Origin of the sequence: Butyrivibrio hungatei NK4A153 (genome assembly GCF_000424465.1) — a bacterium.
GTDB classification, from domain to species: domain Bacteria; phylum Bacillota; class Clostridia; order Lachnospirales; family Lachnospiraceae; genus Butyrivibrio; species Butyrivibrio hungatei_A.
In genome coordinates this window covers 173,015-220,138 of the sequence record NZ_AUJY01000011.1, presented here as the reverse complement: position 1 = coordinate 220,138, position 47,124 = coordinate 173,015, and the positions used below count along the sequence as shown (strand labels likewise).

Genomic DNA, 47,124 nt, shown 5'->3' with positions numbered 1-47,124 from the left:
TGACTTCTCACAGTTCGTTGTTACTAGGCTAATGAAACCCCTGTGAGACCTCCACGCTTAAGGCGCGCGCTCTTTCTCTCCATATATCCGCCACATTTACTCTGCTACTACAAAAGTGATAGTTATTAGACTTTGTTGCTTTAAGCCAACTTATCTCTCGTAGCCTAGCCTTATATGTGATTCCTGTCCGTCGGACCAGAGATTTGCTTACAGCTTCCTTCAGATTCCACCTCACGATGGACACCCTTGCTGTTCGGCTATACACTTCCCACTATCTGGGCGTGTTTGGGACTTGCACCCGTTAGAGCGCGCCCATGGCGCGCAAACTTAAAAGAGCCTGACCGTTACCGATCAGGCTCAAACAACAATTATTATTTATACTTTGCATTTAGCTTCTCAATCGCATCCTCATGTCTCTGAATAGCGTACGTAGCTGACTTAATCTTTAATTCAGTATCCATACGCTTTTTATGAGTCTCATTGCATTTCACATAGTACTCATAGACTTCTTCATCATCGACTTCAAGATATTTATCTGCGATGCAACCGGGAAGGACAAACTTCTTTACTACATCCTTGAACTTAACTTCAATATACTTTCCATCCTGAGAAATAACCTTGCCTTCACCGAATTTTCTATGTGTAACCTTCATCTTAAGAGCAGACTTCTCTCCGAGGTCCGCTGCTTCTTTTTCAAGATCTGACAGCATAGAATTGAGCTCAACTTTTTCGCTCTCGAGCTCTTCTATCTGCCTTGCGTTCTCTTCAAGCATCTCTTTGGTCTTCTTGGTAGGTTTCTTTTTAAGTTCATTCTTTGTTTCAACTTCATTATTTTCAAGCTCAAGACCCATAAAGCATTCTCCTTTTCGTTCAACGCTTTTCGATGCACATTTTTATTACAAAATAAACGAGTTAACATATATATTTTAACTTATTTAGAGACATATTACAACCAAATGGAGACGCTTATATTTTCTGCGTAAGTCCCTTCGAAGCGAGCTTACGCTTCTCCTCGTCAAGGATCTGGCCCCACTGGTATGGTGTATTCTGGTAAACATAATAGTTGAGCCAGTTGGTGTAAAGGATATTTGCGTGGCTCCTCCACTGAAGTGTGGGCTTATTATCGGGATTGTCATCGGGATAATAATTTATGGGCATCTTGATATCGAGTCCCTTTGCCAGGTCGCGCTTGTACTCGGAATCAAGTGTAAGTCTGTCATATTCGGCATGTCCCATTACAAAGATCTGGCTGCCGGATCTGTTCATGCAAAGGAATACTCCTGCAATCTCAGATTCCGCAAGAACAATAAGGTCTTCGCAGGCATGAATCGCATCGGAAGGTGTCTCGGTATGTCTGGAATGAGGAAGTTTGAATATATCATCAAATCCTCTTACAAGCGGAACCTTTCTGTTCATGACTTTGTGCTCATATATTCCGAATCTCTTTTCCGAAAGGGGCTTTTTATTGATTCCGAAATGATAGTAGATTCCGGCCTGAGCGCCCCAGCAAATGTGAAATGTCGATGTTACATTTGTCTTTGTCCACTCGAAAACTTTACAGAGTTCCTGCCAATAATCAACTTCTTCGAAAGGCATCTGCTCAACAGGGGCTCCCGTGATGATCATTCCGTCAAACGTCCTGTCTTTTAGCTCATCAAAGGTATGATAGAACCTGTTAAGATGGTTCGGTGATGTATTCGTAGAATGGTGAGAACTCATCTGCATAAACGAAACATCAATCTGAAGCGGTGTATTTGACATTGATCTAAGAAGCTGAAGCTCGGTATCTTCCTTAAGAGGCATCAGGTTAAGAATACAGATCTGAAGCGATCTGATGTCCTGATGACAAGCTCTGTTCTCGTCAACAACAAATATATTTTCCTTTTCAAGAATCTCTCTGGCAGGTAAATCGTTCTGTATTTTAATTGGCATTTTTAATCATCTCCATAAATTCAGCTTCGTCTATAACTTTAATACCAAGATCTTTTGCTTTGGTAAGTTTACTGCCCGCTGCTTCGCCCGCAAGGACAAAACTTGTCTTCTTAGAAACGCTTCCCGACGCTTTTCCGCCGTTTTTGACAATGAGCTCTTCAGCTTCTTTTCTTCCGAGTGTAGGAAGTGTTCCCGTTACAACAATGGTCTTACCGGCAAAAATATCTGATGCGTCCTCATCTTTTGTGGCTGTCATATTTACGCCAAGTGTCTGCATCTTGGATAAAACCTCAAGGTTCTTCTCATCATGAAAAAACTCATAAAGATCGCCTGCTGTAGTCTCTCCGATATCAGGGATATGAAGAAATCCATCCTTTGTGACCTTTGAAAGATCCATGACATTGTCAAAGTGCTTCATGATCTCACGGGCTGTTGACTTTCCGACATTCCTTATCGCAAGTCCCGTAAGAAACCTTACAGCATCATTTGACTTCGACTTCTCAATCTCGCCGAGAAGCTTATCCGTATTTTTCTCTTTTCCAATGATTCCCTTTTCGATCAGCTCGTCTCTGTGCTCGTTAAGGCTGTAAATATCCGCATAGCTCTTAAGATAACCTTCTGAAACAAGTGCATCTACAAGAGTATCGCCAAGTCCCATAATATTCATGGCATCTCTTGAAGTGAAATACGCGATTGTTCTTGTAACCTGCGCAGGACAGATAGGATTGATGCATCTTATATCCGCAGTATCTTCCTCTCTTACAAGCACGCCACCGCACACGGGGCATGTTTCCGGCGCTTTATATACTTCGGAAGGCACTTTTACACAGCCGTTGAGCTTAGGGATAATCTCGCCGCTCTTAAACAGCTTGTACTCGCCGCCGATTCCGACCTGCATCTCGTTAATATAATCCTGATTGTGAAGTGTTGCTCTTGAAACACTGGTTCCGCAAAGTCTTGCTGCCTTTCCTGTCTCTTTATCGTGGAAGCTTCCTGTAAATGTGAGCTTACCTGTTCTTCCGACATCGACAAAAATCTCGTCCATGACAACGACTCTTTCTTCCGGCGGATACTTATATGCGATATGTCCGCTCGAATACTTGGAACTTGTAGAAAACTCCTCTCTCCAAGAAGTCGTATCAATCTTTATAACAGCTCCGTCAAGGTCAAAATCAAGATTTTCTCTCATGTTACCGATGTCATCGATTGCCGCGCTCACTTCGCTCGAAGAGACACATGCCCTGTGATAAACGGTCTTAACTCCCGCTTTTTCAAGGATATCAAGTCCATTAACATGAGAACTCTTTACTTCCTCAGGGCCGTCCTGAACGTTAAACACGAACATTCGAAGGCCTCTTTCCTTTGTAACCTGCGGATCAAGCTGTCTGAGCGTTCCCGCAGCAAGGTTTCTCGGATTTGCAGCAAGCTTTTTCCCAAGCTTCTCCTGCATCTCGTTGAACTTATCAAAGTCCTCGTGGGACATATAAACTTCTCCTCTGAGTTCAAGATACTCATAGGGAAGATCGATCACTTTTTTCACATCAGGGATAACAAGAGCGTTCTCGGTAACATCTTCGCCGATAAAGCCGTCGCCTCTTGTCTCCGCAGTCCTAAGATGAAGCTTTCCGTCAGCTTCGTCCTTGTAATATCTAAGCGACAGACTGAGTCCGTCAATCTTCTGCTCAACGGAAAAAACTGCGTCGCTGTGCCTTGCGGTAACTTTCCCGATCCACTCGGCAACTTCCTCCTTACTAAAAACATCCTCTATCGAAAGCATCGGGACATTGTGAGTTATCTTAACTCCGGCTTCCCTCTTCGCAACACCGCCGATTATCCTGGTGGGCGAATCCTTCTTTACAAACTCAGGGTGTTCTTTCTCAATCTCCTTGAGCTTTTGCATGAGCATATCGTACTCATAGTCGGAAATCTCAGGTTCATCCTGATTATAATAAAGATCCATGTGATGCTTTATTGTCTTAACAAGCCCATCATACTCTTTTTTTATCAAATCTGTGTCTTGATTAAGTGACATATAACTCTCCTCAAATTTATTACAAACTAACCTGCCTCGCGAATCCATAGCGGCTCACGCAGACAACAAATTTATTATATCAGTAAATTCTCAAATTGGGACAAACTATTTAACTCCCGCTTCGCCGTACAAGAGCTTCTTTGCCTCCTCGGAAAGTTCGGCATATCCGCCCGGTTTAAGATTATAGTCGCTAAGCTTAACGCTCATGACGCGCACCCTCTTAAGCTTTACAACTTCGTAGCCAAGTTCTCCGCACATTCGCCTAATCTGCCTGTTAAGCCCTTGTGTGAGTATTATGGTAAAAGATCTTTTGCCGGTTTTACTGACTTTGCAGCGCCTTGTTTTTACACCCAGCTCACGCAAAAAAACTCCGGACGCCATCCCGGTTATAAACTCAGTCGTTACGTCCTTATCTACCGTTACTTCATATTCTTTCTCATGTTTATTTGCGGCTCTCATCATCGCATTGATCAGATCACCGTCATTTGACATGATAAGAAGTCCCTCAGAATCCTTATCAAGACGGCCCGCATAGGTTACTCTCTCTTTGTATCCGAGATCTTCAATGACGTTTTTCTCGGCATGAACGTCGTTTTCGGTGCATACAACGCCGACCGGCTTATAATATGCAAGAACAATCTTATCTTCCTTGGGTTTTATCTCTTTTCCGTCAAGACAGACTGTGTCGCCATCCTCGACCTGTGCGCCGCACGTAGCTATAGCGCCGCCTATCGTTATTCTTTTATCTTCAATAAGCTTATCGGCTTCCCTTCTTGAACAGACTCCGCAGGAAGCAATGAATTTATTAAGCCTCATCTTTACCTCAAAAAATAAAGAGCTGCTTAGCTTAGCAACTCTTTCTATTTTTTATTCTTTAAAACATCTGTGCCAGATGCTCGATCGCATTCTCTCTGATTATACAATCATAGCTCTCTCTGATATAAGCGATTGCCTGAGGAGCCGAACACTGGAAGTGTCCGAATTCATAAGCCATCGTAAAGAGCGATGCGAACTTCTTGGTATCCTCGTCACCTCTTCTGATATCAAGGAAATACTTACCTGTTTCCTCATTCTTGTACAGAGTGCTGCAGATATTGTTGCCCATAGGAGCCTTTGCGCAGAACTTCTTAACTTCCATAAAGCTGTCAAATGTGAATACAAATTCACTGAACTGAAGCTGCTTAAGATTTTCCTCATTATGAACACGCCTGTTCTCTGCTTTTCTCTTAGCACCGACCGAAAGACTGTCGGCAAGGTTCTTGTTCTTATCTGAAGAACCGTTTACATTTATCGGAACAGATTCTTTATTTATTATATTCTTCATTGAATTGGTCAGATTCTTGAGACTTTTGAGATAATCGTTAAGTCTTGAAATTCTGTCCTCATCAACCGCATCTCCAATGTCCTCAAGAACGTTCTTAGGGATATTGACTCCCGCCTTCTCTGTAAGATTTCTTAAGATTTCCCCAAATGAAGCTGATGCATTTTCAGAAAGAGTAAGTGAAATCGAATGATCGGGTAAAACAGTTATCTGAAGCGGCATGAAAGAACCGGTCGGCTTGTAGTCAACTTCTTCCTGTGCCTTAAGCATTACATCGTGTAAAAAATCCAATGCTTCTTTCTTCTTCTCAAAAAGGTCTTCAAGCTTTATCCCCTGTTCATCCATATCATCTTCTGTGATGATACAGTTGACGGTGTCTTTGTTAATTCTCTTAAATTCCATTAATCTACCTCGCATTTATACGACTGCATAGCATAACTATTTTACAACATTTAGCAGATTCTTGGAAGACCCTCTCCATACATCAGTCCTATCACTCTTTTTCCGCCTATATTGGTATTTAGCACCACTTTATGCATGTCGGAAGGCTGATTATTTTTTTTGACCATGCCGATAATGGCGGCGTTTTCGCCGTATTTGGAACTACGAATTATTGAAAGCGCTCTGTCAGCGTCTTCGGGGTGAACACTAAGTACAAACTTTCCTTCGTTGCCCATATATATCGGATCAAGTCCAAGAAGTCCGCAGAAATCTTTGACTTCAGAAGATACAGGAAGCTTATCCTCGTAAAGTTCTATATCACAGGAAGAGCTCTCCGCAAATTCATTTAAAACAGTGCCAAGTCCGCCTCTTGTTACGTCTCGCATCGCATGAATCCTGACTTTCTGTGCCATTAGATTATTTACGGCGTCCGTCAAAGGAGCCGCATCAGACTTAATATTATTTTCGATTCCCATTCTTTTAGCCAAAATAGTCGCGTGATGGTCTCCGAGATTTCCGGAAAGAATAATAATATCGTTATCATGAAGATTAGAAGGCCCTATAGATTCTGCATCATCAGAAATAAAGCCGACTCCCGATGTATTGATTATAAGTCCCGCTTCTTGGCCTCTGTTCTCAACAACCTTGGTATCGCCAGTAACTATCGTAACCCCGGCCTCTTTTGCACACTCAGAAAGAGCCTTGACCTGATTCTCAAGGACATCGAGATCAAGTCCCTCTTCAAGGATAAATCCGCATGTTATATACATGGGCTTAGAGCCGCTCATAAGAAGATCGTTTACCGTTCCGCAAACAGAAAGTCTCCCGATGTTTCCTCCCGGAAATTCTATGGGAGTCACCACGAAACTGTCGGTTGTTATCGCAAGTCTCGCTGCTCCTCCGACAACCGCGGAATCCTCAAGTTTATTTAATATATCGTTATTAAAATATTTTGCAAAAACATCTTTTATAAGCTTTGAAGTGGACTCTCCGCCGCTTCCGTGAGCCATTGTAACTTTCATACCGTGCCTCTTTCGTCAATCTTTATTCGTTTATATCCGGTCAAAAAAACTATCTTCTACCCGAAACAAAATAGTTGTAGCAGCTTCCCTCCGTTGAAACCATACATGCTCCGTGAGCCGTATCGGGCGTACATTTTTTTCCAAACATCGGACAATCGCAGGGCTTTATCTTTCCAACAAGAACATCCGCGCACCTGCATCCGGGCGGCATATTGTCCTCATCAAGCATATCGCTTCCCGCATCATATTTCTTGTATTCTTCTCTTAAGATAAGGCCTGAACCCGGAATCTTTCCCATTCCTCTCCAGGATGCATCAGAAGCTTTAAAATATTTTTCGATGATTTCTTTTGCCTTGATATTGCCTTCTTCTTTTACCGCGCTCTTGTACAGGTTCTTAAATCCGCCTTTTCCCTTCATCTTCACAAGAGAATATATGGTCAAAAGAAGCTGTGCGCCCTCAAATCCGGAAACTACAAAAGGAATGCCAAGTTCCTCAGAAAGTTCTTTGTAGATATCGCTTCCCGTAATTGTGGCAACATGCCCCGGAGCAATGAATCCGTCGATCCCGCCGCCGTTTTTTACGACATATCTAATGACTTCGGGCATAGTCTTTAATGACGTAAGAAGCTTAAGATTATCAAGATTATTTTTTTCAGCTTCTTCCAAGACCATCGCATACACGGGCGTTGTGGTCTCGAATCCGATAGCGGCAAAAACATAGTTGTGATCCGGATCTTCTTTTGCAAGTTTAACCGTCTCCATTGGCGAATAAACCATCTTCACGTGCGCGCCCTCGCCCTTTGCTTCCGCAAGAGACATACTTGTACCCTTAACTCTTATAAGATCACCGAACGTAAGAACCACCGTATCGCTTCGCATGGAAAGCTCGATAAGTTTATCGATAACCGCAGTCACAGTAACGCAAACAGGGCATCCGGGTCCCGAGATAAGCTTTATCTTGTCGGAAAGCATGGAAGGAATGCCGTTTTCTGATATCGCAGCTGTATGGGTACCGCAAACTTCCATGATACGGACTTCGTCGCCGTCATAGTTTTTCAGTTCTTCTGCAATCTTTTTTATATCAAAACCTGCCATGTCAGTTACTTAAATCCTCAATTTCTTTCATAAGACTTTCAACTTCATCCGCAAGTTCATCACTCATTGTCTGAATGATACATCCCGCATGGACAAGAACTCTGTCGCCGACTTTCGTATCAACGAGCCCCGCATCGGCAACAACAATATTCCCGCTAAAATCAATGGTAGCCTTTGTGCCGTCCATACTTATAACTCTTCCGGGTATAGCAACACACATTTTTTACACCTCTTTCTGCGATAATAAACCATAATACGCCTGCCCGAGCGATATTCCCGCATCTCCCGCAGGCACAAACTCATTTATATATACACTAAAACCGTCTTCCGAAAGCGCGCTCACAGCCTTTTCAAGCAATATCCTGTTCGCAAAAACGCCTCCTGACAGACATACATTATTTTCTTTATGCTCGTCTCTGATAAAACGGCACATTTTGACGACAGCACCTGCAAGTGCCTCGTGAAAAGCATATGCGATGGCTTCTTTTTGATATTTGCCGCTGTTATACGCCTTTTTTATATCATCAAAAAGTTTGAGCTGATTCGCAATAAGCATATCACCCGCCCTATCTATCTTAAATGAAATACAGGGCTTATTCAAATTCATGCCCCTTCTCGCGGCATTTTCAAGAAATATCGCACATTCACCTTCATACGAATTTTGTTCTTTTATCTCAAGAAGCGCGCAGACACCGTCAAAAAGCCTGCCCGTACTCGAGCTCTCAAATGTATTTATATTATTTAAAAGAGCTGCCTTTATAAGCGGATCTATCCCAGCTCCTTCATTATTGCCGTATTCATAGCACGACTTAACGAGCTCCGCATTAACGGAAGCCTTGTCACCTCCGCATAGTTTCACATACGAAAGATGCCCTGCCCTTACAAATTCTGTGTTCTTGCAAAGCAAAAACTCTCCGCCCCAGATTTTTCCGTCAGTTCCATATCCCGTTCCGTCAAAAGAAACACCGATACAGCTCTCAAGCGAATTCTCAGCCATCACGGAAAGTGCATGTGCGTAATGGTGCTGAACTTCATAGAGCGGCAATCCCATTTCATCCGCTAGGTTCTTGCCATATTGCGCGGAATGATACCTCGGATGAAGGTCGCAAACGATCATATTGGGCTTTATATGATAGAGATCTATATATCTTTTTATATATTTCTTAAAGTTCTCAAGGCATCCCAAGTCCTCAAGATCACCGATATACTGCGATGTTATCACTCTGTCTTTTTTGGCAAAAGAAAAAGTGCTCTTTAAATCTCCTCCAAGTGCAAGAACAGTCTTATAACATCCCGATGTATTCTGTAATATAAGCGGAAGGGGTACGTATCCTCTTGCGCGCCTTATAAACAACATCTTTTCTGCATTATCCCGACATTCTTCATTCGAAGTGAGCTTATCCGAAAGATTCTTATGAACAAATACCACAGAATCATCCTGTGCCATGTTTATTCTTCGCTCATGTCTAAGAACGCCGTCAACACTGTGATTTTTGTAATCTTCATTACCACCTTCAACCATATCGCGCCTAAAGAAGACTTTATCGAATTCCGCGTCATCTGTCACCATCGCATCGCCCGATATGTTCGCGCTCGTAACGATAAGAGGTCCGAGCGCATCACACAAAAGCCTGTGAATTCCGGCAGAAGGAAGAAACGCCCCTATGTAATCGCTGTCTCCGCATACTTTCTTTGGAAAAACCTTTATCTTATCAAGAAGAACAATAGGCCTTGCGGATGACTTCAGGATCTGCTCTTCAAAAGGAGTTATTTTGCAATACTCTCTTACTTTCTCAGCCTCACTGAACATGATTGCAAAAGGCTTGCGCTCACGCCCCTTTATTTCCCGTAATTTTGCCGCAACATCTTCTTTGGGTACACAGACAAGCTGATAACCCGAAACACCTTTTAAGCCCAAAATTTTGCCGTTTCGAAGAAGCTTAATTGCTTTAGAAACAGAAGCGCTTTTATCCTCAGTAAATGCCTCTCCGTTTTCTTTATACTCAAGAACAAACTGAGGTCCGCACTCAAAGCACGATACAGTCTGTGCGTGTCTTCGTCTTCCTACCTTGTAGTCGCTCGCACAGACAGGGCACATCTTAAAAGGCTTCATCGCGGTATTGTCCCTGTCGTAAGGAAGCGCATCCGCTATACTGATCCTTGGGCCGCACGATGCACAGCTTATCAAAGGATATCCGTATCTGACGTTACTCTCATCAAGCATCTCGGAAAGACAATCGTCGCATATCCCTATATCCGGCAGAAAAACAGGAAGTTCAGAGGAAAGATCAACATCCGCGCTTTCAACAATTGAAAACTCTTCGAACTCTACAGACTCATCCTTAGCTTCCGATATTTCAACATCTAAAATAAAAGCACCCGCAGGATATTCCTTCTTTAAGAGACAAGAAAATGCCCTTAGCCTATCTTCATCTCCCGCCGCAAGAATTTCTACAGCTGCTCCTATGTTTTTAACATAGCCTTTCAATCCGTATTCAGTTGCTTTTTGTGCAATAAAGGGGCGATAGCCAACGCCTTGTACCGCCCCTTTTACTTTGATCAAAAGTATCATTATTTATTATTTGTCTTCTTTTTTCTCAGCAGTATTTTCCTGTGCCGCTTTCTCCTGAGCTTCCTTCTCAGCCTTTGCCTTGGCTGCGGCAGCAGCTCTTTCTTTTGCAGCCTTCATAAGAGCTTCCTGAGCGGCAATAGCCTTCTCAGACTGCTTAAATGATTTTACAACCTTCTCACTGTCGGGCTCCTGGAATCTTGTTCCCATAGAAAGAGATTTCTTAGGGCAGCTGTCAACGCAGCATCTGCACTGAATACAGCTCATAGGTCTGATATTCCAAGTCTTTTCTACCTTATCAACCGTGATGGCATGAGTCGGGCACTTTATGGAACAAAGACCGCAAAGGATACAAAGATCCATATCATTCTCGACATGACCTCTTGTTCCTTCCGGAAACTCTTTCTCGGTTTTTCTGGTATATGGCTTTGAAAAAAGGTTTTTTATAATTGTATTTTTAAAACTAACAAATGCCATTTCAATCTCCTATCTGTGCTGTGTTCACGAAGTGCGATCATCTCTCTGTACAACTGATACAAGGATCGATCGTAAGTACAAGAATCGGAACATCAGCAAGATCGCAACCTTTAAGGATCTCTACGAGACCTGAAAGGTTTGCAAAAGTAGGTGTTCGAACTCTCATTCTGTCAATGAACTTGGTTCCGTTTGCCTTAACGTAGTAAAGAGCTTCGCCTCTTGGCTGCTCGATTCTCATCATATACTCGCCGTTTGGCATTCCCTTAACAGGCGCCTCGATAGGTCCGTCAGGCATCTTTGCAATAAGCTGGTGAATAATATCAAATGCCTGGAAAATCTCCTGTATACGGCAATATGTACGAGCATATGAATCACCTTCACTGCTTACGATAGGCTCAAAGTTGACATCTCCGTAAGCACAGTATCCGGTAGATCTTATATCTCTTACAATTCCGCTTGCTCTGAGGAAAGGTCCGGTGCATCCGAGAGCATCTGCCTGCTCTGCGCTGAGAACACCGACTCCCTTAAGTCTTGTCTGTACGGCAGCATCCTCAAGGAAAGGTCTTGCGATAGCCTTAAGATCTTCTTCCATCTTGGAAATTCTGTTGTCAAAATCTTTGAGCTGATCGTCTGTGACATCTCTTCTGATTCCGCCAATCTTCATAACCGAGAAGATTACACGTCCGCCCGTAGACTCTTCAAACATATCAAGAGCTTCCTCTCTGAGTCTCCAACAGTCCATATAAAGGCTCTCAAATCCGAAAGCATCTGCCAAAAGTCCGAGCCAGAGAAGATGTGAATGAATTCTGCTAAGTTCAGACCAGATAGTTCTCATATATCTGGCTCTTGCAGGTACCTCAATATCCATGATATGCTCAACAGCCTCGGAATAACCAAGACCGTGTCCCAAAGAACAGATACCGCAGATACGCTCTGCAACATATACCATCTCATTAAAATCTTTTTTATCAACCAGCTTCTCCAAACCTCTGTGGATGAATCCGATTGAAGGAATAGCCTCAACCACCTTCTCATCTTCCATAACAAGATCTAAGTGAATAGGCTCCGGAAGAACCGGATGTTGAGGTCCGAATGGGATTACACTTCTGTTAGACATTACAGTTCCTCCAATTATTTAAACGGTGTCTCTATAGCTGTGCGATAGAGCTTTCCTTCATAGTCAATATTTATCATCTTGATCTTTACTCCGAAGAGATCGTGCATCTCATTCTCATAGATGAATGCACAAGGGAAAATACTTGTGATACTGGAAATCTCATTCTCTTCGGGAAGAGTTATCTTAAGCTGCTTAACTTCAAGATCTTTTCCGAATGTATAAATAAGTTCAAAAGCATCCGGAACTCTTGTAGCGCACTGTTGCATAAGATGATATCCTGCAAATTTAAGCTTCTGAGACTCGTCAATGACATTCTCGGGATTAACATTTACAAACTCGGTATTCATTGTTTTTTGTCTCCTTTCTCAGTATTTGCCGCATTTGCAGCGGGTGCCGGAGTAGCGGCTGCAGCAGGTGCCACAGGCTTGGGAGCAGGCTTTGCAGAAGCTTTGATCTTCTCTTCCGCCTGTTCTCTTAGTGCCTCTTCCGTAAGAACAGCATCATACTGATCTGCAGGATTATAATCTTCCTCAGTCATATGAACAGCCATCTTGCTGTAGTCTACAGTACAATATCCGGCCTTCATTGACTGTTTTAACTTGTTCTTCTTTTCTTCAAGGATTCCAACCGCCTTAACAACGCCCTGAATAAGAGCTTCCGGTCTTACTGCGCATCCGGGAACATAAACGTCAACCGGAACGATCTTGTCGGCGCCACCCAAAATGTTGTAGCACTCCTTGAAGATTCCGCCGTCACATGCACAGATTCCGCACGCAACAACAACCTTTGGATCTGGCATCATGTTGTAAAGCTGTCTTACAACAGGTGCCGTCTGCGCATTCATTCCTCCCGTAAGCAAAAGTACATCTGCATGCTTGGGATTACCTGTATTAATAATTCCGAATCTCTCCACGTCATAAAGAGGAGTCATCGTAGCCAAAACTTCTATATCACAGCCGTTACAGCTGGATCCGTCATAATGTAACACCCATGGTGATTTAGATATTTTCATATATCATTCCCTCTTCTTATTTCAACACATTAAGAATAAGCAAATTTGTACCTGCAAAAATCAATATAACCGACCAGGTAACCTTGAGCATTGTCATGTACTTAACTCTGGGGAACAGGTTGTCGATAAGTGTTTCCAGGAAAAATACAACAGCACATGCGATAACAGCTCCAAGAATACTGATAGGTGCAGAAGTAACAAAGAACATTCCCACAATACCCATCATAAGTACCACATCATACCACTCTGCGATCTCGACAAGTGCAAGGTTTCCGCCGGAAAGATCCGTTGTAAGACCCTTTACCATCTCCTGATGCATATGATGTGAAGTACTAAGGTCAAAAGGTGATTTCCTGAGCTTGATCAAAAGCACAAAGACAAAGCCTATAAAGAAGCCGGGAATCTGCGCAATAGCCGGAATATCTGCTTTCGCAAGTTCATCAACCATGAAGCTTCCGTTTGCATAATAGAACCCGATAGCAACAAGAAGTGTCATAGGCTCATAGCACATCATCTGCAAAAGCTCACGTTGTGCGCCCATTATACTGTATGGTCCGTTTGTTGAAAAAGCTGCAAGAACCATAACTACTTCTGACATAGAAAGCGCAAAGAATACTAAGAGCATATCTCCGCCGGCAAAAAACAACGCACCTGTAAATATGGTAAATACAAGATAACTTGTAACAAACAACACCTGAATACTGTTAACAACGGTTGTCTGCTTACTCATCAGCTTGGACACATCATAGAAAGGCTGAAACAGAGGGGGACCCTGTCTTCCCTGCATACGAGCTGAGAAAACTCTGTCGATTCCCGAAAGCAGACCACCTAGAACAGGTGCCAAAAGAATATATAATAAAACTCTTATGATCATATAAATATTCATCAGATAGCACCTCCGACAACAACAATAAGCATAACGGCGACCAGAACAGTCGCAACATAGATACAGGGCTTTAAGAATTTCTTTTCACCAAAGACCTCATCCATGTACCAGTTAGACATATAAAGTGCTCTCTCCTTACCGAAAGAATCGATATAATGTCTGTCATCTCCTGCATTTACACCGGCAACGTAAGACATTGTCATCTTACTGTTCTTACCGATGGACATTATTCTGGAACCGATAGGGATCATAAATACCATCGCAACCATTATCATCATGATGATAACATCGCTTCCGCCGATAACATCAGGGATGTTTGTGTGATAAGCCTCATCAAGAATAGGCTGTATCATGTTTCCTGACATCCAGGGGAATGCAAAGCACATGATAACTATCATTGTAGTAAGAGGGAAAATAGATACCATCTCACTTCTCGGAGTTATATCTTCAAGTTCAAATGACTGATGAATAACCGCACAGATCTTACCGAGCCACTTTGCCCAGTAGAAAAGCGTACTTCCCGATCCGAAAACAAGGAAAAGAACAAGCCAAACAGAACCGGAATCTACGAATGATTTAAGAGCAGCCCACTTTGAAACAAGCATTCCAAACGGTGCCATGAACATTCCGCAAATACCGATTATCATGATAAATGCAAGTCTGGGAAGTTTGATTATAAGTCCATGCATATCCTCAATGTCACGGCTTCCCATACAGTTCTCAATATCTCCGACTGTCTGGAACAAAAGTGACTTTGAAACCGCATGAAACAGAACGAGCATAACTGCAGCCCAAACACCTTCGGTTGTTCCTGTTCCCGCACATGCGGTAATAAGACCGAGGTTAGAAATTGTCGAATAAGCAAGCACCTTCTTGCCGTCGCTTACTGTAATCGCAAGAAGTGATGCCGCAAAGAAAGTAAATCCACCGATAACGGTGATCATAACTCCCGTAAGAGTTCCGAACATTACGGGCGCAAGTCTGATAAGCATGTATACACCGATCTTAACCATCGTTGCAGAGTGCAAAAGTGCACTTGAAGGTGTAGGTGCAACCATCGCTCCCAAAAGCCATCTTGAGAATGGGAACTGCGCACTCTTTGTAAGAGCAGCAAATGCAAATAAAGTTACCGGAACAATAATTGTAGTAGAAACACCGGGTGTGATCTCACTAAGATTCGAGATGCCGAGAACCATATTGCAATACATGAGTCCTGCCGCGAATCCACATCCACCCAAAAGATTCATCCAGAGAGCTCTGAATGAGTTATTTACAGCCTCTTCTGTTCTTGTGTATCCGATCATAAGGAATGAACATACACTTGTGATCTCCCAGAAGAAATAGATAAATCCAAGATTATCTGAAGAAATAAGTCCGAACATTGCGCCAAGGAATACAAACATAAGCGCAAGGAAATATCCGGAACGGTCTTCAACATCTGTGTGATGATGGTGATAATCCTTCATATAACCTGATGCGTAGATACAGATAAGAATACCTACGAAACCAACGATCAAATACATTACGGCAGCAAATGTATCGATTCTGAGGCAAGTATTTCCTTCAACCGCCTTGTGTGTCAAATCCATCCAAAGTACGGGGATAGTTCCGACAAGCGAGAAAATAATTGCATAATACTTTTTGTACTTAATACTGAGAAAACATACAAGTCCAATTAAAAAGACTTCCCCACAAAGAATTACCTTTTCGGGAATTTCCGGATGTTCCAAGTATACAAATTGAGATGTATCACCGGACATTAGAACATTGACGGCAACATAAATAGCCACACCCATGATTGCAAAGCCACCTGCCATAATAAGAAGGCTTCTAAACAAACTGGCGTGCTTAAAAATAGATATTATAATTGCCATACAAAAGGGAAATAAAATAAGAAAATAAACTAAATTCAAAAGATTTGCCAAGGTGTTCGCCCCTTTCACATACATACTCACAAGTAACTCATTACTTCATAAATTTCTCGATAGCATCATTTAACTCAACGATAGCCTCTTCATCACCATCTGAAACAGCATGGACTATGCAATGACTTATATGTTCTTTAAGTATTTCCTTGCCTGCCCCGTTTATTGCTGAACGTACAGCTGCCAATTGTACGAGTACTTCAGTGCAATCCCTGTCATCCTCAACCATTCTTTTAACCGACTCAAGGTGTCCGATAGCCTTGGAAAGTCTGTTAATAATAGCCTTCATCTTCTTAGGATCATGATGATGTTTATGGGTATGAGAACTCATAAAACCTCCAATAAATATATGCATTGTTATTTTTTTAACTTATATAGGACAAAAAAATAAATCTACATATATTTTTTAACAAAATATATTATATTCCTTCTAGGGAAAAATACAATAAAGATTATCTAACATTACTGATAATCTTATGTAAAAGATTGTAAAGGACTTTGGCTTCTTCTTCCGTAAGCTTAACACAGCTTCCTACCTTAGAAGGAATCGTGACAGCTTTATCCCTTAATTTCATACCGGAATCGGTAATTGAAACTACAAGATTTCTCTCATCTTTTTCAGATCTCTCACGTGTAATATACCCCTTACTCTCAAGCTTTTTAAGAACAGGCGTAAGTGTACCCGAATCAAGAAACAGACACTCTCCAAGCATTTTTACATTAACACTCTTCTTTTCCCACATGACCATCATGGTAATATACTGGGTGTATGTAAGATCCAGCTCATCAAGAAAAGGCTTGTACTTTCTGATAATCTCTTTTGAACATGCATATAATGGGAAACATAACTGATTACCAAGTTTTAAAGAATCATATTTTTCATTATTACAATTCATAAGCGTCTCCAAAAACAATTTTATCCTATTTAATCATATATCATTATATCACAATAGAGATTATGTGTTTGCAAAAAACAAAAACCCGCGAAAATCCTTTTGGGAAATTCACGGGTTGCAATGCCGATCAAAGCTTTGAATTATGATTCATATTTTTGATAGGAATGTTAGCATAAAGAGCCGGTGCGGATTTTCCACCGTTATCTTCAGCATCCAGACTTGTAATATTGATGTCAATTCCTTCCATATCTATCTCAGCATATTTCGAAAGCACTTCTATGATATCGCTTCTGATTTTTTGCATAAGCTCAGGTGAGCATGATGCTCTGTCTGAAACCAAAACAAGCTTCAGTCTATCCTTGGCTATATCACTTGAAGATTTCTTTTTGAAAAAATCAGTGATTTTCATAACTTTGCCCCCTTATCACTTTTTCTTAAACCAAGAAAAAAGTCCTCTCTTGGCTTCAAGGTCAAGAAATGGAACCTGTTCGCCTGTAATTCTGCGACAAATGTTCATGTATGCCTGGCCTGCAAGTGAATTGTCACCTACAAGAGGTTCACCGTTATTAGTCGCAACAACAATACTCTCATCATCCGGAACCTGACCTATAAGCTCGATAGCAAGGATATCTATAACGTCATCTGATGACATCATATCACCTCTCTTGACCATATCAGGGCGAAGTCTGTTTACTATGAGATGAGTCTTTTTAATCTCGTTTGCTTCAAGAAGCCCGATGATTCTGTCGGCGTCACGAACAGCTGATACCTCAGGTGTTGTAACAACAAGTGCTCTGTCAGCGCCGGCAATAGCGTTCTTGAATCCCTGTTCAATACCTGCAGGACAATCCAAAATAATATAATCGTAATCCTGCTTAAGTTCATCTGTAAGCTTCTTCATTTGCTCAGGAGTAACGCTTGTCTTGTCCTTAGTCTGTGCAGCGGGCAAAAGAAAGAGATTCTCATATCTCTTATCTCTGATAAGCGCCTGCTTAATCTTGCAGTTACCTTCAATAACATCAACAAGGTTGTAGACAATCCTGTTCTCAAGTCCCAAAACAACATCAAGATTTCGAAGTCCTATATCTGTATCAATAAGAACAACCTTCTTGTTCAGCTTTGCAAGGCCTGTTCCGATATTTGCGGAACTCGTAGTTTTACCTACTCCACCTTTTCCCGATGTTATAACTATAACTTCTCCCATAGTTTCCTCCGTTTACATATTAAATTGTCTCAAAAAAGAAGAACCGTAAACACTTTTTACGATGTGCCCGTTTTCGATATATGCAACTTCAGGCTCACTTTCTACCGTAGAAGGTTTCTTTCTCCCCAATTTGAGTTTGGCACTTTTTTCAGATTCAGGAGATATTGCGATAGAATCCGCGATCCTGACCTGTAATGGGTTGAGACTAAGTGCCATTACTACAGCATCTTTATCTCCGCCTGCACCGGCAAATGCATTGCCTCGCAGTTCTCCCAAGATAAATATGCTTCCATAGGAGATTACGTTAGCTCCCGGCTTAACGTCTCCTAAAATAACAATACTCTGTTCGCAGGAAATATCCTGACCGGATCTCAAACTGCCCTTATAAATAATTGCACTGTTCTGATCCACTTTTACTGTAGCATCCGACTTCTTGTTCGTATTGATCTCAAGAACAACATTATCGTTTGAAGCTGCGACATCTTCAAATTTTCTCTGAATATCTGACTCTTCGTCGATAATACATGTAATTGTAAGCATTGAATTATCTTTGATACTCTTTAGAACTTCATCTTCTTCCGATTCGGAAAGTTTTCTGCCTCTTATGATAAGGCCCATGTTATTCTTTCCGAGAAACGAAGATGCTTCCTTGAATTTCTCGCCAACTTCCGTGATAAGCGTTGAAAAATCGACCTCGGGATCCAAAACAAGAATGATGCCAGATCTTGTACCCTTAATTGTAACTAACTGACTCAATGTTTAATTCACCCAACCTTTATAAAAATCTATACTACAACAGTATAGGCTATTTTTGTAAAAAATTAAAGATATCAAAGCCCATTTATGCCAAAGGTTTGGTGGCTAAAAATAGCTTAATTATTACACATTTAAGAAAAAATGAGCTCCGGAAATCCGAAGCTCATTAATAATCTAATATTATTAGTTGAGACCGGCAGCCTGCTTAGCAACTTCCTCAGCGAAGTTCTCGTTCTTCTTCTCGATTCCTTCACCTGTCTCGAAACGTACGAATCTCTTGATAGAAAGATTAGCGTTATTGTCTTTAGCAACCTTAGCGATGTACTGACCAACTGTCTGCTTTCCATCCTCAGCCTTTACGAATACCTGCTCGTTAAGGCAGATTTCCTTAAGCTCTTTGTTGAGACGTCCGATAAGCATCTTCTCGATGATCTCCTGAGGCTTTCTCTTTCCTTCAGGAAGCTCCTCGTTCTCCTTCATAGCCTGAGCAAGAAGAATCTCCTTCTCGTGATCTCTGTATTCCTGTGAAACGTCCTCAGTTGCAACATACTTGGGATTAAGAGCTGCAACCTGCATAGCTACGTTCTTAACTGCTTCCTTGATGTTATCGTTAACAACATCTGTCTCAGCCTCAACCACAACAGAAATTCTTCCGTTTCCGTGTACGTAAGGAACTACGATACCGTTAGAAGCAACAACCTTCTCGAAACGTCTGATGCTGAGCTTCTCACTGATAACTGCTGTGATCTCAACAAGTGCATCGTTAACTGTCTTAGACTCATCAAGGTTCCACTTCTCAGCCATGAATGAATCAAGATCCTTGGCATCTGAATTAACTGCCTGCTGAGCAACTGCCTCAACAAAGCTCTGGAACTTGTCGTTCTGAGCAACGAAGTCTGTCTCTGAGTTAACTTCAACAACTGCTGCTGTCTGGTCGTCCTTAAGAACAACTCTTGTAAGACCTTCTGCAGCGATTCTGCTAGCCTTCTTCTCAGCCTTCATGATTCCGTTCTTTCTAAGGAATTCTACTGCTGCATCCATATCTCCGTTAGTTTCTGTAAGAGCCTTCTTGCATTCCATCATTCCTGCACCGGTAGACTCACGCAATTCTTTAACCATTGCTGCTGTGATAGCCATGTGTATTTTCCTCCGTTTTTATAATAGCAGCCAACCATATAATGATTGGCTGCACCAATTTAGTTCCAAATTATCAATCTATATTACTCTGCGTCTGCAACTTCTTCGATATCCTCAGCTGCCTCTGCAACGAACTCAGCTGCAACGTCAGCCTCAGCACCCTGGTTAGCTTCGATAACAGCGTCTGCCATCTTACCAACGATAAGCTTTACTGCTCTGATAGCGTCATCGTTTCCGGGGATGATGAAGTCAAGCTCTTCAGGATCGCAGTTTGTATCAGCGATACCGATAAGAGTAATTCCAAGAGACTCAGCCTCCTGAATGCAGATTCTTTCCTTCTTAGGATCTACTACGAAAATAGCATCAGGGATTCTCTTCATATCTCTGATTCCGCCAAGGTTAGCCTGAAGCTTGGAAAGTTCCTTCTTAAGCTGAGCAACTTCCTTCTTGGGAAGAACTTCGAATGTTCCGTCTTCCTGCATCTTCTCGATAGTCTTCATTCTAGCGATTCTGCTCTGGATTGTCTTGAAGTTTGTAAGCATTCCACCGAGCCATCTCTCGTTGATGTAGTACATTCCGCAACGCTCAGCCTCTGACTTAACAGCGTCCTGCGCCTGCTTCTTTGTTCCTACGAAAAGGATTGTTCCACCCTGCTGTGCAATCTCGAATACTGCCTTGTAAGCCTCGTCAACCTTGATAACTGACTTCTGAAGGTCGATGATGTGGATTCCGTTTCTCTCTGTGAAGATGTAAGGAGCCATTTTAGGGTTCCATCTTCTTGTCTGATGTCCAAAGTGAACACCTGCTTCAAGTAACTGTTTCATTGATACAACGCTCATGATATTACCTCCATTTGGTTAGAATCTTCCGCACATCCTTGGCTCATATGATATATCAGCGCGTCTTCCGATATACAGAGCTCTCTTCTGATCGGTATGACCGACACCGGAAAGAGAATTAAATGTACGTGATTATTTGTTTTACCGTGAAATAGGCATAAACACACCTATGAACACAGCTTTTTAACTATATCACAAGGAAAAACATATTTCAAGTAAAAAAGCTGTGAAAATAAGTTATTTTCACAGCTTTAAAGCTAAAATTATTTAATACAAGGTCATTGTGTGATAGCTTTCGCTATTTCTTCATATGAAGCTCCCTGACTTATTGATTTGGTTCCGGAATGTATCTTTCTGTCCCAGCCTTTCTCAATAAGGAATTTGTTAAACTGAATGGCATCATCCACGAGTCCCGCATCATGTAAGATCTTAGCTACTTTATCGGACGATGAACCTCCCGGAATAGTAACCTGCACCGGATTTGCAGGAGAAGGACTCGATGTGCTCTCACCTGAATTGTCTTCAGGTTCCTCAGCGGGTTCTTCCTCTAATTCTTCAGGCTCTTCCTGAACTTCTTCTTTTTTCTTTTCTACGACAGGCTTTTCTTTTTCCTTATCCTTGTCTTTATTCTTGTCAGCATTCTTGGCACTTACAGAATTGCCTGCGGATGAAGCTTTTTCGACAGCTCCGCTTATACCGTTAGCAACAGTAGATGTGCCTGTGCCTATGCCGGCAGAAGTCTCAGGCTTTTCAATATCCGCACCGCCGGCAGCTGAATCGCTCGCAGATGTGTCAGGTAATGAGGGGCCTGCGTCGACTCCCTTTGCAGTATCCGTAACTTTATCTACCGGAGCTGAATTATCTGGTTCCTCTTTTACCGCCTCGCCGGTACTTGCGTCTTCACCGGAATAATCCGAAAGAACACCGCCTTCAACCATTCCGAGATCTTTTGCTTTCTCGATCACCTCGGCATCGCTGACCGGTGCATTTCTGGCTCCAAGTGCAAAGCCCATGATTATAGCTGTAAGTACAACGCCAAGACCAATCCCCCTAAGGTAATATTTTAGTTTCATTTATAGAGTATTCCTCACTTAACTTTTCTGTGCTTGTTGGAAAGATCTATCACAAGCTTAACTTCTCCGATACCCAGACCAAGTTCTCTTGCAATAACCATATTTGATTTTCCGGCCTTATGCATCTCAATGATCTGTCTGTTCTGCGAGATCGGATCGGCTGCTGTGAGTTCTTTCATGTTCTTATCGGGATTGGTGCTCTTAGCTTCAACTCTCACAGCTTCAGTAATGGGAACAACTTTGGCATTCGGCTGTTGCTCCTGTATAGGCTTAACTTCCTCTTCATCGTTAGAAGTGTTTCCTACAACATGAAGCCCAATAGCTTCTTCGGGAGTTATAACTTTAGCTGTGATCTTTTCAAGTTCCATGACAGGCTCTTTTTCGACAGCTGCAGAAGGAGCGGCAGATGCAACCGGTGTAACAGGTATGATTTCATCTGACGGAGCGGGAGTAATGATCTTCTCCTCTACCTCTTTTACAACTTTCTTGGCCTCATCGGCTTTCTTGGTTACTTCGGAAACCACGGAAGTGAGGTTCTTATGCTTATCGTTAAGCATGTCATACATGAACATTACTTCATCATGATTCTTGTGTATATCGTTGATCACAGTATCGGAATATTCTCCGATAGCGGAAAGTTTTTCGTTTGATATACGTTCCATTGCTCTCTCTGTTCTGTCCAAAGAAAGATCTACGGTATCGTCTACCATATTTTCAATATTTTCTCTCTGATCTTCAACTTCACGACGAACAAGCTCACGGATTTCTCTCTCCATGAGCATCTTATCTTCCTCGTCAAGTTCCTTCCCCGCAGGAAGAAGGTAACCCAATATTATTGCCGCGAATCCGACAACGATGAGAACAATCTCTGTAATACTAATCATTTATCCGCCTATTTTACTAAAAAATTCAGGCACCGTGCCCGTTTCCACCATTATAATATAGAAATGTTAAATCTTCAAATCAAAACCGTGAGAAATACCAAGATCTACAGGCTTTCCATTTCGGTCGAGCATGTGCTCCGAAATTTTTTCCATTTTCTCAACTGATAGCTGTCTTTCTAAAATGGGATTATTCTCATTCTTTTCGTCCTGCTTCTTTTTTCTGTTTTTTCCGCCGTCCCCCGCGTATTCATTACCGCCTTTCTCTCCGGCATCCGCAGAAACTTTGGCTCCGCTAACGTCATCCTTTTGAATAACCGAATTGCGCTGGTTATCAACTTCTTCGTTAAACTGAGTCTGAAAGTTCTGCCTGTCCATCATGGGTCTTGCATCCTCCGACGCCTTCACCGCGGAAACCTCATTAGAAGCAGCGATCACGCCAAAGTCAATTCTGTTTATTGACATGGTTCTCTCCTCCGTTTAGATAGGTGCTAATCTTACATCTCCTTCCCTGACAACAAACTTGCTGTACTGAACAGGTTTCTTTACGATCATGGACAACTCACCGATATTAACGGTAGTTCCGGGATATGCGGTTCCCTCAACCACAACCTCGGCTTCCTTTGCTTCCGCAAGTCTTTCCATAAGATTTGCATATTCCTCCGAGTCATCCTGAATCTGTTCCGTAAGGGTCTTGTTTAACTCTATAAGTTTCTTTGCACTTTCGACCTGCTGAGGGCTAAACTTTACTCCCGCCTTTAGCATCTTAGTAAAGCCTTCGATAGTAGGTTTTATGCTCTCTATGCTCTTCTGTGCTTCGGTCATTTCTTTCTGAAGCTCTTTGAGTCTTTGCTTAAGCTGCGGATCTGCCCCAACTTCTATGATGGTATTTGCCCCCATCTCAGATCCGAGAACCTTAGCCTGAATCTTGTCTGCAGCACTAACTCTTCCTCCGGCGATAAAGCCTCTTCGTCCGGTTACGTTTACCTCTGTTCCCGAAGAAACGTTTGAGTGGAGTATGCATTCACTTGTGATGCATCCCCTTGCACTCACATTGGCATTCTCAATAAATCTTGTGACTATATTGCCACCGGCCTTAATATTTCCGCCGGCTTTTGCTCCGCATTCAAGGATTATATCGGCGCCGGCATCAAGAACGGCTCCTTCAACAATACCTCTGACAATGATGTTTCCGCCTGCCTTTACGCTAAAGTTGGTTGCAACAACACCGTTAACCTCAACACTTCCTTCATAATCAATGTTACCTGTGGCAACATCAACATTCTCAAGCTGCAATACATCGGAAACAACAACTTTACCTTCGCTCAAAGTTACGTGACCGGACTTTCCTGCCTTAAGTGTAAGCTTATCTTCCGAAAGAATGGTATTCTTACCCGCTCTGATATGAGAAGGCTTAACAACAGCAGGCTTTATATTCTCTCCAAAAACATTGATCCCCGGAACCCCCGGAATCTCCTTATGAAGTGTAGCGAGAAGATCGCCTTCATTTATATTATTGATCAGGTTAAGATGGAAATAGTCCACACTTCCATCCTCTTTAAGTGTGGGACGTGCTCTTAAGTTGGTATTAAAGTGATACTCAACGTATGCATTCTTACCCTGAACAACTTCTTTTCCCTGAGCTATAATTATTTCCTTACAGTACTCTCTATGTTCAAAAAATGCTTTTATGTTTTCGTCCTGAATTCCATAAGTGATCTTTCTGTACGCGATCGAGCTTCTGAACTCATTCTCCGTCATAAGCTGCGCGCCTTCTGTCGGCGGATAGAAAAATGCCGTGACAGTCATTTTATCCTTGGAAACGTCAAACTTTACCCCTTCACGCTCAGGATGTACCTGCGTTTCGGTAAAAACGTAGACGTTTGCGTCAGACTTGGTCACAGCATCATTTAGCTTGATTACATCGTATTGAATTTTTCTTTCGTCCAAGTACTCACGAACGTCATTAACGTTTAGCGGCTTACCTCCATCGGTTGGGGCGTAAATTCTGATACCGGTTCCCTGCGTTGTGTTTACGAGTTGAAAATATCCGTTCATACAAATCCTCTTCCATAAATAAATTTCCTACTATCTCGAGTTTGTAATAATCCCCAGATAGTCTCCCAGCTTTTCGCGCATCTTCTGAAGCGCCTTTGTGTGAAGCTGTGACACTCTCGACTCTGAAACCTCCAGAACCTCACTTATCTCCTTTAACGTAAGCTCCTCATAATAGTAAAAGAGTATGACCTTTTTCTCCTTGTCTGTAAGATGTTCCAAGGAATCGGCCAACATCTTTTTAAGTTCCTCCTTTTCTATAGCCTCCTCAGGCTTTGTGAAACCTGAACCTGTTGCATTGCTTGAATCATCGGCAATATCCGCGCCCTGATCCATGAACTCATTTAAGGAAACAACCCCCGTAACCTTCATCTGGTTCTGCCAGTTCTGGTATTCATCTTCAGTAATATCCATTTTTGCCGCTATTTCGGCATCTGTCGCGATATGACCACTCTCTTTTTCAATCTCTCTGATGGCAGTCTCTATCTTCTTCTGTCTCTGTCTTATAGTTCTGGGAATCCAGTCCATCTTGCGGATCTGATCTAGGATTGCTCCTCTGATCCTCAGACTGGCATAAGTTTCAAACTTAACGTCTTTCATGAGATCAAACTTATCAATGGCATCTATGAGTCCGAAAATGCCATATCCTACAAGATCGTCATATTCGACATTAAATCCAAGATACATGCTAAGTCTTCCGGCTACAAGCTTGACAAGAGGAGCATACTCTAATATGAGCTGCTCTCTGAGTTCACCGGATTTGGTATTACCATATTCTGTCCATAATTTATTTCTAGCTGCATCATCCATGTGTAAGTTTCCCCGGTTCTATTTTTTTACTGAGGAATGTCGTGTACTTCCATATTATCGACATCTTCCCCGGCACTACTTTCTGCCTCCATTGCTGCTCTTGCCTCTTCCTCGAGTCTCTCAGCTTCAAGTTTTTCGGCCAAAGCTTTCTCGTAGTTAATATCTAAAAACTTGGCGATCATCTTCTCCGTGATAAGTCCGATTACCAAAAATATAACTACCGAAACAAATACAATAAAAATCCACTCACCCGCCGGATAGTGCTTAAAGAACGTAAACACTGAAACAACAGCCGTTGCTGAAAGCACTATCAGGGGAGTTATTAGTTTGGTATTAATTTTCTTCAGTTCATCTAAATCGGTATTCATATGATTTTTTCAGGCTTTCCTACAGCTCTGATAATATAGTTTCCGTTTTCGGGATAAAAAATAACTGTCCGTCCGTACGAATCACCGGTATCCTGAGCAAGTACAGGAATATTAAGCTCCTTTAATTTTTTTAGTGATGCCGCAACATTTCTGTCACCGACACGCATCGTGGCATTGTTTGACTGGAAAGCAAACATCTGCGCGCCGCCGGCAATCTTTGCCACAAGACGTGATTTATTACCGCCTTTGGCAATTATGAGCCTGACAAGTTCTTCAATTCCTGTATCGGCAAATTTAGGTATATTCGAATTGTTCCTAATCTCAGTTGAATCCGGCAACATTACATGAGCCAGCCCACCAATCTTGGTAACAGGATCCCTTATAGCAATTCCAACGCAGGACCCAAGCCCCAAAGTTGTAATTCCGTCGGGGCTGACACAAATATTCAGATCGGCCATTCCAACCTTAATTATTTGACTCATATTAGCCCCTTCACGAATCTGAAACGTCTCCCATGCCTAAAGAAGAGAGAATTTTACGGTATCCATCAATATCAGGTAAAAGAATAAAATAACCGCTCAACTTAAGTTCATCAAAGAACTGTGTCTCAATAAGAAGGATTTTGTCACCCATCATTCCAAACTGGATCGCGGGAACACTAAGTATCGCCGCAGCCATATCAATGGCAACATATGGAATAGATGGAATGAGTTTTAGGTTTGTCATCATGGAAAGTGAATTGAGATACGAACCGGTAATGATATTACCGACTTCTTTAAGGGCTGACATCTCAACTTCATCAAAATCCTGATCTTCAGGCTTGGGGCCTGTACCCATAAGCTGATCAACCAAATGTCTGGCTGCCTGTTTGCCCAAGAGGAACATGATGCTTCCGTCGATATCGCCGTCAACAGCAAGATAAATACCTGCCATTATCTTCTCAGCTCCGCCCATGAGGTCTCCGACATCTTTGAAGTCCAGAAGTCGTACCTGCGGAACACACATATCAACCTTTGTTCCGATCATCTGAGCAAGCGCTGTAGTTGCATTCCCGGCACCGATATTACCAAGTTCCTTCAGCACGTCAAAATACTTGTCGGATAAATTATCCAAACTCATGTCTGCCATAAAATAAATCCTCCGAATTAACTTGCGTTAGACGCTTTTTCTTTTGATTCTTTCTCAGACACAACCGCATCGAGATCGAGTATTGAAACCAGTCCGCCGTCGTAATGGCCTACGCCGCTGACAAAAGAAACTTTTGACTGTCCTTTCTTATCGTCGTAACGGACTTTCTCAATGTCTTTTTCATTAAGTGTAAGAACCTGATTAACCTGATCCACGATTATACCTACAAGATCACCTGCCTCAGTCTTTAAGATGATTATTCTTGAAGCGCCTGTGATCACGTCTTCGGAAAGTCCCATCTTCATTCTTACACTCATAACAGGAACAATCTCGCCTCGGATATTGATAACTCCCTTAAGGAATGCGTCTACCTTTGGCACTCTCGTAATCTGCTGCATTCTTACAATGTTGTCTATAAATTTGATGTTGATGCCATACTGCTCATCATCAATCTTTATAACTATATACTGAATAAGTTCGCCTTTATCGGCTTTTTCTTTAACTTCTTTTATCTCATTCATATTCGGCTCATCCTTTCTTCGCTAAACAAATGTTACCATCAGAAAATTGAATTGGTATCAAGAATAAGTGCGATCTCACCATCACCAAGGATAGTAGCTCCGCTTATAAGCTTGCACTTATTTGTGTATTTACCCAAAGGCTTGATAACGATTTCCTGCTGTCCCATAAGTTCGTCGATAACAAGTCCGATCTGCTGGTCTCCTTTTCTTGCGATAACAACTACCATATCGTCGTCGGGTGATTTACTTGACTCTGTATCAAGCACTTCATTGAGTCTTACGATAGGTGTTACGCTTCCACGAAGATTTATAACTTCTTTATTCTCTACAAGTTTAAGGTCTGAAGGAGATACATCTTCAATACTCTGGATTGAATCAAGAGGTATTGCATACTTCTCATCTCCGACAATAACCATGAGAGCCTGAATAATAGCAAGTGTAAGAGGAAGTCTGATGATCCAGGTGGATCCTGCTCCAAGCTTGGTATTAACGGATACCTCACCGGAAAGAGATTCAACTTTGGATTTAACAACGTCAAGTCCTACACCACGTCCTGAAATTTCAGAAACCTGCTTTGCTGTTGAGAATCCGGGATGGAATAAGAGCTCTACGCACTGCTTCTCTGTCAAAAGAGCTGCCTGCTCGGGAGTAACTATTCCTTTCTCGATAGCTTTGTTCTTAACAGCTTCCGCATCTATTCCGTTACCGTCATCGCCAACCTCGATAACAACGCTGTTACCGTCCTGGAAAGCGTGAAGGAAAATCTGTCCTACTTCCGGCTTGCCTCTCTGGGCACGGATATCGGCTGCTTCAATTCCGTGGTCGGCACTGTTTCTGATAAGGTGCATCAAAGGATCACCGATCTCATCAACCACGGTTCTGTCCATTTCTGTATCTTCACCGGTCATTGTCAGTTCCATCTTCTTGCCGAGAGTCTTGTTAAGATCTCTGATCATACGAGGGAACTTCTGAAGAACACTCTCGATAGGAACCATTCGAACTTTCATGACTGATTCATGAAGATTTGTGGTAACACTCTCAAGATATTCAATCTGCTCATTAACGTTTCCGTTGCTGACACCTGAAGTATTAGCTGCGGAAATAAGTGAGTTCTTTGCAATGATAAGCTCAGAGACAAGGTTCATAAGAACATCCAGTTTCTCGATATCAACACGGACTGTTCTGTTTACGACAGGCTTGCCTAAAGGCTTCTTGCCGCCTGCAGGTCCTGCTGCGGGTGCCTTTCCTGCTGCAGGTGCGGGCGCAGGTGCTGCTCCCTGTGTGGGAACGGCTGCCGGTGCTGCTGCAGCTGCCGGTGCAGGCTCGGGAGTTTCCTCTGCTGCAGCTTTTTCTGCATCGAGGTCGAATTCTCCACATTCGCATCCTGCCACTTCGGAAACAGACTTAACTATTTCCATGACCTTCTCTTTTGACTCATCTGTAATTATTACAAGGCTGAATGAGAAATCAAATTTCTCATCTTCTATATCCTGTGTATTAGGCTCGGAAACAACAATTTCACCGATCTCTTCGATTCCCTTAAATACAAGGAAACCTCTGGCTGCCTTAAGAATACAGGATTCCTGAATATGTACGGTAACACCGAAAACATTCTTTCCCTGAGATTTAGCTTCTTCCAAAGTAGTTCTTGCGGAAGAATCAAGCTTGATAGCTCTGTAGTCACTCGCGGGATCTGCACCGGGTTCAACTGCAGGAGCTGCACTTTCTGCAGGCTCCGAAGCCTCAGCTACTCCATCGGAAGCTGCAGCTTCTGCTCCTGTATTACCCGATCTGATATCGGCGAGCGCTTTAATGATATTCTGGTGTTCTTCAGTACCTTCGTCCTGATTCTCGGTAATGTTGTCAACATATCCCTGAATAGCGTCAAGACACTGAAGAAGCACATCGATCATCTCTGATTTGATCTTGATCTTACCGGCTCTGACATCGGAGAAAACATCCTCCATGTCATGAGTAAGATTCTGCATTCTGGTATAGCCCATTGTTCCGGCCATACCTTTCATTGAGTGAGCGGATCTGAAAATTTCATTGATACAATCCTCATTTTCAGGATCTTGCTCAAGAACCATGATGTTGTCGTTTAAAGACTGAAGGTGCTCCTTTGCTTCATCAAGAAAGACACTTAGATACTGAGAAACATCCATAATCAATCTACCTCCATAAGAAAAATTGTTTAGTCATGCAAATTGTGTTTGTTTTCATCGGTAGTTAATGGAGGGGATATGGATCGTCAGATATGAAAGATTAAAAGTAAAACCCTCAATTAACACCAACACTCATTATTATTTCCTGGGCGATGTCATCAAGTTTTACAACCTGATCGACAAGTCCAGCTGTTGCTACTGATTTGGGCATTCCGTAAACGGTGCAGGTGCTTTCGTCCTGGCCGATTACATGTACTTTTTTCCTAGATTTCAGATTCTTGATTCCCTCAGTTCCATCGGCGCCCATTCCGGTCATTACTACGCAGCAGATTTCATCGTAATCAGAATCAACAAGTGATTCATACATGAAATTTGCACAAGGTCTTACGCCTTCTCTGGTCGGTCCATCCATATAGTGGATAACACTTTTTCCTGCATTCTTAACGATATGCATGTGTTTGCCGCCCCTTGATATATATACCGTTCCCGGTGCCAATATATCGCCTTCTGCGGCTTCCTTAACACGGACCTCACTCAGAGAATCAAGCCTTTCAGCAAGTGATGCTGTAAAGCCTTCCGGCATGTGCTGAACTATAACTACAGGGGTTTTGAGGTTTTTGGGAAGCCTTGGTATTACAGACTGTAACGCCCTTGGGCCGCCCGTTGAACTTGCTATTGCAACGATTCTGTTTCCCGTGATCTTGCTCGCGGATTTTGTGACCAGTTCAACAACTTTACGTGATTCCTTAACTTCATCAAATGAAAAGGCTTTTGTTGAACCCGGTGCTTTACTGTTTGCAACAGCTGCAAGTGTATTCAGGAAAAGCTTACAAAACTCTTCGCCCTTACACTCAGACGCTCTGTCCGGCTTGTGCACGAAATCAAGCGCACCCAGATCAAGCGCATCCATTGTTACTTTTGCACCTTCCTTAGTATCGGTGCTGGCCATCATTATCTTGGCTTTTATTCCGTTCTTATGAAGTTCTTTAAGCATTGTGATACCGTCCATTCTCGGCATATTAATATCAAGTACGACAGCATCATAAGTATTCTGCTTTAAAAGCTCCAATCCCTCAATTCCGTCTTTAGCCTTGTCAGCTACCTGGAATCTTGAATCTGAGTTAATAATATCACTAAGAACTGTTCTCATAAGTGCAGAATCATCAATTATCAAAATTTTTTTCATAATTATGTTTGCTTCTTTCTTATTTTTCGTTCTTCCTCAAAGATGAAGTGGATAATATCTTCTCTGGAAGGTTCGTCGATATACACGTATTGGATACGATGTTCAAATAAACCCGGTCTACTTTCTAACTCTTGTACCTTTAATATGCTGCAAATCATCTCAAATTCTCTATCATTTGCCCCCCTCGGTAAACGATACGAGCAGTAAATTGTACTGCCCTCCTCGTATTGGAAGTTAGCCACAAACCGTAGCCCGCCTCCGCTTATGTCAACTATAACGCTCCTTTGGAGCGGTTTTGTCTTGTCGACGAGATATTTTCTGTTCTTTTCAAAGGCTTCCAGCTCTCCTTTTGTGCAGGTTCGGGATTTTAATTCAAGAGCACAGCTGAACCTGTAATACTCTCGTCTTTGTAGTCGTTGAAGCTCGCTGGAAAGATCGAGCACAAGTATATACATATTGTCGCTTCTGTACCTGTCTACAATCCTGGAATAACATTGAAACAATCCCTTGGTACTGTAGAAACACAAGCTATATTCTCCGTCAACGGGCAGTAGAACAAGTTTGCCTTTTTCAAACGGCATGAGGACTTCAATCCTATCATCCGAAGTCACATCCATAACTTTGCTCATATAGATGTGTCTCGTTCGCGTATCCTCATCCATCCAGACTTTACCGGCTGCCTTAAGTTCCACTCTTATCCCGGGTGAAATATAATCAGTGAGCATATAATACCTTGTCTCCAATCCGCCAATAATTAACGACTTAGTTTTCTGAAGTTATGCTTTGTCCCTGTGCTGTCTCCCTGCTGCTAAGCTTTCTTCCCGTAATAATATGTGAAAAGAAAGCCGCCATTCCTCTCTGCTTTACTTCTTCCTGACTTCCCGGATTCATAAGCTGATTCGCAATACTCTCAAACGCCTTAACCGACTTGGCATTCGGATACTGCAATGAAACCGGTGATTGTTGCATTACACTTCTGGCAAGATACTGATCCTGCGGGATTGCTCCCATGTAAGATAAAGGAAGTTTCAGATATCTGGCCACAACCGCGTTTAACTTATTAAACAGCTGCTGACCTTCATCACTTGATGAAACTCTGTTCGAAACAACTTTTACCTTAGTGTTCTCCCTCGAAAAACGCGGAGACTGGTTCAGTGCCTTAAGAAGTGAATACGAATCGGTAATCGATGTAGGTTCCGGTGTTGTAACAAGTATGATCTCACCGCTTGCCACAAGAAACTCCATTACTGCGCTCGATATTCCCGCTCCCGTATCTATTATTATTATATCAGCAATTGCATCAAGTTCGGCAAGATTAACAATAATATATACAAGATAATCTCTGCTTAAGTTGTACATACCCGAAATTCCCGATCCGCCGGAGATAAATCCGACACCCTCAGGTCCCCAGGTAATGATGTCCTTAATATTCTTACCCTGATAGATAAGATCGCATAAATTGTGCTTTGGCACAGTTCCAAACATTATCTCTATATTTGCAAGTCCGAAATCGGCGTCCAGAATAATGACTCTTTTGCCCATCTTCCTGAACTGAACCGCCAGATTTATGGAAACATTTGACTTACCAACACCGCCTTTTCCGCTTGTAACGGTGATAATTCTAGCAAGCGGACGCTGCGGCTTATTTGAATTTTTAATAATATTTCTAAGCTGTTGCGCCTGATCCATATATAACTATCCCCAAATTAACTTTTTCCGCCAAGAAGGTTCTTTACTATTTTCTGTGCATCAAATACCGCGATGTCATCCGGCACGTTTTGGCCGTTTGTGATATACGCGATGGGCGAACCCGTATGCATTCTGATATTGTAAAGGTTACCTTTTGCGCCTGTCTCATCCATTTTTGTAAAAATAAGCTTATATGCAACCATTTCCGAATACGCATCCGAAATCTCAATGAGGTCGCGGTACTTGGTAGTCGCTGACAAAACAAGATAGTTTTCGCACTCCATAAGCTCCTCCAAAGCCCTTATGTAGTTCTCAACATCTCTTATAAGCTCTTCATTTTTAAGTGAATGTCCCGCCGTATCGACCATGATGTAGTCATATTCCCTGAAATCTTCAGCCGCCTGCTTCATCTCATCGACAGAATAAATAACCCTGAAAGGAATCTCAAGTATCGATGCATATGTGCGAAGCTGCTCGGCTGCCGCAATTCTGTATGTATCCATGGTCAAAAGAGCTACTTTCTTCTTTTTGGAAACAGTAAGCTCCGACGCAAGTTTGGCAATCGTAGTTGTCTTGCCGACACCTGTGGGACCTATAAAAATCTCAGCTATCGGCTTTTCTTCACCGACTTCTTTTATAGGCTCAGACTTACCGAACTTAAGAACCATCTTCTGATAAACGTTTGCAAGCGCGTAATCAAAAGGAAGTCCGGGTTTACTTATCTTTTCAACCTCATCGGTAAGCTGGTTTACGTATATCTCGTCAACTTCATTCTCTATAAGAGTATTATATAACAATTTTATGAAAGAAAGTGTTTCTTCTGATATATCATTTTTAGAAGTTTTTACGCCATCATTATTTTTCTCGGGAACAACACCCGTTTCTTTTTCAGCTTTGGGAGCAACAACCTCCTTCTCATTCTTGAGAATATTTTTCTCCAAAAGAGAGCTGAGATTATCAAGCTTTTCTTCGATAGCGCTGTTATCTTCCTTCGGCGTAGAAACCTTGGTAGCCGTCGCAGCAGCGGAAACCACGGTATCTCTTTGAGCATTGTCAAAAGAGCCCCTGCTTTCCTGTACTTTGGGCTTTTGCGGAGTATAGGTCGTTCTTACCGGCCTTTCAGGTTCCTCCTCGAGTGCCACTGTCACTTCAATCTTCTGAGACTGGAACAGAGCCAGAAAACCGGACTTCTTAACAGGTCGTACATTCATTACGACGATGTTTCCCCCGAGCTCCTTTTTTGCCTCATCCGTGGCTTCGCTTTCATTTTTTCCAACATACTTTTTTATAATCATTTACGCAGTTACCATCCCCACCGATTGTAGTTCGATACTGGCTTCGACTTCGTTATATGAAATAACAACCAGATCTTTATAGTAGTCTTCTGTCATCTTCTTAAAGTACATACGCACTATAGGTGACGCCATGATGATTGCCTGTTTACCCGCATCTTCAAGCTTCTTGACCTGCTCTCCCACAGCAGCAAGTATAGACTTGGTTCTAGCGGGATCAAGTGTAAGATAAGCACCTGTTTCTGTCTGCTTAACGCTGCTCATGATCTCCTGTTCGATCTTGGGATCAAGAGTAACAACGCTCGTAGTCTCTCCCGGCACAAAATACTTGTTGGAGATAGCTCTCTTTAAGCTCTGTCTTACATACTCCGTAAGGATATCCGGATCGTGTGTAGACGGAGCAAAATCTGCAAGCGTCTCGAATATTGTCACAAGGTCCCTTATGGAAATGCCTTCGCGAAGGAGATTCTGAAGAACCTTCTCAATCTCACCAAGGCTCATGAGCTTAGGCACAAGCTCTTCCACAAGAGCATGATTGTTCTCTTTCAGATTGTCCACAAGGTTCTGTACATCCTGCCTTGTAAGAAGTTCCGCGATATGTTCTCTTATAATCTCCGTCAAATGCGTAGCAATGATTGACGGCGGGTCTACAACGGTGTAGCCAAAGCTCTCCGCTCTTTCTCTCTGTCCCTCCGTAATCCATATCGCAGGAAGGTGGAATGACGGCTCAAATGTAGGAATACCTGTAATCTCTTCCTCGACATGTCCGGGATTCATAGCCATGTAATGATCGAACAAAATCTCACCGTCACTAACCTGTATACCTTTAATTTTAATGATATATTGATTAGGATTCAACTGAATATTATCTCTAAGTCGAATTATCGGAACAACGGTACCAAGTTCAAGGGCAACCTGCCTTCTGATCATAACAACTCGGTCGAGAAGATCTCCGCCCTGATTAACGTCCGCAAGCGGAATAATACCGTAACCAAACTCAAGCTCGATAGGATCAACCTGCAAAAGACTTGTTACATTCTCGGGCTGTCTTATCTCTTCAGCCTGCTGTTCTTCAGGCGATGCAACTTCTCCCTCAACCGCAACTTCCTCGATAGTCTGACTCGCAATTCTTCCCATAAAGATGAATCCTGCACCGAAAGCAACATAAAGAAGCGTAGGAAGCGGTGAAAAAATACCAAGCCCCGACAAAACTCCGCCCACAAGGTAAAGAGTCTTCGGCATACCAAAGAGCTGACCGATAAGCACGTGGCCAAAATCTGCCTCTTTTGATCCCTTGGTAACAAGGATACCTGTCGACATCGATATCATAAGAGAAGGAATAGAACTTACAAGTCCGTCACCCATCGTGAGAATCGAATATGTATTGATGGCAGTATTTACGTCCATCCCTTTTCTCAGGATACCCATGGCAATACCGCCAAGAAGGTTAACCGCCGTAATAATAAGGCCCGCAGTCGCATCTCCTTTTACATACTTCGTAGCACCGTCCATAGCTCCGAAGAAGCTTGCTTCATCCTGAATCTTCTGTCTTCTCTGTTTCGCCTCAACATCAGTGATGGCACCCGTATTAAGATCGGCGTCGATAGCCATCTGCTTACCGGGCATGGCATCAAGGGTAAATCTTGCCGATACTTCCGCAACTCTCTCAGAACCTTTGTTGATTACCATGAGCTGTACGATTATGAGAATTACATAGACGATAGCTCCGACAATAAGGTCACCTCCGCCAACGAAGGAACCGAATACTTCAATAACTTTACCCGCACCGCCCTCTGTCAGGATAAGACGGGTAGATGAAACGTTAAGTGCAATTCTGAAGATAGTCGTAAAAAGAAGTATCGTAGGGAAAAACGACATATCCAGAACATCAGCCGCAAACATGGCGGTAAACATGATCACAAAAGAAAGTGACATATCAAAAGCAAGGAGAATATCCAGCACCCAGTCACGAAGCGGTATAATGAGCATTACGATAGCCGCAACAATATATAAAGCAAGACCGTAATCATATACGCGGTCTCTGATTTTTTTCGCGTCCATGCCGTACTCTCCTTTCTGTAAAAATTTCTAAATCCATAACTAAACCTTTTAAATCTTACCCTTTAAGTGGTAAACATAAGCAAGTACTTCGGCAACCGCCTTATAAAGCTCCGGCGGAACAAGCTCGCCGACTTCAACATTCGCATATAGCATACGCGCAAGCGGCTTGTTTTCTACAATCTCGACGTCATTTTCCTTAGCAAGCTCTTTTATCCTCTGAGCCATGAAATCCGCGCCCTTCGCAACAACAATGGGAGCTTCCGCTTCTTCCGCATCGTACTTAACGGCAACAGCGTAGTGCGTCGGGTTCGTAATAACAACGTCCGCCTGGGGAACTGCCTGCATCATTCTTCGTCTTGACGCTTCCATCATTCTTCTCTTCTGCGCCGACTTAACCTCCGGGCTTCCCTCGGAATTCTTGAACTCATCCTTTACTTCCTGCTTGGTCATCATCATATCCTTGGTAAACTTGCGCTTCTGATAGATGAAATCAGCGATTGCTATGATCATATACGCGATCGCAACCCTGAATCCAAGGTCTATAATGAGATTCCCCATAAGCCCGATTGCCTGACCAAGCGGCATATCATACAGAAGGAACAGATAATCATTTCTTTTTGAAAAAAAAGAAAATATAACAATTCCCATAACAATGAGCTTTAGGATTGATTTGGCAAGTTCAAAAAGCTTTCTCGTAGAAAAAATCTTTTTAAGTCCCGAAACGGGATTAAGCTTTGAAAGCTTTGGCTGCAACGGCTTTGATGTAGGCTTATAACCAACCTGAACATAGTCGCAGATAAAAGCAACGGCAAATCCGACTATAAAAAACGGTGCACACAACAAAAGAAGTGTCAACATCGCCTTATTTATAATGCTAGTGATATACGCAATGGGGAGCTGCCCGTCATAAGTCCTCGCAACATTGGGAATGTCATTGTACACTCGCGGGAAAATATTGGTAAAAGTGCTTCCCATAAGTGCGTAAACCAATCGCAAGATCACGAAAAGTGCCAGCAGGCTAAACGCCGTCGCAACTTCCTGGCTCTTTGCAACCTGGCCTTCTTTTCTGGCATCTTCAAGCTTTTTAGCCGTAGGCTGCTCGGACTTCTCGGCACCGTTCGCATCCTCGGCAAAGAACTGCAGATTGTATTTAATTAACAACGGCCTGTATTCAAACTCAGCCTCTCTGCATGCTGTATACAAATTCCTGCATAAGCTCCTTCATATTATTAAAAATAAAGTTTGACGCATCTCCCAGCATCGATACCGTGATCAGCATTACCATAAGCCCTACGATGATCTTTATCTGAATACCTACTGAGAACATGTTCATCTGAGGCGACACCTTGGCAAGAACGCCGAGGATAACATTTGTGATAAATGTAATGATAAATATCGGCAGGCTTATTCTAAAGCCGATGACAATGTAATCTCTCAAAAAGGCGACTACGGCGTTTAGCATCCTGTCACTGTGAATGACCGCGCCGTTAATCGGTATCAGAGAAAATGTATCAATAAGCGAATCCAGAATATATCTGTACATTCCCGTAATGATAAGCGAAACAATAAGCACCTGCGAATAGAGCTGACCTGTAATAGTAACCTGTTCGTTCGTATTCGGGTCAAAAAGGTTTACCATCGACAAGCCTATCTGCATATCAACAATCTGACCCGCAAAGTTAATTACAAGCTGGCACAACTGCACCGCATAGCCCACAAGAAATCCAACCGTAACCTCCTTCATAACGATCACCGTGTAACCGATAAGCGTGTTATATGAAGGCGCCGTATACGGAACAGCTCCGTACACAAGAGTTGACAAAAGCAGGCCAAATCCCACTTTCACAAGGTTAGGCGTCTGCCTTCCTCCAAAGAAAGGGCAAACAAAGATAAAACTTGTAACTCTTACAACTATTAGCAAAAAAACTTCCAGATCGCCGTATCTGAAGTTGTAATCGATCATACTTCACCTCTAGCGCACATACTTCGAAAAATCAGACCAGATAAGTGTAATAAAGCCCGAAAGCTCAGTCATCATCCAGTTTCCCGTCAGCATAATCATAAGAAATACGCATATTACCTTAGGAACAAAGGTAAGCGTCTGCTCCTGTATCGAAGTAACCGTCTGAAATATTGAAATAATAAGTCCGACGATCATCGAAGTTAAAAGAACCGGAAGCGACATCTTAATAACGAGCATAAGTCCCTGATTTACGATCGTATTGATATCCGCCATTGTTATCATAAAAACATTCCTCCCCTATCTCATAACAAAAACTAATAGAACGACTTGACCAGATTACCGATGATAAGGCTCCATCCGTCAGCAAGGACAAAAAGAAGTATCTTAAACGGCATTGAGATCGTAGTCGGCGGAAGCATCATCATACCCATACTCATAAGTACAGATGCCACAACCATATCAATAACAATAAATGGAATATATATCAAAAAACCAATTATGAACGCTGTTCTAAGTTCACTTACAATAAAGCTCGGAATCAGTACAACATTGGGAATACTCTCAAGTTCTCCGTCCCACTCGGTCTTGTTTATCTCCATAAAGAGCTTAACGTCCTTAGTCTGGGTCTGGCCGTACATAAACTGCCTAAACGGCGCCATTGCGACCTTTCCGAACTCTTTCTGGTCCATCTCCCCCTTTTCAAAAGGAATGACCGCATCATTATAAACAGTCGTAAGCGTCGGCTGCATAATGAAAAGTGTCATAAACAAAGCAATCCCAATCATCACCAGGTTGGGAGGAGATGTTTGGGTTCCTATCGCGGTTCTGGTGAAATGGAGCGCCACGATGATTCTCGTAAAAGAAGTCATCATCACAATAAGCGTCGGCGCAAGGGAAATGAGCGTTAAAGTAATAAGTATCCTCAGTGATCCGCTCAGTGACCCGTTTCCGTTGTCATATGTAACAGTAACCGTATTGGCTATATTAAGTTTTTTCAGATCGTCAGGGGACTCTGCTGAACCCGGATCCGTGATATTTGTTCGTTCAGCTTCAGAACCTGTAAGATTAGATTTTCTTGAATTGGTAGGATCGGTAGGTTTGGTATCTTCAACCACATTTTCGGTAGCAACTACCTTAACGGGTACTGCAAATGACAAAAAGAGTATCAAAAAAACAGACAAAAAGGCGATAAACGCCCCTTTTTTCAAACGACGTTTTTTAAAGATATTCTTTTTATTCTCTCCCCACTGTATACTCATAATTTATTTCTTAAACTCGCTTTTTATTTTTTCAAGAATTTCGTTAAAGCTTAACGTGCCCGCATTTTCAGGATTGTCAAAAACAAGTGACTCCTTGTCAAGTTCGCATAATGCAGTAACTTCATCCTTCCCCACTGCGATGGCCATATATTTATTACCCAGACGCACTATCTGGATATACTTGGTAGTTGAGATCCTTCCGGTCTCCAAAACCTCAATGTTCTTTCCGCTGCCCTTTTCTTTTTGATAACCGGCAAGCCACTTGGTCACATAATAAGTAAGCCCAAGCACAAGAACAAAGATTATTAAGATGGCAACAAACTGTAAGTAAGATTCGGCTGACATTATGCAAACACTCCATCTGTTTCTTTTTATATAAAAGAAATCTTGTAAAAAGAAATCGTCACTGAACAATCTCGGTCACACGAACACCGAAACTTTCTTCAATTACAACTACTTCGCCTTTTGCAACGAACTTACCGTTTACAAGTACGTCGACAGGCTCACCCGCAACCTTATCAAGCTCGATAATGGTACCGGGTGCAAACTCCAGAATATCGGAGATCGGTTTAGCAGTTCTTCCAAGCTCAACCGTAACTTCCAAAGGAACATCCTTGATGATGCCGATATTTTCCCCTCCGGCCATCATTCCGGGACCACCCGCAAACGTCTGGAACTGTGCGGGCTGAATGTTCATATTCATCATCTGAGGCATCTGCATCTGCGGCATACCCATCGGAGGGGTCTGCATCTGTGGCATTCCCATCTGAGGCATCTGCATTTGCGGCATACCCATCTGTGGCATTCCCATTTGAGGCTGCGCCATCATATTCGGATCGGGCGCTGCGGGCGCAGGCGCTTCTGCAGGCGCAGGTGCAGGTTCGGGAGCAGGCGCAGGTGCTGCTTCTTTTGCTCCTGAATCAGTAAGAACAAGATCTTTTAACGCCTTGGCAAAATCAATGGGATACAACTGCATAAGCGTTGAATCCACAAGATCTCCGACCTGCATCTTGAAAGATATCTTTACAAATGTTCCCATAAGGAACTCTGCGATATCCGAAGGATCGTCGTTGATCATATCAAGAAGTGTAGCCTGCGGTGGGCTGATATCAACCTTCTGATTGATCATTGTAGAAAGAGATGTTGCCGCCGCACCCATCATCTGGTTCATTGCTTCAGAGATAGCTGAAAGTTGAAGTTCTCCAATCTCTCCGGAAATATTTGTTCCGTCGCCACCCATCATTAGATCGGTGATGACCATAACATCACGTTCTTTCAGGATAAGGATATTTGTTCCGTCAAGACCTTCCGTATACTGAATCTGAATAAAGACGCAAGGTCTCTCATAGTTATTTATTACATTTTCCCAGTTGGCAAGTTCAACCTGGGGTGTTGTAATATTAACCTTCTGATTTACAAGGGAATACAGCGTAGTAGCCGAAGATCCCATACTTATATTAGCCACCTCACCGATGGCATCTTTTTCCGCATCATTAAGAAGCGATTCGTCTATCTCGCTTCCTCCTGAAACCGGTGCGCCGGAAGTTACCGGTATATCCGAATTATCGGAAGGTGCTTCTGCAGCCGGAGCATCACCTTCTCCACCGGCTGTTGAATCCATGCCGGATAGCAAAGCATTAATTTCATCTTGAGATAACATTCCATCCATGCTCCTACTCTTCCTCCTCTCTTACTACCGACGTGATCCTGACGGCGTATTTATCTTTCGTAGTACCGGGCAAACCGGTGAATTTGTAGATATTTCCAACGTAAACCTGCATATCCGTGTTTACTCTGTTATCAAGTCTGATAATGTCGCCGGGTTGCAAATGAACAAAGTCATTAACGGAAACATTACACTTGCCAAGAACCGCTCTTACGGGAACATCAACATGTTTGACCATAGTCTCAAGATATTCTCCGAAATCTTCATCCACGTTCTTCTGCATCGTGGAGAACCAGAACTTGGTATTAAGTTTATCCATAACACTCTCAAGCGTGAAATAAGGAAGACATACATTCATAAGTCCTTCCGTTTCACCGATCTTAATATTAAGAGTGACGATGGCGATCATGTCTGTAGGTGAAATAACCTGTGCAAACTGCGGGTTTGTCTCTATCTTTTCCATGACCGGATTGATAGAAACAACATTCTGCCACGGCTCTACCATAAGCTGCATGCAAATAGTCACAAGCTTCTCTATAAGTGGCATCTCAATATCGGTGAATGGTCTCGGTTTATCAAGTCCGATGCCGGTACCTCCAAGCATCCTGTCGATAAAAGAGAATCCGATGTTGGCCTGCAGTTCCAAAATAATCGTTCCCTGTAAGGGGAGGAAGCTTATAACTCCCAAAATAACCGGGTTTGAAAGGGCATTGCTAAACTCCGAATATGTAACCGTCTCTGAGTTAGCAACCGACACCGTAACATTCTTTCTAAGATATAAAGGTAATGTAGTAGACAAAAGCCTTCCGTAATGCTCGTATATCATCTCCAAAGTTCTGAGATGTTCCTTGGAAAACTTCGCCGGACGTTTAAAGTCATAATCTTTGACTTTTTTCTCGTCTGCGGCTTGCATCTGATCTACATCTAATTCACCGCTATTAAGTGCTGCCAACAGACCATCTATTTCATTTTGTGACAGTACTTCGCTCAAGTTGGATCTCCTTCCTCCGATAAATAGCTATCGGCGTATCCTTTTTAATAAAATGCAGCATTACTGATAAAGCACACTGCTGAAATCAACTCTGTAAATAAAGTTGGAATTGTAAAGTTCTCTTACCTTTTCAACAATTGCATCTTTTGCGGGCTGACTGTTTTCCTGAAGTTCTTCCATTGAATAACTTGAAAGTGTATCGGTAACAATTGACTTCACACGATCTCTCATTCCCGAAAGCTGCTCGGATGAGCCATATGATGCATAATCAGGATTGGCTGTATTCATGGAAAAAACAACTTCAACAACCATCATATGTGATTTGCCGTCATTGCCCGGCTTAAGATTTATGGTAAGCCTGTCCTGATTTCCAACAAATCCGAATGTAGCTATTTCATTGACTCCCGAAGGTTCTGAAGGCTCAGTGTTAAGTCCTCCGCCGACACCGCCGCTTGTTTCAAGTTCAAGCGCAGCCGCTATGTCAGAAACAAGTTTGGCCGTCTGGGAATTTGTAGTCATAACACTCAAAAGCATAAAGCCCGTCATGGCGATATTTACAACAAGTAAAGCCAGAATGATGATTGATAGTAAATTCTTTTTCATTTGAAAAATCCCCCCTCTTTTAGTATGAAGAACTAAGTGGATTATATATTTTAATCTCAACTCGTCTGTTACGGGCTCTTCCCTCATCGGTTGAATTATCAGCGATCGGGTTATATTCCCCTCTGCCCGTATGAACTATGTTCGCAGGATCAAGATTAGTGTTCTCACAAAGATAATAGAAAACCGAAAGAGCTCTTCCTGAGCTGAGCTCATCGTTGTTCGCATACTTTCCGCCTGAAGTCATGGGAACGTTATCAGTATGTCCCTCAACCGCAACAGTTCCTCCGGCATAAGTCTCGAGTATCTGTCCAACTTTATCTATTACAGGTTTTGCATCTTCCTTAATATCAGTCTTGGCAGAATCAAAAAGGATCGAACCCTGTATGGTAAGCTGAACAAACTGACTCGTATAATTAAGAGCAACAACATCCTCTATATCTTCTTCATTAAGAGCTTCCTCAATCTTCTCAGCAAGCTCCGCCGAAGCTTCGAGCTGTTCTTCCTCAGCCGCTTCCATAAGTTCCTTTTGGTTCATATCACCGACTTCCATCTCCTCGGTATCGGCATTCTCACCTGTCTGTGCAAGTCCCATTGAAGTCACATAGCTCGAAAGCTCACTAAGCTGTGATATTCCATCGCCTATAAGAGCACCTTCACCGATAGCCATCTCACCGCCTGAGAAAAAGCCGAACGCCGAACTAAACGACGCGGCAACCTCTTCAAACTTAGCGGCATCCATAGTTGACATGGAGAAAAGAAGTACGAAGAAACAAAGGAGCAGGTTCATCAGATCTCCAAACGTCGCGGTCCACGCGGGCGCGCCCGGTTTTACTTCTTCTGCTTTTTTTGCCATTATTCTTCGCCTCCACCTGCTGAACCTGTTCCGGTCTCAGCTTCGTAAGCCGTTCTGTCAACGGGTGACAGGAATGACTTAAGCTTCTCTTCTGTTACACGGGGATTTTCACCCGCCTGTATAGACAAAAGTCCTTCAATGACAATACTCTTTGACATGTACTCTGCATTGCTTCTTGCCTTTAACTTGGCTGAAGCAGGGAAACAGAACCAGTTCGCCATAACTGAACCGTACAATGTCGTGATAAGAGCAGTCGCCATGGAAGGTCCAATCTTCGATGCATCACTCATATCATTAAGCATGTTAACAAGCCCCAAAAGTGTACCGATCATACCCCAGGCAGGACCCTGTGACGCAATGTCTTCAAATAAAGAATAGTTAGTCTTATGTCTCTCAGCCATAGCATCTATCTCGGCCTCAAGAATGCTCTTTACAAGCTCAGGCTCGGTACCGTCAACAATAAGCATGACGCCTTTTTTCATAAAAGCATCGTCAAGATTGCCGGCCGCTTCTTCCAGAGCGAGAAGACCTTCTTTTCTGGCTGTATTGGACAGATCGATGATCTGCTTGATTACGGCCTTGGTATCATCGGTAGTAAGTTTAAATATTCGCGTATAGCACTTGAGTCCGCCGGTAAACTCCGAAAGCGGTCTGGATGCCAAAACAGCCATCAAAGCTCCACCGAATGTAACCAGAGCCGACGGCGCATCCAAGAAATTTCCAACAGAACCGATGCCTCCGGATGTGATGATTCCAAGAAGCATAAATACAATTCCCATTACTACACCGATAATCGACGCAATATCCACAGCATTTACCTCTCACATTAAAAATTAGTCAACATCTTCTTCCGCACGTTTCAGGAATTGATAAGACTGCAAATATCTTCCATGCTCTCTTTCACAATAAGCTTTCTTCCGGTAGATAAGACCACGACAGTATCCGGATTACTCTCAACTGTCTCAATCAAACTCGGATTAATGAGTATCTTACGCGTATCCATTTTGGTAAGCTCAATTACTCCCTTGTTCATAAACACCTTCTGATATAAAATTACATTTTTTAGTGAAAAAATAGACTAGAAACGAAACTTAATTTCTTAGCATATTAATTTTACCATACTAAAATGCTTAATTCTTGCTTAAATGCAACTTTTTTAGTCCAATTTGAATCGTAATTTCATTTTAGAGCAAAATGAATGAAATAAAGTTAGCAATTATGTTTCATAGTGCATGCAATATACTACATATAGTGGTATTCAATTTATTTTAACACATTTTCATTTACTGTACAGTATTAAATATCAAAAACAACGGTTAGTTTCTACGATTTTTCTTGACAAAAAATAAAACGCTCACACCCCAGTCAAGTGCAAGCGTTGCCCAATGTAATTAATTTTAATTGAAATTACTTATTTTTTAGATTTTCAAGCAATTTTTCAGTCCTGTCATTTTTGATCTGTTCAACAAGTTGAGAATATCTGTCTTTTTCAGCAAGTAATTCTTTGTATGCGTCATTCTTTGCCTTGAGTTCCGCATTCGCTGTAACAAGTTTGATCTCAGCGGTATGTGAAGTTCTCATGGATTCGATATCGTCGCGCAAAGTTTTGTTTTCCTGCGTAAGTCTTGCATTTTCCGCAACTAAAACTCTGTTTTCCGAAGCAACTTTTGATATATTTTCTCTGAGAGGATTTTCTTTATTCTTAAGTTCTTCCACTTCATCCATGAGTTTTACGGAAGATGCAACTCTTTCATCGTAAAGTTTCCTTATATCGGATTCATTTTTCTTTGCTTCAGCCAGTTCTTCTTTTATAGAAGAAACTTGTTCTTTTAATTCATTGCACTCTTCTTTGCTTTTCTCAAGCTCTTCTTTCAGATGTTCAATCTCATCCTGCATCTTTTGCTTTAATTCATCATTTTCTTTGCGAAGCGACTCTGCCTTTTCTGCAGCCCCGTCTTCTCCGGCTTTTATATCCTTAAGATTTTTCTGAAGTTCGCAGATTATATCATCTTTAGTATCAAGTTGTTTTGCAAAATCTACACGGGCAAGATCTGCAGCATCGTTTCTGGATCTAATAAGATCCATGAAAATATCATGCATCTTAGCCTGGTACTTCTCGAATTCTTCGAGCTGTTCCGCACCTGCAGGTAAAGCATCTTTCTCTATCTGCCCTTCATATACCCTAAGAAGTTCCGATACGGCATGTTGCTGATTCCCGCCAAGTTGTGCCGCAAGTTTCTTTATATATTCAAACGTTTCATCCGTAAGTCTCATTGTGCGAGGCTTCGTTGTATCATCTACAGTTCTTTCTTCCTTAGTTGCTTCCTTGTCGCTCATTATGCCTCCTTGAAAATAGTAATCTTATGAAATATGTATTTTACTGACTTTATTGTATCATCTCAGCCTCTTAATCTCAATACATAATGTACACATTACAATGTGTACATTGTACACGTATATAGAGTTCGCAAAATGCATATTATGCGAACCTAAAATCATTGAAAAACGCGATAAATACGTATATACTATCGTTATGCCCAATTTTAACGCCAAAATTCAATTGATGAATTTCGCGAAAAAAACGGCTCAAAAAAACATGGAGAGACATCAGATTCAGATCAGATTTGATCAAGGACTAAAATAATGGGACAATACGCTACCGTACCGATTACGAGAGAACAATACACTGAAATAATTGAAACAATGAGAACCGGAGCTTCCAAGCAATTCAGGGCCAATCCCAGAATTGCCGAGATTCTAATCGCGGAGGCCAATCTCGGAATCCGTATTGAGGATATCCTTGCGTTGAAGCCTTCAAGCTTTATTGCTGCAGGAAATGTCCATAAGATAAATATTGTTGAAATGAAAACAAAGAAAAAGCGGTATAAGACCATTTCTGAAGAATATTATAAACATCTGAAAAATTATATTGCCGAAAATAACACCAAAAATGAAGATCTTATATTTAACATTAGCGAAAGAGCCGTCCAGAAATATCTTCGCAAAGTCTGTGAATATCTCGGCTACGAAAACGTATCGACACATAGTTTTAGGAAATACTGTGGCATGCGCTTATATGAATCCAATGGCTATAATATCGTTCTCGTTATGGAATTTTTCCAGCACTCTTCTCCTGACATTACAAAGAGATATCTCGGTGTAGACGCCCGTGAAATGGAAGAAGCACTCCAGAACCATGTCGAACTAGTATAATGAATAAATCGCCCACATCCCCGACCGGATGTGGGCGATTGCCTTATGATTTAATTGTATATGTTACAGATTATTATCTCTTAAGGTTTGTAAGTTCCTCAAGGAGTGTATCAGATACTGTGATGATACGGCTGTTAGCCTGGAATCCACGCTGTGTTGTGATCATCTCGGTAAACTGTGCTGAGAGGTCTACGTTTGACATCTCCAAAACACCCGTGCTCATGTAGCCACCGTCAGTTGTGATATCCTGAATTGTAGCATCACCTGAGTTAAGAGTTGATGCATAGAGGTTATCACCCTGCTTTGAAAGACCCGATGCATTAGCAAACTCTGCAGATGCGATCTGTCCCAAAAGCTTTGTCTGGCCGTTTGAATAGTTTGCATAAATCATGCCGTTATCACTTACATTTACACCGTTCATCTCACCAACCGCACGTCCTGTGTTAAGTGACTTCATATCACCCTTGCTGGCTGTAATTGTTGAAGACTTACTTGTGTTGTAATTTGAAAGTGTTGAAAAATCAACAGAAATTGTATGATTTCTCTCAAGTTCAGCTGCATTTGTAGGAGAAGCCTGGAATCCAAAAGCTTCCAATCCTGCTGTAGCCTGTCCGTTAAGTCCGAATGTAATATTAGCTTTCTTGTCCAATGAATTTCCATCTGCCGAAACAATTGCTCCGGTCGC

The 47,124-nt window shown here is 42.3% G+C and carries 51 protein-coding genes (1 of these 51 running past the window's edge); 1 reads left to right on the top strand and 50 read right to left on the bottom strand.

Translation table 11 applies throughout. The annotated features are described in order from the left end of the window. Nucleotides 1-371: 371 nt before the first annotated feature. The 49 genes from G628_RS0107840 to G628_RS0107600 all read right to left on the bottom strand — a co-directional run bounded on the left by G628_RS0107840 (nucleotide 372) and on the right by G628_RS0107600 (nucleotide 45,563). Nucleotides 372-851, bottom strand: a complete 480-nt coding sequence (locus tag G628_RS0107840; protein ID WP_027208881.1) for a hypothetical protein — start codon at nucleotides 849-851, stop codon at nucleotides 372-374. A 115-nt stretch (nucleotides 852-966) separates the two neighbouring features. Further along, on the bottom strand, nucleotides 967-1,932 hold the full coding sequence (gene metA / locus G628_RS0107835; protein ID WP_027208880.1) for a homoserine O-acetyltransferase MetA: 966 nt from the start codon (nucleotides 1,930-1,932) through the stop codon (nucleotides 967-969). Beyond that, nucleotides 1,922-3,964 (bottom strand): NAD-dependent DNA ligase LigA, encoded by a 2,043-nt coding sequence (gene ligA, locus G628_RS0107830; protein WP_034500708.1) that lies wholly within the window; start codon nucleotides 3,962-3,964, stop codon nucleotides 1,922-1,924. Before ligA ends, metA begins: the two co-directional genes overlap by 11 nt. A gap of 105 nt (nucleotides 3,965-4,069) precedes the next feature. Beyond that, nucleotides 4,070-4,780 (bottom strand): pseudouridine synthase, encoded by a 711-nt coding sequence (locus G628_RS0107825; protein WP_027208878.1) that lies wholly within the window; start codon nucleotides 4,778-4,780, stop codon nucleotides 4,070-4,072. Nucleotides 4,781-4,838: 58 nt separating this feature from the next. Continuing rightward, nucleotides 4,839-5,687 carry an adaptor protein MecA gene (locus G628_RS0107820; RefSeq protein ID WP_026654794.1) on the bottom strand — a complete coding sequence of 283 codons (849 nt, stop codon included), beginning with the start codon at nucleotides 5,685-5,687 and terminating at the stop codon, nucleotides 4,839-4,841. 50 nt (nucleotides 5,688-5,737) lie between these two features. Then, a complete protein-coding gene (gene hypE / locus G628_RS0107815; RefSeq protein ID WP_027208877.1) occupies nucleotides 5,738-6,748 on the bottom strand; it encodes a hydrogenase expression/formation protein HypE in 1,011 nt (336 codons plus the stop codon). Nucleotides 6,749-6,797: 49 nt separating this feature from the next. Beyond that, nucleotides 6,798-7,844, bottom strand: a complete 1,047-nt coding sequence (hypD, locus tag G628_RS0107810) for a hydrogenase formation protein HypD (RefSeq protein ID WP_034500706.1) — start codon at nucleotides 7,842-7,844, stop codon at nucleotides 6,798-6,800. A gap of 1 nt (nucleotide 7,845) precedes the next feature. Continuing rightward, nucleotides 7,846-8,064, bottom strand: a complete 219-nt coding sequence (locus tag G628_RS0107805; RefSeq protein WP_027208875.1) for a HypC/HybG/HupF family hydrogenase formation chaperone — start codon at nucleotides 8,062-8,064, stop codon at nucleotides 7,846-7,848. 3 nt (nucleotides 8,065-8,067) lie between these two features. Beyond that, nucleotides 8,068-10,407, bottom strand: a complete 2,340-nt coding sequence (gene hypF / locus G628_RS0107800; protein ID WP_196803730.1) for a carbamoyltransferase HypF — start codon at nucleotides 10,405-10,407, stop codon at nucleotides 8,068-8,070. Between the two features lie 15 nt (nucleotides 10,408-10,422). Further along, nucleotides 10,423-10,890 carry a 4Fe-4S binding protein gene (locus G628_RS0107795; RefSeq protein WP_027208873.1) on the bottom strand — a complete coding sequence of 156 codons (468 nt, stop codon included), beginning with the start codon at nucleotides 10,888-10,890 and terminating at the stop codon, nucleotides 10,423-10,425. Between the two features lie 37 nt (nucleotides 10,891-10,927). Then, nucleotides 10,928-12,007, bottom strand: a complete 1,080-nt coding sequence (locus G628_RS0107790; RefSeq protein ID WP_026654787.1) for a nickel-dependent hydrogenase large subunit — start codon at nucleotides 12,005-12,007, stop codon at nucleotides 10,928-10,930. Nucleotides 12,008-12,021: 14 nt separating this feature from the next. After that, a complete protein-coding gene (locus G628_RS0107785) occupies nucleotides 12,022-12,354 on the bottom strand; it encodes an NADH-quinone oxidoreductase subunit C (RefSeq protein WP_026654786.1) in 333 nt (110 codons plus the stop codon). After that, nucleotides 12,351-13,019: an NADH-quinone oxidoreductase subunit B family protein gene (locus G628_RS19295; RefSeq protein ID WP_026666830.1), complete on the bottom strand. Its 669-nt coding sequence runs from the start codon at nucleotides 13,017-13,019 to the stop codon at nucleotides 12,351-12,353. The genes G628_RS0107785 and G628_RS19295 overlap by 4 nt, the downstream gene beginning before the upstream one ends. Before the next feature lie 16 nt (nucleotides 13,020-13,035). Beyond that, nucleotides 13,036-13,905, bottom strand: a complete 870-nt coding sequence (locus G628_RS0107775; RefSeq protein WP_026654783.1) for a respiratory chain complex I subunit 1 family protein — start codon at nucleotides 13,903-13,905, stop codon at nucleotides 13,036-13,038. Next, nucleotides 13,905-15,743: an NADH-quinone oxidoreductase subunit L gene (locus G628_RS0107770; RefSeq protein ID WP_242827197.1), complete on the bottom strand. Its 1,839-nt coding sequence runs from the start codon at nucleotides 15,741-15,743 to the stop codon at nucleotides 13,905-13,907. The genes G628_RS0107775 and G628_RS0107770 overlap by 1 nt, the downstream gene beginning before the upstream one ends. A gap of 127 nt (nucleotides 15,744-15,870) precedes the next feature. Next, nucleotides 15,871-16,161, bottom strand: a complete 291-nt coding sequence (locus tag G628_RS0107765) for a metal-sensing transcriptional repressor (protein WP_081670604.1) — start codon at nucleotides 16,159-16,161, stop codon at nucleotides 15,871-15,873. A 121-nt stretch (nucleotides 16,162-16,282) separates the two neighbouring features. Beyond that, complete coding sequence (locus G628_RS0107760) at nucleotides 16,283-16,726, bottom strand: MarR family winged helix-turn-helix transcriptional regulator (protein WP_026654780.1); 444 nt, start codon at nucleotides 16,724-16,726, stop codon at nucleotides 16,283-16,285. 127 nt (nucleotides 16,727-16,853) lie between these two features. Next, complete coding sequence (gene minE / locus G628_RS0107755; protein ID WP_026654779.1) at nucleotides 16,854-17,135, bottom strand: cell division topological specificity factor MinE; 282 nt, start codon at nucleotides 17,133-17,135, stop codon at nucleotides 16,854-16,856. Nucleotides 17,136-17,150: 15 nt separating this feature from the next. Beyond that, nucleotides 17,151-17,930, bottom strand: coding sequence for a septum site-determining protein MinD (gene minD, locus G628_RS0107750; RefSeq protein ID WP_026654778.1), 780 nt, complete (start codon nucleotides 17,928-17,930; stop codon nucleotides 17,151-17,153). Between the two features lie 12 nt (nucleotides 17,931-17,942). Next, nucleotides 17,943-18,686: a septum site-determining protein MinC gene (gene minC / locus G628_RS16780; RefSeq protein WP_051199086.1), complete on the bottom strand. Its 744-nt coding sequence runs from the start codon at nucleotides 18,684-18,686 to the stop codon at nucleotides 17,943-17,945. Nucleotides 18,687-18,869: 183 nt separating this feature from the next. Next, nucleotides 18,870-19,823 carry a translation elongation factor Ts gene (gene tsf / locus G628_RS0107740; RefSeq protein ID WP_026654777.1) on the bottom strand — a complete coding sequence of 318 codons (954 nt, stop codon included), beginning with the start codon at nucleotides 19,821-19,823 and terminating at the stop codon, nucleotides 18,870-18,872. A gap of 83 nt (nucleotides 19,824-19,906) precedes the next feature. Further along, nucleotides 19,907-20,662: a 30S ribosomal protein S2 gene (rpsB, locus tag G628_RS0107735; protein ID WP_026654775.1), complete on the bottom strand. Its 756-nt coding sequence runs from the start codon at nucleotides 20,660-20,662 to the stop codon at nucleotides 19,907-19,909. 278 nt (nucleotides 20,663-20,940) lie between these two features. Then, entirely contained in the window at nucleotides 20,941-21,735 is a 795-nt protein-coding gene (locus G628_RS0107730) for a hypothetical protein (protein WP_155833786.1), read from the bottom strand. A 14-nt stretch (nucleotides 21,736-21,749) separates the two neighbouring features. Continuing rightward, entirely contained in the window at nucleotides 21,750-22,619 is an 870-nt protein-coding gene (locus G628_RS0107725) for a DUF6115 domain-containing protein (protein ID WP_027208869.1), read from the bottom strand. 66 nt (nucleotides 22,620-22,685) lie between these two features. Then, on the bottom strand, nucleotides 22,686-23,081 hold the full coding sequence (locus G628_RS0107720) for a hypothetical protein (RefSeq protein ID WP_026666834.1): 396 nt from the start codon (nucleotides 23,079-23,081) through the stop codon (nucleotides 22,686-22,688). Nucleotides 23,082-23,096: 15 nt separating this feature from the next. Further along, nucleotides 23,097-24,674 (bottom strand): DUF342 domain-containing protein, encoded by a 1,578-nt coding sequence (locus G628_RS0107715; protein ID WP_027208868.1) that lies wholly within the window; start codon nucleotides 24,672-24,674, stop codon nucleotides 23,097-23,099. 30 nt (nucleotides 24,675-24,704) lie between these two features. After that, complete coding sequence (locus G628_RS0107710) at nucleotides 24,705-25,481, bottom strand: FliA/WhiG family RNA polymerase sigma factor (protein WP_027208867.1); 777 nt, start codon at nucleotides 25,479-25,481, stop codon at nucleotides 24,705-24,707. A 26-nt stretch (nucleotides 25,482-25,507) separates the two neighbouring features. Next, nucleotides 25,508-25,849, bottom strand: coding sequence for a hypothetical protein (locus G628_RS0107705; RefSeq protein WP_026654769.1), 342 nt, complete (start codon nucleotides 25,847-25,849; stop codon nucleotides 25,508-25,510). Continuing rightward, entirely contained in the window at nucleotides 25,846-26,331 is a 486-nt protein-coding gene (locus G628_RS0107700) for a chemotaxis protein CheD (protein ID WP_026654768.1), read from the bottom strand. Before G628_RS0107700 ends, G628_RS0107705 begins: the two co-directional genes overlap by 4 nt. A 10-nt stretch (nucleotides 26,332-26,341) precedes the next feature. Then, complete coding sequence (locus tag G628_RS0107695) at nucleotides 26,342-26,977, bottom strand: chemotaxis protein CheC (RefSeq protein WP_026654766.1); 636 nt, start codon at nucleotides 26,975-26,977, stop codon at nucleotides 26,342-26,344. A gap of 17 nt (nucleotides 26,978-26,994) precedes the next feature. Then, nucleotides 26,995-27,498 carry a chemotaxis protein CheW gene (locus G628_RS0107690; protein ID WP_026654765.1) on the bottom strand — a complete coding sequence of 168 codons (504 nt, stop codon included), beginning with the start codon at nucleotides 27,496-27,498 and terminating at the stop codon, nucleotides 26,995-26,997. A gap of 38 nt (nucleotides 27,499-27,536) precedes the next feature. Beyond that, entirely contained in the window at nucleotides 27,537-29,663 is a 2,127-nt protein-coding gene (locus G628_RS0107685) for a chemotaxis protein CheA (protein ID WP_027208866.1), read from the bottom strand. A gap of 115 nt (nucleotides 29,664-29,778) precedes the next feature. Further along, nucleotides 29,779-30,849: a protein-glutamate methylesterase/protein-glutamine glutaminase gene (locus G628_RS0107680; protein WP_081670603.1), complete on the bottom strand. Its 1,071-nt coding sequence runs from the start codon at nucleotides 30,847-30,849 to the stop codon at nucleotides 29,779-29,781. A gap of 2 nt (nucleotides 30,850-30,851) precedes the next feature. Then, nucleotides 30,852-31,574 (bottom strand): flagellar brake protein, encoded by a 723-nt coding sequence (locus G628_RS0107675; protein ID WP_026654762.1) that lies wholly within the window; start codon nucleotides 31,572-31,574, stop codon nucleotides 30,852-30,854. A gap of 37 nt (nucleotides 31,575-31,611) precedes the next feature. Further along, complete coding sequence (locus G628_RS0107670) at nucleotides 31,612-32,538, bottom strand: MinD/ParA family protein (protein ID WP_026654761.1); 927 nt, start codon at nucleotides 32,536-32,538, stop codon at nucleotides 31,612-31,614. A gap of 17 nt (nucleotides 32,539-32,555) precedes the next feature. Continuing rightward, nucleotides 32,556-33,833: a flagellar biosynthesis protein FlhF gene (gene flhF / locus G628_RS0107665; protein WP_027208865.1), complete on the bottom strand. Its 1,278-nt coding sequence runs from the start codon at nucleotides 33,831-33,833 to the stop codon at nucleotides 32,556-32,558. After that, the gene (gene flhA, locus G628_RS0107660) at nucleotides 33,834-35,891 is read right to left on the bottom strand and encodes a flagellar biosynthesis protein FlhA (protein ID WP_026666838.1); all 2,058 of its coding nucleotides are present in this window, start codon (nucleotides 35,889-35,891) and stop codon (nucleotides 33,834-33,836) included. 48 nt (nucleotides 35,892-35,939) lie between these two features. Continuing rightward, entirely contained in the window at nucleotides 35,940-37,052 is a 1,113-nt protein-coding gene (gene flhB / locus G628_RS0107655) for a flagellar biosynthesis protein FlhB (RefSeq protein WP_026666839.1), read from the bottom strand. 16 nt (nucleotides 37,053-37,068) lie between these two features. After that, the gene (gene fliR / locus G628_RS0107650) at nucleotides 37,069-37,854 is read right to left on the bottom strand and encodes a flagellar biosynthetic protein FliR (RefSeq protein WP_026654756.1); all 786 of its coding nucleotides are present in this window, start codon (nucleotides 37,852-37,854) and stop codon (nucleotides 37,069-37,071) included. A 9-nt stretch (nucleotides 37,855-37,863) separates the two neighbouring features. Further along, complete coding sequence (gene fliQ / locus G628_RS0107645) at nucleotides 37,864-38,136, bottom strand: flagellar biosynthesis protein FliQ (RefSeq protein WP_026654755.1); 273 nt, start codon at nucleotides 38,134-38,136, stop codon at nucleotides 37,864-37,866. A 32-nt stretch (nucleotides 38,137-38,168) separates the two neighbouring features. After that, nucleotides 38,169-39,113, bottom strand: a complete 945-nt coding sequence (gene fliP / locus G628_RS0107640) for a flagellar type III secretion system pore protein FliP (protein ID WP_081670602.1) — start codon at nucleotides 39,111-39,113, stop codon at nucleotides 38,169-38,171. Between the two features lie 3 nt (nucleotides 39,114-39,116). Further along, on the bottom strand, nucleotides 39,117-39,458 hold the full coding sequence (locus G628_RS0107635) for a flagellar biosynthetic protein FliO (RefSeq protein WP_034461954.1): 342 nt from the start codon (nucleotides 39,456-39,458) through the stop codon (nucleotides 39,117-39,119). A 58-nt stretch (nucleotides 39,459-39,516) separates the two neighbouring features. Then, nucleotides 39,517-40,782: a flagellar motor switch phosphatase FliY gene (gene fliY / locus G628_RS0107630; protein ID WP_026654752.1), complete on the bottom strand. Its 1,266-nt coding sequence runs from the start codon at nucleotides 40,780-40,782 to the stop codon at nucleotides 39,517-39,519. Between the two features lie 4 nt (nucleotides 40,783-40,786). Beyond that, a complete protein-coding gene (gene fliM / locus G628_RS0107625; protein WP_026654751.1) occupies nucleotides 40,787-41,770 on the bottom strand; it encodes a flagellar motor switch protein FliM in 984 nt (327 codons plus the stop codon). A gap of 60 nt (nucleotides 41,771-41,830) precedes the next feature. Beyond that, nucleotides 41,831-42,373: a flagellar basal body-associated FliL family protein gene (locus tag G628_RS0107620; protein WP_027208864.1), complete on the bottom strand. Its 543-nt coding sequence runs from the start codon at nucleotides 42,371-42,373 to the stop codon at nucleotides 41,831-41,833. A gap of 19 nt (nucleotides 42,374-42,392) precedes the next feature. Next, nucleotides 42,393-43,226, bottom strand: a complete 834-nt coding sequence (locus G628_RS0107615) for an OmpA/MotB family protein (RefSeq protein ID WP_027208863.1) — start codon at nucleotides 43,224-43,226, stop codon at nucleotides 42,393-42,395. After that, nucleotides 43,226-44,035 (bottom strand): motility protein A, encoded by an 810-nt coding sequence (locus G628_RS0107610; RefSeq protein ID WP_026654747.1) that lies wholly within the window; start codon nucleotides 44,033-44,035, stop codon nucleotides 43,226-43,228. The genes G628_RS0107615 and G628_RS0107610 overlap by 1 nt, the downstream gene beginning before the upstream one ends. Before the next feature lie 50 nt (nucleotides 44,036-44,085). Next, a complete protein-coding gene (locus G628_RS18480; protein WP_081670600.1) occupies nucleotides 44,086-44,259 on the bottom strand; it encodes a flagellar FlbD family protein in 174 nt (57 codons plus the stop codon). Between the two features lie 374 nt (nucleotides 44,260-44,633). Then, the gene (locus G628_RS0107600) at nucleotides 44,634-45,563 is read right to left on the bottom strand and encodes a hypothetical protein (protein ID WP_027208862.1); all 930 of its coding nucleotides are present in this window, start codon (nucleotides 45,561-45,563) and stop codon (nucleotides 44,634-44,636) included. Between the two features lie 306 nt (nucleotides 45,564-45,869). On the opposite strand from G628_RS0107600, the gene G628_RS0107595 reads away from it, so the two are divergent. After that, on the top strand, nucleotides 45,870-46,439 hold the full coding sequence (locus G628_RS0107595; protein WP_027208861.1) for a tyrosine-type recombinase/integrase: 570 nt from the start codon (nucleotides 45,870-45,872) through the stop codon (nucleotides 46,437-46,439). 73 nt (nucleotides 46,440-46,512) lie between these two features. Here the strand turns inward: G628_RS0107595 and G628_RS18105 are convergent, their stop codons facing one another. Further along, nucleotides 46,513-47,124: the end of a flagellar hook-basal body complex protein gene (locus G628_RS18105; RefSeq protein WP_051199085.1), read on the bottom strand. It continues 2,553 nt past the right edge of the window; the window shows 612 of its 3,165 coding nt (coding positions 2,554-3,165); its start codon lies beyond the right edge, outside the window — the gene reads right to left on this strand; the stop codon is at nucleotides 46,513-46,515.

Coding starts and splice junctions, on each gene's coding strand:
- G628_RS0107760 (WP_026654780.1), bottom strand. CDS start 16,726: ATGAATTGTAATAATGAAAAATATGATTCTTTAAAACTTGGTAATCAG.
- fliY (WP_026654752.1), bottom strand. CDS start 40,782: ATGGATGGAATGTTATCTCAAGATGAAATTAATGCTTTGCTATCCGGC.
- hypE (WP_027208877.1), bottom strand. CDS start 6,748: ATGAAAGTTACAATGGCTCACGGAAGCGGCGGAGAGTCCACTTCAAAG.
- fliR (WP_026654756.1), bottom strand. CDS start 37,854: ATGATCGATTACAACTTCAGATACGGCGATCTGGAAGTTTTTTTGCTA.
- G628_RS0107620 (WP_027208864.1), bottom strand. CDS start 42,373: ATGAAAAAGAATTTACTATCAATCATCATTCTGGCTTTACTTGTTGTA.
- G628_RS0107680 (WP_081670603.1), bottom strand. CDS start 30,849: ATGAAAAAAATTTTGATAATTGATGATTCTGCACTTATGAGAACAGTT.
- fliP (WP_081670602.1), bottom strand. CDS start 39,113: ATGAGTATACAGTGGGGAGAGAATAAAAAGAATATCTTTAAAAAACGT.
- G628_RS0107840 (WP_027208881.1), bottom strand. CDS start 851: ATGGGTCTTGAGCTTGAAAATAATGAAGTTGAAACAAAGAATGAACTT.
- G628_RS0107795 (WP_027208873.1), bottom strand. CDS start 10,890: ATGGCATTTGTTAGTTTTAAAAATACAATTATAAAAAACCTTTTTTCA.
- G628_RS0107700 (WP_026654768.1), bottom strand. CDS start 26,331: ATGAGTCAAATAATTAAGGTTGGAATGGCCGATCTGAATATTTGTGTC.
- G628_RS18480 (WP_081670600.1), bottom strand. CDS start 44,259: ATGAACAAGGGAGTAATTGAGCTTACCAAAATGGATACGCGTAAGATA.
- flhA (WP_026666838.1), bottom strand. CDS start 35,891: ATGGACGCGAAAAAAATCAGAGACCGCGTATATGATTACGGTCTTGCT.
- G628_RS0107725 (WP_027208869.1), bottom strand. CDS start 22,619: ATGATTAGTATTACAGAGATTGTTCTCATCGTTGTCGGATTCGCGGCA.
- G628_RS0107670 (WP_026654761.1), bottom strand. CDS start 32,538: ATGGATCAGGCGCAACAGCTTAGAAATATTATTAAAAATTCAAATAAG.
- G628_RS0107690 (WP_026654765.1), bottom strand. CDS start 27,498: ATGAATGAGATAAAAGAAGTTAAAGAAAAAGCCGATAAAGGCGAACTT.
- minD (WP_026654778.1), bottom strand. CDS start 17,930: ATGGGAGAAGTTATAGTTATAACATCGGGAAAAGGTGGAGTAGGTAAA.
- G628_RS0107675 (WP_026654762.1), bottom strand. CDS start 31,574: ATGCTCACTGATTATATTTCACCCGGGATAAGAGTGGAACTTAAGGCA.
- G628_RS0107615 (WP_027208863.1), bottom strand. CDS start 43,226: ATGGCAAAAAAAGCAGAAGAAGTAAAACCGGGCGCGCCCGCGTGGACC.
- metA (WP_027208880.1), bottom strand. CDS start 1,932: ATGCCAATTAAAATACAGAACGATTTACCTGCCAGAGAGATTCTTGAA.
- G628_RS0107785 (WP_026654786.1), bottom strand. CDS start 12,354: ATGAATACCGAGTTTGTAAATGTTAATCCCGAGAATGTCATTGACGAG.
- G628_RS0107635 (WP_034461954.1), bottom strand. CDS start 39,458: ATGTCAGCCGAATCTTACTTACAGTTTGTTGCCATCTTAATAATCTTT.
- G628_RS0107715 (WP_027208868.1), bottom strand. CDS start 24,674: ATGAACGGATATTTTCAACTCGTAAACACAACGCAGGGAACCGGTATC.
- G628_RS19295 (WP_026666830.1), bottom strand. CDS start 13,019: ATGAAAATATCTAAATCACCATGGGTGTTACATTATGACGGATCCAGC.
- G628_RS0107720 (WP_026666834.1), bottom strand. CDS start 23,081: ATGTCAATAAACAGAATTGACTTTGGCGTGATCGCTGCTTCTAATGAG.
- G628_RS0107825 (WP_027208878.1), bottom strand. CDS start 4,780: ATGAGGCTTAATAAATTCATTGCTTCCTGCGGAGTCTGTTCAAGAAGG.
- tsf (WP_026654777.1), bottom strand. CDS start 19,823: ATGGCTATCACAGCAGCAATGGTTAAAGAATTGCGTGAGTCTACCGGT.
- G628_RS0107705 (WP_026654769.1), bottom strand. CDS start 25,849: ATGAATACCGATTTAGATGAACTGAAGAAAATTAATACCAAACTAATA.
- G628_RS0107765 (WP_081670604.1), bottom strand. CDS start 16,161: ATGAGTTCTCATACCCATAAACATCATCATGATCCTAAGAAGATGAAG.
- G628_RS0107595 (WP_027208861.1), top strand. CDS start 45,870: ATGGGACAATACGCTACCGTACCGATTACGAGAGAACAATACACTGAA.
- G628_RS0107730 (WP_155833786.1), bottom strand. CDS start 21,735: ATGAAACTAAAATATTACCTTAGGGGGATTGGTCTTGGCGTTGTACTT.
- G628_RS0107710 (WP_027208867.1), bottom strand. CDS start 25,481: ATGGATGATGCAGCTAGAAATAAATTATGGACAGAATATGGTAATACC.
- G628_RS0107695 (WP_026654766.1), bottom strand. CDS start 26,977: ATGGCAGACATGAGTTTGGATAATTTATCCGACAAGTATTTTGACGTG.
- G628_RS0107805 (WP_027208875.1), bottom strand. CDS start 8,064: ATGTGTGTTGCTATACCCGGAAGAGTTATAAGTATGGACGGCACAAAG.
- G628_RS0107790 (WP_026654787.1), bottom strand. CDS start 12,007: ATGTCTAACAGAAGTGTAATCCCATTCGGACCTCAACATCCGGTTCTT.
- hypD (WP_034500706.1), bottom strand. CDS start 7,844: ATGGCAGGTTTTGATATAAAAAAGATTGCAGAAGAACTGAAAAACTAT.
- G628_RS0107685 (WP_027208866.1), bottom strand. CDS start 29,663: ATGGATGTTTCTCAGTATCTAAGTGTCTTTCTTGATGAAGCAAAGGAG.
- G628_RS0107775 (WP_026654783.1), bottom strand. CDS start 13,905: ATGAATATTTATATGATCATAAGAGTTTTATTATATATTCTTTTGGCA.
- fliQ (WP_026654755.1), bottom strand. CDS start 38,136: ATGATAACAATGGCGGATATCAATACGATCGTAAATCAGGGACTTATG.
- G628_RS0107600 (WP_027208862.1), bottom strand. CDS start 45,563: ATGAGCGACAAGGAAGCAACTAAGGAAGAAAGAACTGTAGATGATACA.
- flhF (WP_027208865.1), bottom strand. CDS start 33,833: ATGATTATAAAAAAGTATGTTGGAAAAAATGAAAGCGAAGCCACGGAT.
- G628_RS0107820 (WP_026654794.1), bottom strand. CDS start 5,687: ATGGAATTTAAGAGAATTAACAAAGACACCGTCAACTGTATCATCACA.
- rpsB (WP_026654775.1), bottom strand. CDS start 20,662: ATGAGCGTTGTATCAATGAAACAGTTACTTGAAGCAGGTGTTCACTTT.
- ligA (WP_034500708.1), bottom strand. CDS start 3,964: ATGTCACTTAATCAAGACACAGATTTGATAAAAAAAGAGTATGATGGG.
- minE (WP_026654779.1), bottom strand. CDS start 17,135: ATGAAAATCACTGATTTTTTCAAAAAGAAATCTTCAAGTGATATAGCC.